Raw genomic sequence first — 57,671 nt, forward strand, 5'->3', positions numbered from 1 at the left:
ATGGTAGTGTGGGGTCTCCCCATGCGAGAGTAGGGAACTGCCAGGCATCAAATAAGTGGAAAGCCCCGTACGAAAGTACGGGGCTTTTTGCTATGGGAAATTTGGGTAATGGCAGAAGATCGAAAACTACTGTTTTTGCTGATTTTCCAGCCACCTGATAACAAATTCTCCAACGTCTTCTATCTTATTTATATTCAAGACGCTAATTGTCGTTGAAATAGTCTCTGATAGACAATCACTAGCCACAGCAACAGCATGAATATCAATTAACTGTTCCAATATTCCCCCTGTTCCTTCCCTGTGCAGCACAATTTTGTCGATCTCTTCATGCTTGAACCCTTCAACGAAGATCATATCCAGTTTATTGCGGTCAAAACGCGTCGCAAGATAGTCTAGGTTTAGATGATCCTGCTCGGGCATTTCTGTCATTAATGCCCATCGGCTGCTGCTGGCAACCATAGTCTGGTCCGCACCCGCTTTACGTAGCTCAAAGCTATCTTTCCCTGGAGTATCAACATCCACATCATGATGTGTATGCTTTATCAGACCGGTTCGTATACCACGTTGACGCAAATAGGGGATAAGCTGCTTCAGCAATGTTGTTTTTCCTGTTCCGCTGTGAGCGACGATCCCAAGCAAGGGAATTTGTTGAGTTATCATATTAAAATATCGTGGTGATTAGCTTTCCAATGTGACACATCTTCAGGCGTGTTGAGATTGGAAAACGCTGTGGATTCGTTGAACAATACTGCTTTTGCGTCAATCTGATGAAAGAAAATCATTAATTTCCTGTCGCCATTTGCGAGATAGGTTTCCAGTACTGGAATCAGATTACGGTTCAGCAGACAAAGTGTCGGATGCCCGCGTTCAGGGTCACAGGCAAAAACTGCCCGTTGCCCGGCCGCTTTGGCTAAAAAGGCTTCGGTAAGATTTAACGGAAAGGCTGGTACGTCACAGGGAACGAACAGTACCCACTCGGTTTTACTGGCAGATAATGCGGCAAGCATTCCTGCAAGGGGGCCCTGAAAATCCTGTGTAATGTCAGGGACCGTCTGGAAATTTCGGCCATATCGTTTCGTGTTTCGGTTACAGCTGATGAGAATATCTCCGACTTGTGGGCGTAATCTTTCGGCAATATGTTCAAATAAGGGTTTACCATTAATTTCGACCAGCCCTTTGTCTTCACCCATCCTGCTCGAACGACCACCCGCTAAAATCACGCCGGTAATGTTATCCTGCCCCATAATATTTACCTGTAAAAATGTCTATATTCCGTTCATTGTAACGCCTTACCTTGCGGTCAGGCAGGTTTAACTGTTACCCGGTCAGCTTGTCCTTTCCCTGAAGAAATAACCCTGTTATTTTTAGGGTCTGCAACTACGTTGAAAGGGAATATCATGAAAGAACATCGCGTAAATGAGTTGATCGAACTGCTGCATCCTGCATGGAAAGAAGATTGCGATCTTAACCTGATGGAGTTTATTCAGAAGCTGGCGACAGAATGTGGTTATCAGGGACCTTTGGGAGAACTGAGTGATGACATGTTGATTTATCACCTGAAAATGCGCGGAACTGACAGCACGACTGAAATCCCAGGTTTAAAGAAAGATTATGAGGATGACTTTAAAACTGCACTTTTACGTGCCCGTGGCGTGATTAAAGATTGATGTAAACTTATGTGAACTTCATGCGAACCGCCAAAAATAGATGATACTATTTCCCATTGTCACTTTTCTGTGCGGCTAACCCGAATGAAGTTATGAACAATTCTGCTTTTAATTTTCAGGCATTGTCGCCGGATCTTATCCTTGATGCGTTAGATAGTATCGGTCTGATTGCTGAGTCCGGCCTCACTGCCTTAAACAGCTATGAGAATCGTGTCTACCAGTTTCTGGGAGAAGACAGAAAACGTTATGTAGTGAAGTTCTACCGGCCGGAGCGCTGGAGTGAAGAACAAATCCACGAAGAGCACCAGTTTTCTCGTGATATGGCTGATGCTGAAATCCCTGCTGTTGCCCCTCTTTCTATTAATAAAGATACACTTCATCACTACCAGGGTTATATGTTCACCGTGTTTCCAAGCGTCGGTGGCCGTCAGTATGAAATAGATAATCTCGATCAGCTGGAATGGGTGGGGCGATTCCTCGGGCGTATCCATCAGGTTGGCAGTGAAAGTCTCTTCACCGCACGCCCGACAATTGGCCTCGATGAATACCTTTCCCGACCACGTGATGTCCTGGCGCAGTGTCCTCTGATCCCCAAAAGCCTGCGAGAGCCTTTTTTAACTGCGACAGATAAACTGATCACGACGACCCGGGAATTCTGGCATACCGACTGGCAGCCTTTGCGCTTACATGGGGATTGCCATCCGGGGAATATTCTCTGGCGAGATGGCCCGCTGTTTGTGGATATGGATGATGCCCGTAATGGTCCGGCAATCCAGGATCTCTGGATGTTGTTACATGGCGACCAAAGTGAGCAAAGGCTTCAGTTAGATATCTTGCTGGAAGCTTATGGAGAGTTTGCTGATTTAGATACCAGTGAACTGTCTTTGATGGAGCCGCTGCGTGCTATGCGCATGGTTTATTATCTGGCCTGGGTCGCCCGTCGCTGGGACGATCCTGCATTTCCTAAGAGCTTCCCCTGGATGCAGGACGAAGATTTTTGGCGTGGTCAGATAGCGGCTTTCACTGAGCAAATTAAGAAATTACAGGCACCTCCTTTACGGCTGATGCCAATGTATTGAGTCACGATTAACGTTCAAGTTTAATTAAATGGAGATAGGCTTTATATGAAAAAGATATTCCTGGCACTGGTTGGTATGGTTATGGCCTTCAGTGTATCTGCAGCGCAATTTTCTGATGGCGCGCAATACGTTACTTTAGATAAAACCGTAGCTAATGAGCCACAGGTACTCGAGTTTTTCTCATTTTATTGCCCGCACTGCTACCAGTTTGAACAAGTCTGGCATGTCTCTGACAGCATCCGTAAGAACCTGCCAAAAGATGTGAAATACACTAAATACCACGTTGAGTTCCTGGGGCCGTTAGGTAAGCAACTAACTCAGGCATGGGCTGTGGCTATTGCTCTGGGTGTTGAAGAAAAAGTCAGCCCGCTGATGTTTGATGCTGTGCAGAAACAGCAGTCGGTACAAAATGCTGATGATATCCGTAAAGTCTTTATTCAGGCGGGTGTTAAGGGCGAAGATTATGATGCCGCACTTAACAGCTTCGTCGTGAAATCACTGGTTGTTCAGCAGGAAAAAGCCGCTGCTGATTTGGGTCTGCAAGGCGTCCCTTCTGTATTTGTGAATGGGAAATACATGGTTAAAAATGACGGACTTGATACCAGCTCAATGGATATGTATGTCAAACAATATTCTGATGTGATCAATTTCTTAGCGACCAAAAAATAAGAATTCCTGATCTCGGCGCCAGCTTTCGGGCTGGCGTTATATTTTCTGAAAAAAATAACAACCAAAATGAGTACCCTATGAAATATAAATAATTTATGCCCGGAATGTTTCCTGTAAATATTACTATCCACAATAGCTATTAAGCTTCTATTACACGACTATTTCATAAAAAAACCGATAACCTGATGAAACCAGTAGTTAAAATTCTGGAGTATTTTCCGGATATGATCAGATAATAATTTACTATAAAAACTATTCACAAAGTTATCCACAGGATGATCCTTCGAGATCCCTCGCAACTTCGCAATGAATTTCCCTCTCAAGGTTCGTCTTTCCCGCTGGCTATGGCATCCTTAGAGCATGTCTGATCACGAATAAAGAAGAGTTATGGCCCAGATAGCAGAAAACCCCTTAATCCTGGTAGACGGTTCGTCTTACCTTTATCGCGCCTATCATGCGTTTCCTCCGCTGACCAACTCTGCGGGTGAACCGACCGGTGCGATGTACGGTGTGCTTAACATGTTGCGCAGTTTATTGCTGCAATACACACCAAGCCATGTCGCTGTGGTTTTTGACGCGAAAGGCAAAACCTTCCGTGACGAACTTTTCGAACAGTATAAATCTCACCGTCCTCCGATGCCGGATGACCTGCGCTCTCAAATTGAGCCTCTTCACCAAATGGTCAAAGCAATGGGGTTGCCTTTGCTGGTGGTCTCTGGTGTAGAAGCGGACGACGTAATCGGTACGCTGGCACTCGAAGCTGAACTGGCGGGTCATGCTGTTCTGATCAGCACCGGTGATAAAGATATGGCGCAGCTCGTGACACCGGGCGTGACATTAATTAATACGATGAACAACGCGATTCTGGGGCCAGATGAAGTTGTCGAGAAGTACGGTGTTCCGCCTTCGCTGATCATCGATTTCCTCGCCCTGATGGGTGACTCCTCGGACAATATTCCAGGCGTGCCGGGCGTGGGGGAGAAAACCGCACAAGCCTTGTTACAAGGCATTGGTGGTCTTGATGCGTTGTATGCCGATCTTGATAAAGTATCGACACTCAGTTTCCGCGGCGCCAAAACCATGGCCGCCAAACTCGCTGATAATAAAGACGTCGCCTATCTCTCTTACCAGCTGGCGACCATTAAAACTGACGTGAAGCTGGATTTAACCTGTGCAGAGCTGACGGTTTCTGAACCTGATGCTGATGAACTGCACAAGCTTTTTGGTCGCTATGAATTCAAACGCTGGCTGGCTGATGTTGAATCCGGTACCTGGCTGAGCGGTAAAAAATCAGCAGGTAAAGCGCCGGCAGCAGCGAAGAAAAGCGCACAGGCTGAAGACACAACTTCAGCAGCAGTGATCGAACCTAACCAGCTTTCTCAGGACGGTTACGTCACCATTTTGGATCAGGCGACGCTGGATGAATGGATCGGTTATCTGAAAGGCTCTGAGGTGTTTGCATTCGATACAGAAACGGATGGTCTGGATACGCTGACCGCCAATCTGATTGGCTTATCTTTTGCTACAGAAGCAGGTAAAGCAGCCTATTTACCGGTTGCTCATGATTATCTGGATGCGCCGGTACAGTTGGATCGTGATGAAGTATTGAAACAGCTCAAGCCGATACTCGAAGATGAAAAGCAGCTGAAAGTGGGTCAGAACCTGAAATTCGACCGCGGCGTGTTACTGCGTTATGACATCGAATTAAAAGGCATTGCCTTTGATACCATGCTCGAGTCCTATGTGCTCGACAGCGTATCTGGCCGCCATGATATGGACAGCCTGGCCGATCGCTATCTCGGCCATAAGACCGTCAGTTTTGAAGAGATCGCAGGTAAAGGCAAGAACCAACTGACCTTCAACCAAATCGCGCTGGAGCAAGCGGCGCCTTATGCGGCGGAAGATGCTGATGTAACATTGCAATTGCATCAGGCACTGTGGCCTCGGATTGCGGAAAGCGAATCCCTGAAGACTGTTTTCACGGATATCGAAATGCCGCTGGTACCTGTGCTGTCTCATATCGAGCGCACTGGCGTTCTGATTGATCAGAATATCCTCGCCGCCCACTCAAAAGAACTGGCTATCCGTCTGAATGAGCTGGAAAACAAGGCACATGAACTGGCAGAAGAACCTTTCAACCTGTCTTCGACCAAACAATTGCAGGCCATTCTGTATGAAAAACAGAAATTACCGATTCTGAAGAAAACGCCGGGTGGCGCGCCATCGACTAATGAAGAAGTTCTGGCTGAGCTGGCTCTGGATTACCCGCTGCCAAAAGTCATTCTTGAATATCGTGGTCTGGCAAAACTGAAATCGACCTATACCGATAAACTGCCATTGATGATCAATCCGCAGTCCGGACGTGTGCACACGTCTTATCATCAGGCAGTGACTGCCACCGGGCGTCTATCTTCCAGTGATCCAAACCTGCAAAATATTCCGGTGCGTAATGACGAAGGTCGCCGCATCCGTCAGGCGTTTATCGCGCCGAAAGACTACATTATTCTCGCTGCCGACTACTCGCAGATTGAACTGCGTATCATGGCGCATTTATCTAAGGATGAAGGTTTGCTGAAAGCGTTCGCCGAGGGGAAAGATATCCACCGCGCGACTGCCGCAGAAGTCTTCGGTACGCCGCTGGAGAAAGTATCCGGTGAGCAACGCCGCAGTGCGAAAGCGATTAACTTCGGCCTGATTTATGGCATGAGCGCCTTTGGTCTGTCGCGCCAGCTAAATATTCCGCGCAAAGAATCCCAGCGTTATATGGATTTGTACTTTGAGCGCTATCCGGGCGTGCTGGAATACATGGAACGCACCCGCACTCAGGCGTCTGAGCAGGGTTACGTTGAAACGCTGGATGGTCGCCGTCTGTATCTGCCAGACATTAAGTCCAGTAACGCCATGCGCCGTAAAGGTGCGGAGCGTGCAGCGATCAACGCCCCGATGCAAGGAACGGCTGCGGATATTATCAAGCGTGCGATGATAAGCGTCGCTGACTGGCTGAAACAACCGGATGCGCCGCGTGCTCGCATTATCATGCAAGTACACGATGAACTGGTGTTTGAAGTGCATAAAGATGATGTGGAAGTGGCAAGCGAAAAAATCCGTAATCTTATGGAAGCAAGCATGACGCTGGCCGTTCCACTGAAAGTAGATGTGGGCACTGGCGAAAACTGGGATCAGGCTCACTAAGTGAATAGTTATTAAGCTTTTTTTGTAATTAAGCTACAGGATTATGTGCTCATACCATGAGAGTGATCGCATAATCCGCGATTTTTGTGTAAGTAAACTACAAAAAGTTCTTTTTCCCCGTCAGAAAATAGGGTAAAGTTTCTCTCGTAGGGTACAGAGGTAAGATGTTCTATCTTTCAGACCTTTTACTTCACGTAATCGGATTTGGCTGAATATTTTAGCCGCCCCAGGCATTTATGTCTGGGGCGTTTTTTATTGGATTTTTCATAGCGTTATACCCATAAAAAAGGGCAACCTTGCGGTCACCCCTTTCTGTTCTTTACTTACATTTCCCCGTTCCCGGGGCGCTACTATTCGCCTTCGTTAGAAAGCTCTTCTTCCTGCACTTCCGGCGGGATTTCGCTGAACCAGGTGTTCAGTTTGTCACTCAGTTTATCCACGCCCATTTTCTTCGGTGAGGAAAATGCCTCTACCTGAATATCACCCATGAATTCTTTCACCGCTTCACGGACCATTTTTATCTGCGCCTGACGTGCGCCTGAAGCCAGTTTGTCGGCTTTAGTCAGCAGCAACATGACCGGCGTACCCACATCAACTGCCCACTGAATCATTTGTTGATCGAGATCTTTAAGCGGATGGCGGATATCCATCAACACAACCAGACCTTTGAGGGAGTTACGCATTTGCAGATATTCGCCCAGCGCGCGCTGCCATTTACGCTTCATTTCTTCCGGTACTTCCGCGTAGCCATAACCCGGCAAGTCGACCAGGCGGATGCCCGGCTTCACTTCGAACAGGTTGATGAGCTGAGTACGGCCAGGCGTTTTACTGGTACGTGCGAGGCTTTTCTGCTGTGTCAGGGTATTCAGCGCACTGGATTTGCCGGCGTTTGAACGACCAGCAAATGCGACTTCAATGCCTGCGTCAGATGGCAAATGCCGGATATCCGGGGCGCTCATGACGAAATGGGTCATATGATAGTTGTAAGTTTGGCTGGTCAAAGCGTGCGTCTCCGTGAGGCATGAGTATCTGGCTGGCGATTATAACTGCAACACAGCCGAGATGCGTTCGTGTTTTTAAAATCCGAATGATGAGGCGAAGGGACCACAGAGATGAAGGCGGGGGAAATTGCCTTCATGATGTAAGACATTTGCTATTCATGATGCGGGTTATTTCGCTTGTTTTGTCGCCGAATTTTTTAATGTTATTCAATTTCAATAAGATAAAATTGATGTCGTTATGAAATCGACAAGACGGCTGGCGGGTATCTTGAGCCTTTGTGCCAGTCGGGTAAAGTATTTCTTACGCGGTGAAGGCGAGAACGGAAACAGGGACGAAAATTGCATTCACGGATCACGGGAAATGCATCGCGATTTAAGGATGAACGGAGCCGGAGGCTCTGAAAGGCAAAGGAAAAACCGGGACGTTGATGCTATACAGGGAAAGTATTTGATGAATATCCTTCTGAGGAAGGAAAGAAAAAGGCAGCAAGGTTACCTTGCTGCCTTTTTTCTTTGCCCGCTTTCTGCTAGATTCCGGCGCAAATCTATACTAAATGTACACACCTAAGAGCAGATGCCATGAAACAGCCAGCGAAAGCACCGCGCGCCAATACCGCGACAGCTAAAACGAAGAAGAAAAGTCGTGTCGAGCTTGATATCGAAGCGCGCGAACGCAAGCGTGACAACAAGCGCCGTGGCCATAAAGCAGGCTCACGCGCCAATCCGGATGCGGCCCAGAACCAAAGCGGCGCGGGCACGAAAAAAGCCGATCCGCGTATCGGTAGCAAAAAAGCCGTGCCTTTGATCGTTGAGACCGTTACGAACAATGCAGCGAAAGCTAAAAAAGCCGCACAGCCGAAGCAAGATGCAAAACCTAAGATGACACCGGAAGAAGAACTGACGTTACTCGAAAATGATGAGCGTCTGGATTCTTTGTTGGATCTCATCGACGATGGCAAAGCATTAAGCGCAGAAGATCAGGCTTATGTTGATCAGACACTTGATCGCATCGACGTTCTGATGGAAATCCTCGGCATCGAACTCGGCGAAGATGAAGATGACGAAGAAGAAGAGAAAAACGAAGACATGATGCAGTTGCTCAAGCGCGGAAATCCAAAAGAAGGTTTCTAAGCTATGCGCTGGGTCATCCCGGCAATAGCCTTACTCTTTGCATGTTATCTGCTTTGGTTATTCGGTAAACTACGCCGGTTATCGAAAACCAAAGCACGTCTGCGCAGAGCGACCTTTGCACGGCAGGCTCAAAGCCTGCCTGTAAAGCGAACCGGTCGCATCCGACGCCGGAAGGAGTGAGTACCCCATGTCAGAACAGACTACCGTCTGGGATTTAGCGCTGATCCAGAAATACAATTATTCGGGTCCGCGATACACATCCTATCCAACAGCACTTGAGTTCAGTGAACGCTACGATAATACCGCTTTCGAAAATGCGGCTGCCCGTTATCCGGCACGCTCGCTCTCATTGTACGTGCACATTCCTTTCTGCCATAAGCTCTGCTACTTCTGCGGCTGCAATAAACTGGTGACCCGCCAGCAGCATAAAGCCGAAGAATATCTCAACGTGCTTGAAAAAGAGATCAGTCACCGTGCACCGCTCTTTAAAGGTCGTCAGGTCAGTCAGCTGCATTGGGGCGGTGGTACTCCGACTTACCTCGATAAAGCGCAGATAAGCCGTCTGATGGGCCTTCTGCGGGCACACTTTGATATCCTGCCCGACGCAGAAATGTCACTGGAGGTAGATCCACGTGAAATTGAGCTTGATGTGCTTGACCATCTGCGCAGCGAAGGCTTTAACCGCCTGAGTATGGGGGTCCAGGATTTCAACAAAGAAGTGCAGCTTCTGGTTAACCGTGAGCAGGATGAAGATTTCATCTTTGCCCTCATTGCACGCGCCCGGGCGCTGGGTTTCAACTCGACTAATATCGATCTGATTTACGGTCTGCCGAAACAGACGGCAGAAAGTTTTGCTTACACGCTGCAGCGTGTGGCAGAGCTCAACCCTGATCGTCTGAGTGTGTTCAATTATGCGCACATGCCAAAATTGTTCGCCGCTCAGCGCAAAATCAAAGATGCTGATTTGCCTGGCGCGGAAGAGAAATTGAAAATTTTGCAGGAAACCATCGCTTCACTGACCGGTTTCGGCTATCGCTTTATCGGGATGGATCACTTTGCTCGCCCTGAAGACGAACTGGCGATTGCCCAGCGCGAAGGCAAATTGCACCGCAATTTCCAGGGCTACACCACACAGGGCGACAGTGATTTGCTGGGAATGGGCGTTTCGGCCATCAGCATGCTCGGCGATACCTACGCGCAGAACGAAAAAGATATCAAAACCTATTACGCTCATGTGGAAGAGCAGGGACATGCCTTATGGCGGGGTCTGGAAATGACGAATGATGACTGCCTTCGTCGTGATGTCATTAAATCTCTGATCTGCCATTTTGAGTTGAATTTTGCTGATATCGAACAGCGTTACGATATTCGTTTTACCGATTATTTTGCTGATGATCTGGCACTGCTGCAGCCGCTGGCTGAAGACGGGCTGGTTGAGGTGAGTGGCACACATATTCAGGTGACACCGCGCGGGCGTTTGCTGATCCGTAATATCTGTATGTGCTTTGATATTTATCTGCGACGTCAGGTGCGCCAGCAACAATTCTCCCGCGTTATCTGACAGTCTGCTCTGCAAATAAAAACAGCCGCATAAGCGGCTGTTTTGCTGTCTGGTGCGAGGACTTTTATTCCATGCCCAGTTCTTTCAGTTTGCGGGTCAGGGTATTTCGCCCCCAGCCCAGCAACCGTGCCGCTTCCTGTTTATGTCCCTGTGTATGGCGCAGCGCCGTGGTCAGTAATGTACGTTCCATTTCAGGTTGCGCTTCTGACAGCAGGTTTTGATGACCGGAACGCAGCGCACGGTCTGCCCATTGTGCCAGCAATGTCGCCCAACTGTCTGGCAGACTCTGACCACCGGTTTCAGGGGCCGAGGTCTCAAACAGTTCGCTGGGTAAATCCTGAATCAGCACTTCCTGACCCGCCGCCATGACGGTGAGCCAGCGGCAGGTGTTTTCCAGCTGGCGCACATTGCCCTGCCATGGCAATCGCGTCAGTGCCGTTTCTGTTTCCGGATGCAGGTTTTTTGCTTCCACACCCAGCTCTTTAGCCGCGACTTGCAGGAAGTAACGCGCCAGACGCGGGATGTCTTCACGACGTTCACGCAGCGGCGGCAGATGGACGCGGATAACGTTCAGGCGGTGGAATAAATCCTCGCGGAATTTCCCTTCCTGAACCCGTAGCTCCAGATTCTGGTGAGTCGCAGCGATAATACGCACGTCCACTTTCACCGGCGCATAACCGCCAACACGATAGAACTGGCCATCTGCCAGCACGCGAAGCAGACGGGTTTGCACATCAAGCGGCATATCCCCGATTTCATCGAGGAACAGCGTGCCGTTATCGGCTTGTTCAAAACGTCCCTGACGGACGGTGTTGGCGCCGGTAAACGCCCCTTTCTCGTGGCCGAATAATTCGGACTCAATCAGGTCTTTCGGGATAGCAGCCATATTCAGCGCGATAAAGGGCGCTTTGGCGCGCGGGCTGTGGCGGTGTAAGGCGTGAGCGACCAGCTCTTTACCGGTACCGGATTCCCCATTAATCAGCACGCTGATTGAAGAACGGGACAAACGGCCGATGATGCGAAATACGTCCTGCATAGCGGGCGCTTCACCGATAATGTCTGCGGTCGGGCCACTCGCAGGCTGGCTGCGTGCCGGTTGCTGTTGTTCCTGATAATGACTGATGGCTCGTTCAACCAGTGCCACGGCTTCATCAATGTCGAACGGTTTTGGCAGATAATCAAACGCACCTTGCTGATAGGCGCTGACTGCAGCATCCAGATCGGAGTGTGCTGTCATTATGATGACCGGAAGCATCGGGTGACGTTGTTTAATCTGCTTTAACAGCGCTAAACCGTCCATCCCGGGCATACGGATATCTGATAACAAAACGTCAGGGGTTTGAGTCGCAATGGCATCAAGCACTTCATTGCCGCTGTCAAACGTGGTGCACGTTAAACCGGCTCCAGTGAGCGCACGTTCAAGTACCCAGCGGATGGAGCTATCGTCATCGACGATCCAGACTATCCCTCGTTGCATAAGAACCTCACTGGCGAATAGGCAGGAATACCGAGAATTCGGTATGTCCTGGCCAACTGTTAAATTCAACTTTACCCGAATGCTGATCAATCAAACTGCGCGCGATGGACAGGCCCAAACCGGTGCCCCCTTCGCGGCCACTGACCATGGGGTAAAAAAGGGTGTCCTGCAAATGCGCCGGTACGCCGGGGCCATCATCTTCAATATCGATACGGGCCACCAGACGATAACGCACGCCGTGTAACGTAATCTGGAAAGCAGTACGCGTGCGTAATGTAATTGTGCCGCCTTCCTCCCCCAGCGCCTGTAATGCGTTGCGGGTGATGTTTAACAAAATCTGTTCTATCTGATCGGGGTCGTGCGCCAGTTCAGGCAGGCTCGGATCATAGTCCCGCACCAGCTGAACGTTATCCGGCTTCTCCATCGAGACCAGTTGGCAAACCCGTTCCGCAACCTGGTGAATACTTTGTGTCACATGCTGGCTCGGACGTTGCGGGCCCAGCAATCTGTCGACCAGATTACGCAGACGGTCAGCCTGCTCAATAATGACTTTCGTATATTCCAGCAAGGCCGGATCGGGCAGCGCTCTGGATAATAATTGTGCTGCGCCACGCAACCCGCCGAGCGGATTCTTGATTTCATGTGCCAGACCGCGGATCAAATCACGCGCAGCAACCTGTTGAGCGTGCTGTAATTGTTCCTGGCTCAGGCGGCGCTGATTATCCATCGGCGCCAGTTCCACCAGAATGAAACCTTCTGGCAGCATCTGTGCGGTCAGCGACAACACATGCGCGCGGCCGTCTACGACCAGCGTCACTTCACTGTCTGTAAAGCCTTGTCCGGCTGTCAGACTTTCACGCATTAATTCGATGTTCAGCGAAAAATATCCCACCAGTTCTGGCAAAGGGGTGCCAAAAAGCTTTCGGGAACTTTGCGCCAGTAACTGCTGAGCTGCCGGATTGGCATAATGCACAGCCAATTCGTCGTCTAACAGCAGAACGCTGTTGATTAAGGAATTCAGGATCTGCCCAGCATCGGGCAGTTTGCCAGTTGCCATACCGCAGTCTCCCGCACCTGATTGGTGCATTTTATCTCGCTACCCGGTGAAATCACGGGTCAGAGGGGTTGAGCAGGAAAGAGTGTGGAGAAAAAAGCCCATCCGGAGATGGGCTGAAAGTTTCCACGGCAACAAATATAAATCGTCTTACTTAATTTTGACGCTGAAGGGTTTGTGAACACAGGCCTTCAGTCGGGTATTACCCTCAGCGCCAGCCCGAAGACGAGCGCTGAGTCCGGTTTAATCGAAAAATTAAACGCTGTAGTACAGTTCGAACTCAACCGGATGCGGAGTCATGCGCACGCGGTCCATTTCTTCTTTACGCAGACCGATATAAGCATCGATAGCGTCGTCAGTGAACACGCCACCACGGGTCAGGAACTCGCGGTCTTCGTTCAGTGCGTTCAGGGCTTCTTCCAGTGAACCTGCAACTTTTGGAATTTCTGCTTCTTCTTCCGGTGGCAGGTCATACAGGTTTTTGTCCATCGCATCGCCAGGGTGGATCTTGTTGATGATACCGTCCAGGCCAGCCATCATCAGTGCAGCAAACGCCAGGTATGGGTTAGCCGCTGGATCAGGGAAACGTGCTTCGATACGCATCGCTTTAGGCGTTGATACGTGTGGAATACGGATGGATGCAGAACGGTTACGCGCAGAGTAAGCCAGCATTACTGGCGCTTCGTAGCCCGGGACCAGACGCTTGTAGGAGTTGGTGGTCGGGTTAGCGTAGGCGTTGATTGCTTTAGCGTGCTTAATGATACCGCCGATGTAGAACAGTGCCATTTCAGACAGGCCGCCGTATTTGTCGCCAGCGAACAGGTTGTTACCGTTCTTGGACAGAGACATGTGGCAGTGCATACCTGAACCGTTATCGCCAAACATTGGTTTTGGCATGAAGGTCGCAGTTTTGCCAAATGCGTGAGCCACGTTGTGAACCACGTATTTGTAGATTTGGATTTCGTCAGCTTTTTTAGTCAGGGTGTTGAAGCGGGTTGCCACTTCGTTCTGACCAGCGGTTGCCACTTCGTGGTGGTGAGCTTCAACAACCAGACCCATTTCTTCCATGGTCAGACACATGGTAGAACGCAGATCCTGGGAGGAGTCGACCGGAGGAACCGGGAAGTAACCGCCTTTTACTGCAGGACGGTGGCCTTTGTTGCCGCCTTCGTATTTGGTGCTCGAGTTCCATGCGCCTTCGATATCATCGATAGCGACGTGAGAACCGGAGATGCTGCTGCCGAAGCGCACATCATCAAACAGGAAGAATTCTGGCTCTGGCCCGAACAGAACGGTGTCCGCGATACCGGAAGAGCGCAGGAAATCTTCTGCACGTTTTGCGGTAGAACGTGGGTCGCGGTCATAACCTTGCAGCGTGGTTGGCTCAAGGATGTCGCAACGAATGATCAGGGTAGTTTCTTCGTAGAATGGGTCAAGAACAGCAGTGCTCGCATCTGGCATCAAGACCATGTCAGATTCGTTAATGCCTTTCCAGCCACCGATTGAAGAGCCGTCAAACATTTTGCCTTCTTCGAAGAAGTCAGCGCTAACCTGGTGCGCAGGAATGGTGACGTGCTGTTCTTTGCCTTTGGTATCAGTGAAGCGTAAATCTACGAATTTCACTTCATGCTCATTCAGCATCGTCAAAACGTGTTCAGCGGACATACTAGTTCTCCCGAATTTCTCATTATCGTCGTGGAACGAATAACCATTTTTGGTCTTTAGTTGGAAATAACAGCCTTACTGGAACTGGCGTGTAGACTGAACAGCGCTATTATTTGTCTGGTCAGGCTCTTCACCCTGTAAAAAATTTTTTACCCTAAAAAACTTTTACTCTAAAAACTATTAGCGAAAACTGTGCCAACTTTGAGAAAATGCAAACAACGCCATTTTACAGGGCTTTTGCACTCGACAAGTATGCACCATAACGGAATTCTCGCACTAAAATGGTGCTAACTGTGAGAGTGAAAGCACTATAATGGTGCGTCATAATGGTTCAGTGGTCTTTTTGCACCGTGAAAGGGATCACAAAGTAGCCATCCATAAGTTGTTTCAACAAGATCCTTGTGATCTTGTTTAGAACCTCGCTTAATACGTGTACAATAGCGCGCTATTTCTAATGCCTGAGGCAAAGCTGTGATCGAAAATTTGCGTAACATCGCCATTATTGCCCACGTTGACCATGGTAAAACCACCCTGGTCGACAAGCTGCTGCAACAATCCGGTACTTTCGGAGAGCGTGTAGAAGCCACTGAACGCGTAATGGACTCCAACGATTTGGAGAAAGAGCGTGGGATTACCATCCTCGCAAAAAACACCGCCATTAATTGGAAAGACTACCGCATCAACATCGTGGATACCCCAGGACACGCCGACTTCGGCGGTGAGGTAGAGCGTGTGATGTCAATGGTCGACTCGGTGCTGCTGGTTGTGGATGCAATGGATGGCCCAATGCCGCAAACCCGTTTCGTGACCAAAAAAGCCTTCGCTAATGGTCTGAAACCGATCGTGGTAATCAACAAGGTTGACCGCCCTGGCGCGCGTCCTGACTGGGTTGTCGATCAGGTCTTCGACCTGTTTGTAAACCTGGACGCAACCGACGAACAACTCGATTTCCCAATCATCTATGCATCAGCATTGATGGGTATCGCGGGTAACGACCATAACGATATGGCCGAAGACATGACCCCGCTGTACCAGGCGATCGTTGACCACGTATCTCCGCCACAAGTTGAGATGGAAGCACCGTTCCAGATGCAAATCTCTCAGCTGGACTACAACAACTATGTTGGCGTCATCGGCATCGGCCGCATCAAACGCGGTACCGTTAAGCCTAACCAGCAAATCACTGTCATCGACAGCGAAGGCAAAACCCGCAACGGTAAAGTCGGTAAAGTTCTGACCCACATGGGTCTTGAGCGTATCGAAGCCACCGTTGCTGAAGCGGGCGACATCATCGCAATCACCGGCCTGGGCGAACTGAACATTTCCGACACAATCTGTGATCCGGCGAATGTTGAAGCTCTGCCTGCGCTGAGCGTTGATGAACCAACAGTAACCATGTACTTCAACGTAAACACCTCTCCGTTCTGTGGTAAAGAAGGTAAGTATGTGACTTCACGTCAGATCCTTGACCGTCTGAACAAAGAGCTGGTGCACAACGTTGCATTGCGTGTTGAAGAAACTGAAGATGCTGATGCATTCCGTGTTTCAGGCCGTGGTGAACTTCACCTGTCGGTTCTGATCGAAAATATGCGTCGTGAAGGTTTCGAGCTGGCGGTTTCCCGTCCTAAAGTAATCAACCGTAAAATCGATGGCCGCATGCAAGAGCCATTCGAGAACGTGACACTGGATATCGAAGAGCAACACCAGGGTTCTGTTATGCAGGCCATGGGTGAGCGTAAAGGCGATGTCAAAGACATGATCCCAGACGGCAAAGGTCGTATCCGTCTTGATTACCTGATCCCAGCACGTGGCCTGATCGGCTTCCGTACCGAATTCATGACCATGACTTCCGGTACCGGTCTGCTGTACTCCACGTTCAGCCACTACGATGACGTTCGTCCGGGCGAAATCGGCCAGCGTCAGAACGGCGTGCTGATCTCCAACGGTCAGGGTAAAGCGGTTGCGTTCGCACTGTTCAGCTTGCAAGACCGCGGTAAATTGTTCCTGGGTCACGGCGCAGAAGTGTATGAAGGCCAGATTATCGGTATTCACTCACGTTCTAACGACCTGACCGTGAACTGCCTGACCGGTAAGAAACTGACTAACATGCGTGCGTCCGGTACTGACGAAGCAACGACTCTGGTTCCTGCTATCAAAATGTCTCTGGAGCAAGCTCTGGAATTCATCGATGATGACGAACTGGTCGAAGTGACTCCTCTGTCTGTGCGTATCCGTAAACGTCACCTGACCGAGAACGATCGTAAACGTGCAATGCGTGGTCCTAAAGAAGGTTAATCTTCTTTAACGTTTGCCGTTACACAGAAACAGGGTGCCTTCGGGTACCCTGTTTTTTTTATGTTTTTTTCTCCTCCGTTCGTTACGCCCCGTCGCGTTGCCCCTGTTCACTTGTACGTTTTACCGCTAAAGTTAACTGTCATCTTTGAAATCAGGAGCGTGCAATGCTGTACATTTTTGATATGGGAAACGTCATTATTGATATTGATTTCAAACGAGTGCTGGGGGTGTGGAGCCATCTGAGTGGCACCCCGCTGGCGACGCTGACCGAGCGGTTTTCAATGGGCGAGGTGTTCCAGAAACACGAGCGTGGTGAAATCAGCGACGAACAGTTTGCTGCCGATTTATGTCATGAAATGGGTATCGCACTAAGCTTTGAACAATTCAGTGCGGGCTGGCATGCGGTGTTTGTTGGTCTGCGTCCTGAGGTCATTGCCCTGTTTCAGAAACTGCGCGAAGAAGGTCATCGTGTCGTCGTGCTTTCTAATACCAACCGCTTACATCTGGATTTCTGGCCTCATCATTATCCTGAAATCGAAGCCAATACCGACGCGATGTACCTCTCGCAAAATTTGGGTATGCGCAAACCGGAGCCCGAAATTTTCCGGCATGTTCTGGAGAAAGAAGGATTCACCGCCGATCAGGCCGTGTTCTTTGATGATGTTGCTGAAAATATCGAAGCCGCCCGGAATGCTGGCATTGAGGCTGTATGGGTAGAAGATAACCAGACGGTACCGAAATACTTTTCCTGAAGGATGTAAGGATGCAGAAAAGGGCACTGAGCCACTACCTAAAATCGTTGTGGAAATTTACGCGCCTGCTTTTAAAGCGTTCGGATAAAGATGGCCTGACGCTTCTGGCGGGCCATCTGGCCTATGTCTCTTTGCTATCGCTCGTGCCGCTGATCGCCGTGGTATTTTCACTTTTTGCATTATTCCCCGTTTTTTCAGAAATCAGCATGCAGCTGAAAACATTCATTTTTTCCAACTTCATGCCAGCGACCGGGAATACAATCCAGCGTTATCTGGAACAGTTTGTTGCCAACTCCAGCAAAATGACGGCCGTAGGCACCTGTGGATTAATCGTCACCGCGCTACTTCTGATAGCCTCGGTAGACAGCGTGCTGAACAAAATCTGGGACAGCAAAACCACGCGTCCGATTGTGTTTTCTTTCGCTGTGTACTGGATGGTGTTAACGCTCGGGCCAATTCTGCTGGTGGCCAGCGTGGCTGTCAGCTCATATCTGCTCTCCCTGAACTGGCTGAACATCAGCGGTGTGCATTCGGTGATCGACCACGCGCTGCGCATTCTGCCCTTGCTGATCTCCTGGGTGACATTCTGGCTGCTCTATCAGGTAGTACCAACGGTCAGAGTGCCGGCAAAAGATGCCCTGATCGGCGCACTGGTCTCCGGCGTATTATTCGAGTTGAGTAAAAAAATCTTCACCTTATACATTCAGCTTTTCCCGTCATATCAGTTGATTTACGGTGTACTGGCGGTGATCCCCATTTTATTTCTCTGGGTCTATGTCAGCTGGTGTATCGTTCTTCTTGGGGCGGAAATTACCGTCACGCTGGGCGAGTACCGTTCTCTAAGAAAATTGCAGTCTGCTCAACATAGGGCAGAAGAATAATCAGTCCGAAGGATTTGTATGATTGCGTTAATTCAGCGGGTATTGAATGCCAGCGTTACGATCGATGGCGAAATCTGTGGCCAGATAGGACCGGGGTTACTGGTTTTACTGGGCGTTGAACAGGGCGATGACGAACAAAAAGCCAAACGCCTTTGTGAACGGGTGATCGGGTACCGAATCTTCGGTGACGAAAATGACAAGATGAATCTGAACGTGCAGCAGGCCGGTGGCAGCCTGCTGGTGGTGTCGCAGTTCACGCTGGCGGCGGACACACAAAAAGGCATGCGTCCTGGGTTCTCGCGCGGGGCTGAGCCACAGGAAGCGGAGCGGTTATATCAGTATTTTTGCGGGCAGTGCCGGGAAAAGGGCATTGCTACCGAAACCGGACGCTTTGCAGCGGATATGAAAGTGGCACTGGTGAACGACGGGCCGGTGACCTTCTGGCTACAAGTCTGATCCATAAGGCATAACGCCGGAGAGAAAGCATCTATGTATCATCTGAGAGTACCGACGACCGAAAAAGAACTGGCCGCCTATTACCGATTCCGTTGGGAAATGCTGCGTAAACCGTTGCATCAGCCGGAGGGTTCAGAGCGTGATGCCTACGATTCCATCGCACATCACCAGATGGTAGTTGATGAGGAGGGCGAACCGGTGGCGGTTGGCCGTTTATACATCAATGCCGATAATGAAGCCTCTATCCGCTTTCTGGCGGTTGATCCAAATGTACAAGACAAAGGGCTGGGAACGCTGGTCGCGATGACCCTGGAGTCTGTGGCGCGTCAGGAAGGGGTGAAACGAGTGGTCTGTAGCGCCCGCGAAGATGCCGTGGATTTCTTTGCCAAACTGGGTTTTGTGAATCAGGGCGAAATCACCACGCCGCAAACAACCCCGGTTCGCCACTTCCTGATGATAAAACCCATCGAAACGCTGGATGATATTCTGCATCGCCCTGACTGGTGCGGTCAGCTTCAGCAGGCCTGGTATGACCACATCCCGCTCAGTGAAAAAATGGGCGTGCGTATCAGTCAGTACACCGGCCAGCGATTTGTCACCACGATGCCGGAAACGGGCAACCAGAATCCGCACCATACATTGTTCGCTGGCAGTTTGTTTTCGCTGGCAACGCTGACCGGCTGGGGGCTGATCTGGCTGCTGCTGCGTGAGCGCCATCTGGGCGGCACCATTGTGCTGGCGGATGCGCATATCCGTTACAGCATGCCGGTGACCGGCAGGCCGCGTGCCGTTGCCGACCTGGGCTCTGTCCGCGGTGATCTCGACCGTCTGGCTCGCGGGCGGAAAGCACGCGTGCAACTCGAAGTGAATTTATACGGCGATGAGACAGACGGCGCGGTGTTTGAAGGCACCTATCTGGTATTGCCCGCCGCGCCCGGCGCACCGCTGGAGCCTGAAATTAACTGATTGGTTTCTACCCAAAATAAAAGGCACCGCCATTGCGGTGCCTTTTGCATTTTTGGTGATGCCTGGATTAAGGAGTAGCAGATGCTGGCGTACCGGAAACCAACCCGTTTACCATTCTCTGGTCAATTGTCTGGCTGCCGTTTATCTGCAATGTCCCGCTGAGCGTGGGTTTGTAATCCACGTTTGCCGGCATCTGTCCTTGCAGATTCAGCTGCATATTAGCGTTACCTTCCAGCGCCACATGTGGCCATCCCCAGTTTTCCAGCTGATTCGCCGGTACTGAGCGGGCGGTCATCTTCACAGAGAAATGGCGCTGCGGCTGCTGATCAACCGTCGCACTGGCTTCCAGCAATCCTTCTTTGGTAAAGGCGCTCAGCTCAGAAATATTCACCTGACGGTCGTTCGCCTCCAGGGTGATGGAAGGACGGCGCACGTCATTGCGGTTAAATGTGGCTTCACTTGCATTCAGATTCAGCTTACCGCTCCAGATCCCCCACTGATGATTACGCGCCAGCAACAGATTGTTGCCGAGGCCATCAAGTGCCGTCAGCTGGAAGGGGAACTGCGGATTGATATCAATAATCAGGTTCCGGTTAGCAATGAACCGGCTGATAAAGACTTCAGACAGCGAATCCGGCAGTGCCTGATTCCAGAGTTGTTTCCAGTTTTCCGGCAAGGTGTATTCCAGCCCCGCAACAGACACTTCATCAAGCTGAAGGCGTTTGTTGGCGCGCAGCCAGTTGCCGGTCGTGCGCAATAAACTGCGCTCCCAGCGCGCCGTAGCTTGTTTGATCGCAATGCCCTGCGGCGAAAGGTCGAGGCTGATGATCGGATCCTGAATATGCAGGTTTCCATCAATCATATCCGTCGCATTCAGGGTGATTTCGCCGTCATCACTTTGCCAGTCGCCTTTTTCGAGCGTCAGATCCTGCACGGACAAATCAACGTCGCTGAATGCCCAGTCTGTTCCCTGCAAACGCGCGTCGATCAGATCAAGTCGCTGAATAGTCACTTTTGGCAGGGTCTGGAAGTCGTCGAAGAAAGCAGAAAGCGGTTTGGATGTTTGCAGACGCACATTGCTCAGCCGCAGGTTTTCTATGTTCCAGCTGCCATCGGCGGCCTGCGTCGCTTTACCCGTTAACTGACCGCGAGCCAGATCGCCGCCAAAATTACTCAGCGTCAGATTCTTATTATTGATGTTGCCCTGAATCAGCACATTTTCGGCCGGCAGTCCGTTGACCGTCAGGCTGGCGGCGCTCAGCTGGAAGTCAGCTTTATCGCCTAAAAGCTGATTGGGTTTTGGCTGCCACGGCGAAATACCGGCGTTAATCTGCTGACCCTGAATGTCTAAGCCAGCGGTATTGCCGGTGAGCGCCATTTTACTCAGTTGCAGGGTATTGGCCTGCAATGGCAAATTCATTGACGAAGGACTGACATTGAGGCGTCCGCTGACCAGCACGACGCGATCGAAAAAGCGTGGCTCGGTGATCTGACGCCAGCTTAAATCCAGATCAACTTCACCGGCATTCAGCACTTCCGGCTGATTCTTCTGCCCGAAGATGACATTGGTTAACGTCACCCGACCCGGCGACGACCAGTTATGGTCGAGTTTCTCCACGGAGAGACGGTACTCGCTGTTATTGCTGACCCAGCGGCTGACCCAGCCAGCAGCCCAGCGGGTTTGTAATAGGACGTACACCAGCACGATCGCCAGCACCAGAAGTAAGGCGAACGTCAGCAAAATTTTACCGATAAATCTCATCGTCTGGAGCCCTGTAACGGGAAAATGGAAAAAGATTCTTTGTTTATGCCGCAAACAGCGAATTTTCTCAACAGGTTAGCCAAATGGAGGCAATAAAAAGCGGCAGAGGTTCCAGACCCTCTGCCGCTGTTGCACGCGGATTACATCCTGCTTTTACTTCTCGTGAGGGAAAACCAGATTCAGAACAATCGCAGTAATGCCGCCCGCTGCAATGCCAGAAGAGAGAAGGGTTTTCAGCCAGTCCGGTGCGAATTGCAGGATCAGCGGCTGCTGAGAAACACCCATACCGACGGCGAGAGAAAGCGCCATGATCATAATCGCGCGGCGATTCAGACGCTCGCGGGAAACAATGCGCACACCCGAAGCGGCAATGGTACCGAACATCACGATGGTCGCGCCGCCCAGTACCGGTTCAGGAATATGCTGCACAAATCCCGCAACAGCCGGGAACAGCCCGAGGATGATCAGCATCAGCGCGACCACAAAACCGACATAGCGGCTGGCAACGCCGGTCAGTTGAATGACGCCGTTGTTCTGCCCGAAGCAGGAATTCGGGAAGGTGTTAAATACAGCAGAAAGCATCGAGTTCAGGCCATTGGCCAGAACGCCGCCTTTGATGCGCTTCATGTACAGCGGGCCGCTGACCGGTTGCTCAGAAACGTCCGAGGTTGCGGTAATATCACCGATGGTTTCCAGCGATGTCACCATGAAAATCAGCATCAGCGGGATCAGCAAATTCCAGTCAAAACCCAGTCCGTAATACAGCGGCGTTGGTAATGTTATCCAGTTGCTTTGCGCGGCTGGCGCAACGGTTGGCAACATGCCCGTCATCCAGGCCACCAGATAACCCACCGCCATGGCGATAACCAGAGAGGCGACACGCAGGTAAGGGTTACGTTGACGGTTCAGCAGAACAATCACTACCAGCACGACGGCAGCCAGCAGCAGATTTTTCGGTGCCCCGAATGTGTGATCGCTCATGGCCGCATAACCGCCGCCGATAGACGTCAGACCGACCTGAATCAGCGACAGCCCGATAATCATCACCACGATGCCGGAAACCAGCGGCGTAATGATGCGGCGTGCGAGATGCAGGAAACGGGAAAGAATGATTTCAGTGCAGGAAGCCAGCATCAGGGTGCCGAACAGCGCCGCCATCATGGTCGACACATCCGCACCGCCATTTTTCAGCGCCATTCCGCCCATGATCAGCGGCGCAACAAAGTTAAAGCTGGTGCCCTGAATCGAGAGTAAACCCGAGCCGACCGGTCCCCAGGTTTTAATCTGCAAAATAGAAGCCAGGCCGGAGGCGAACAGCGACATGCTGATGATGTGCTGCGTGTCCTGCGCAGGCAAACCCAGCGCCTGGCAAATCAGTAGTGCTGGTGTGATTACCGCAACAAACATCGCCAGCAAATGCTGACAGGCGGCGAATAACGTTTGAGGTAATGGCGGGCGGTCCTCGAGCCGGTAAATCAGTTCACTTTTTTGCTGGCGGGAAAGATCGGGTTGCTGTGTTTCTTGTTCTGCGGTTTGCGAACTCATGCTGTGGCATTCCAATAAGCGGCAAAGCGGGCATTTTTATTGAAATTAACGACAAAAGCAATCGTTTGCTAATGGCAATATTCCTCGACTGGTTTTGGATTGGACGGGATTTATGGCCTGTTTTTCTTGCCTGACGCAGCTTGAATGACTTCTAATTCAGCTTCTGGGAAAAAACATGTCAGTGAAGTTTTTATAACTCGATAATTTTATTGGATTTATTTTAAAATGGAGTTCGTCAATGATTCAACTCGACACCTACGGCACCTTGGTTGCCGCCACGTTGGTGCTCCTTTTAGGACGGAAATGCGTCCAGTCGGTCAAATTCCTCAAAAAATACACCATTCCTGAACCCGTTGCCGGTGGTTTGCTGGTCGCTTTATTGTTACTGATCGCCAACCAGATATTCGGCTGGGAAGTCGGTTTCGACATGTCTTTAAAAGAGCCACTGATGCTGGCATTTTTTGCCACGATCGGTCTTAACGCCAATCTGGCAAGTCTGCGGGCAGGCGGTAAATCGCTGTTTCTGCTGGTGTTTGTCGTCGTGGGCTTACTGCTTTTGCAAAATGCCATCGGTATCGGAATGGCGAAAATGCTCGGGCTGGATCCGCTGATGGGGTTGCTGGCGGGGTCGATTACCCTTTCAGGTGGCCACGGCACCGGCGCGGCATGGAGCAAGCTGTTTATCGAGCGTTATGGCTTTGAAAATGCGACGGAAGTCGCGATGGCTTGCGCAACTTTTGGTCTGGTGCTCGGCGGTATTATTGGGGGGCCGGTAGCGCGCTATCTGGTCAGCCATTCTTCCACCCCCAACGGAAACCCCGAGGATATGGTCGATCCGAGCGCATTTGAGAAACCGTCGATTGGCAGGATGATTACACCACTGGTGATGGTTGAAACCATTGCCCTGATCGCGATTTGCCTGATGGCAGGGACATATACCGCCAGTCTGTTGCAAGGCTCGGCATTTGAAATCCCAACCTTTGTCTGCGTGCTCTTCGTTGGTGTGATCCTGAGTAATATGCTGGCATGGCTCGGTTTTTATCGTGTCTTCGACCGTGCGGTATCCGTGCTGGGTAACGTCAGTTTGTCACTGTTCCTTGCCATGGCATTGATGAGCCTTAAGTTGTGGGAGATGGCGGCACTCGCCTTGCCGATGATGGCGATTCTTATCGTTCAAGCCCTCGCGATGGCGCTTTACGCGATTTTCGTGACTTATCGCGTGATGGGGAAAAACTACGATGCGGCGGTATTGGCGGCAGGACACTGTGGTTTCGGGCTGGGTGCCACCCCGACGGCCATTGCCAATATGCAGGCGATCACCAACCAGTTTGGCCCTTCGCATCTGGCGTTTCTGGTGGTGCCGATGGTGGGCGCATTCTTCATCGATATCGCCAATGCGATTGTGATTAAACTCTATCTGATGCTGCCTGTATTCCCGGCTATCAGCTAAAAAAACAGGCACAGAAACATCGCTTCTGTGCCTGACTATTCCTTCCCGTCGGGTTTATTGTGCCGCGTCCGCCTTCTCAGTGAACACCTGTTCGGCCTCAGCGGCTTTTTCCTGCGTCAGTAACTGCTTCTCGTAGACTTTGAAGAATGGATAATAAATTACCATCGACAGTGCCATCAGCAGGATAACCAGAACCGACACTTTGAAATCCCAGCCCATCGCCCAGGCCGCCCCGATCGGTGCCGGCGATGTCCAGGGGACCAGTGAAATCATATGCGGGAGCAGATCCGTCGATACGGCCAGATAGGCGATAACGGCATTGACCATCGGTGCCAGCAGGAAGGGGATGAAAAATACCGGATTCATGACGATAGGTGTGCCAAAAATCACCGGCTCATTGATATTGAAACAGCTTGGCACCAGACTGAGTTTCCCCATGGTGCGCAGATGCGCTGACTTACTGCGACAAAACAGCAGCACCAGTCCCATTGTCGCGCCGGACCCGCCAATCACGATCAGGAAATTCCAGAATGCCTCGGTCATGATGTGCGTCATGGGTAAACCGGCAGCGAGATCTGTCTGATTCAGGCCGAGATTGGTTAACCAAAAAGCCTGCAACATGCCAGATACAATGGCCGAGCCATGAATGCCGGCGAACCACAACAGGTGGCAAATCAGCACGGCGAGAAGTACAGCAGGCAGTGAGTCTGCGGCAGAAATCAGGGGTTCGAACAGCGCCATAATCGCCTGTGGCAGCAACATATCAAACCCTGACTGGACCAGTAAGCTCAGCGGGAAAAGTGTAATCACCACGGCCACAATCGGGATCAGTAAATCAAACGAATGCTTAATGTTTGAAGGTACCTGTTCGGGTAAACGGATACCGATATTGTATTTTTTCAATAACCGCGTCAGTTCGGTGACATAAATCGCCACCAGAATAGCCGTAAAGATCCCCACGCCGCCCAGCGCCGTCGTCGACATCTTTTCATCAATCTGCGGTGCGGCGACCAGCAGGAAAGACATCAGCGCCAGCATTGCGGTCATGAACGGGTCTAGCTTGTAACTTCTTGCCAGATTGTAGGCAATCGATGCCGAGATGTAGATGGACATAATGCCCATCGTCATATTGAACGGCGTCAGGATCTGCACTTCATATTTTGCCGAGAGCGCCAGCCAGCTTCTGGCGAAGCCCCATGAAGATTCGGGCGAAAATGGCGGGTGAACAAAAACCAGTAAAAACGAACCAACAATCATAAAGGGCATTGCTGAGATGAAGCCATCACGCACTGCCATGACATGTCGCTGTGAGGATAATCGTGCGGCGAAGGGGCTGATTTTCTGTTCTATAAAAGTGAAGAGGGATTGGCTGATACTCATGATGATTTGGCCTTATGTTGAGGACATCAGACAGGGTTGCCTTAATTATCATCAGTGTAGTGACGGGAGGTGAAACCGGTTACCGGCTTTTCCCCACTCTGTGAAGGTTATCAAATAACCAGTGCGGAGAGTGGTTTTGGGGGCACATTAGGGAAAAGAGAAGAGAATATGTTGGAAAAAAAACATCCTTTTTAATAATGTTTTGATGAAGTGAATGAGCGAAAAGAGAGATCAGGCGTTGGTGTAACGGACTCTTTCTGGCAGCCAGCGCTCAATCAGAGCTTTGGCATGATCAGGGAATTGTTGCTGCAGATAACGCGCAATGCGCTGTACATCCGGGATCATCGCCTGATCACGTAATAAATCAGCGACTTTAAATTCAGCGCTGCCGGTCTGGCGCGTGCCCAGTAGTTCACCCGGCCCGCGGATTTCCAAATCCTGCTGTGCGATAACAAAGCCATCGTTGCTGTCGCGTAAAACCTGCAAACGTTTCTGCGCTGTTTTGCTGAGCGGCGTTTTGTAGAGCAGTACACAGTGAGAAGCAACGGCACCACGTCCAACGCGCCCACGTAACTGGTGCAACTGCGCCAGCCCTAAACGCTCCGGGTTTTCGATAATCATCAGGCTGGCATTCGGTACGTCAACGCCGACTTCAATGACAGTCGTTGCCACCAGAAGCTGCACTTCACCCTGTTTGAATGCCTGCATAACGGCCTGCTTTTCCTGGGCTTTCATACGACCGTGAACCAGTCCAATATTCAGCGCCGGGAGTGCCTCCTTCAGGCCTTCCCATGTGGCTTCAGCGGCCTGCGCTTCCAGCATTTCCGATTCTTCAATCAGCGTACACACCCAATAAGCCTGACGATTTTCCTGCTCGCAGGCACTTTTGACACGGCTGATAATGTCACTGCGGCGGGTGTCCGGAATGGCGACAGTAGTCACCGGCGTGCGGCCTGGCGGGAGTTCGTCGATCACAGAGGTATCAAGATCAGCGTAAGCCGTCATTGCCAGTGTGCGTGGGATCGGCGTGGCGGTCATGATCAACTGATGTGGATGGAAGCCCTGTTGCAGACCTTTTTCCCACAACGCCAGACGCTGATGCACACCGAAACGGTGCTGTTCATCGATAATGACCAGCGACAGTGACGAGAACAAAACCTGTTCCTGGAAGATAGCGTGCGTTCCCACCACCATCGACACCTGTCCGCTGGCGATCGCATCCTGCTGTGCCTGCCGGGCTTTACCCTTTTGTTTGCCCGCCAGCCAGCCGACCTGAATACCCAGTGGCTCAAACCACTGACGGAAATTATTGGCATGCTGTTCGGCCAGCAATTCTGTCGGCGCCATTAATCCGACCTGTTGGCCCTGAGCAATAGCGCAAAGTGCGGCGAGGGCGGCTACCAGCGTTTTACCTGATCCCACGTCGCCCTGCACCAGACGCATCATGGGATAACTTTTTGCCAGGTCCTGTTCAATTTCTGCCACAACCCGTGCTTGCGCACCGGTCGGGCTGAAAGGAAGCGACGCGAGGAACTGATTTTTCAGGCGGTCGTCATGATGCAACGGCAGAGCTTTATAACTCTGCGTACCGGCGCGGACAGCCAGCATACTGAGATTATGTGCCAGAAGTTCTTCCATAATCAGGCGGCGTTGAGCCGGATGATGACCTTTTTCAAGGTCTGCAAGCTGGATATCTGGCGGCGGGCGGTGCAGCAAATGCAGCGCCTGAGGAAGCGGGATCAGCGAACGACTCAGTTCCTCTGGCAACAGTTCGGCGACAGGTACGGTGTCGAGCAGTTCAAGTGCCTGATCCGTCAGTTTACGCAAGGTCGCCTGGCGGATACCTTCCGTTGTCGGATAAACCGGCGTCAGTGATTCCTGCAGAACGACTTCGCTGTTTTCACCCTGAATGCGGTATTCCGGATGAATGATTTCAGCACCGATCGTGCCGCGTTTGATTTCACCATAAGCGGTAACACGGCGACCTGTTGCCAGGCTGTTTTTCATCGCGGCGTTAAAGTTGAAGAAGCGCAACGTCGCCATGCCAGTGCCGTCACTTATCTGACAGGTCAGCATTCTGCGGCGGCCAAAACTGATATCACTACGCAACACTTCGCCTTCTATGGTGGCGAAAATGCCGGGCTGTAAATCATTGATGGTGTAAAGGCGGGTACGATCTTCATAGCGTAAAGGAAGATGAAGCAGTAAATCCTGAATAGTTTCAAGGCCGAGTTTGGCGAGCTTGTCTGCCTGACTGGCTCCGACGCCGGAAAGCGACGTCAGCGGGATGGCGTCGAGCAGGCGGCCTTTCATCTTTTTTTGACCGTCATTTGCATCGCCGACCACCATTCATCATCGGCAATGATTTGCCCGTGATCGTCAATGAAAGGGCGGGGAAGCTTCTTTCGCTTCGCCACATTGGACAGAACGGGATAGCCGCCTTCAAACAGCAGTCGCTGCTGTTCCTTCTCGCTCAGCAGACTGCTGTCGCGGCGATACATACCGGCGTTTTCGCGCTGGCGCTGTGCTTCGTACAGGATAAGCGCCGAGGCAACGGAGACGTTCAGAGATTGCACCATACCGATCATCGGAATGATGATATCGCTGTCAGCCAGCGCTAACGCTTCAGGTGTGATACCGGTTTTCTCCTGACCCAGCAATATGCAGGTCGGGCGGGTGTAATCAATCGCGCGGAAGTCGACGGCTTTCTCTGACAAGTTGGTTGCCAGGATTTGCATGCCCTTCGCCTTCATTTTGGCGACGGCATCCTGAATGGTTTTGTGTGTTTTGACCTGAACCCAGCTGTTGCTGCCTGCCGCCGAAGAGACCAGTGTCTTCATTCGGGTTGTAGGCCAGACAGCGTGGATTTCGTGAACGCCGACGGCGTCTGCCGTACGGATGACGGCAGAAACGTTATGTGGTTTATGCACCTGTTCCATACAGACCGTCAGGTCTGGCTGTCGGGCCGCAAGCATTTCGCGGATGCGGGCATAACGTTCTGGGGTCATAACAATCAGTTTCGGTTGCGGGTAACTTTGATGACGTCCGGCATGATACGGATTTTACGCATGATATTCGCCAGATGAACGCGATCGCGGGTCGTCAGGCGGATAAAAGCGCTGTAGACGCGACCGTCTTTTTCTTCGGTGCTCAGATTCTGAATGTTCGACTGCGCGGCATTAATTGCAGCGGTCAGGTTCGCCAGTGCGCCCTGATGGTTGAACATATCAACTTTGATTTCAGCGATAAATTCCTGATCAGTTTCCTGGTGGTTATCCCAGTCAACGGCCATGAATTTCTCAGGTTCTTTCTGATAACCGCGAATATTACGGCAGGATTCATGATGGATCACCAGCCCTTTGCCCGGACTGACGTGGGCAATAATCGGGTCACCCGGAATCGGACGGCAACATTTCGCGAAGGTGATCAGCACGCCATCTGCGCCTTTAATCGGCAGATTACGGGTACCTGACGATGCCATTGAAGACTGGTCACCCATCAGGTTTTTGGCAACCACAACGCTCATGGCATTGCCGAGACCGATTTCCGCCAGCAGGTCATCCATCGCGGCGAGCTTCATACGATCCAGCTCGTTTTTGATGTTTTCCGGCGGAATGTCTGACAGTTTTTTACCGGCACCCAGCGCATGATTCAGCAGGCGACGGCCAAGTGAAACCGAATCATCACGTTTCAGGTTCTTCAGCATCTGGCGAATTTTGGCGCGTGCACGTGAGCTGACGACAAAGTTCAGCCAGGCTGCATTCGGGCGGGCGCCCGGTGCGGTAATGATTTCGATAGTTTGTCCGCTGGTCAGCGGCTGCGAGAGCGGATACGGCTGGCGGTCAACGCGCGCGCCAACGCAGGCATGGCCGATATCGGTATGCACAGCATAAGCAAAGTCGACCGGTGTCGCGCCCGCAGGCAATTCGACGATACGACCTTCCGGCGTAAAGACGTAAATCTCGTCCGGGAACAGATCCGATTTCACGCTCTCAATAAATTCAAAGGAGTTGCCTGCACTTTGTTGCAGCTCAAGCAGACTCTGTAACCAACGCTGAGCACGGATCTGTGCGGTGGTACTGGTTTCACTGTTCTCTTTATAAGCCCAGTGAGCCGCAACCCCCATCTCCGCCATCTGATCCATATCTTCCGTACGGATCTGTACTTCAACCGGCACACCATGCGGACCGATTAGTGATGTATGCAAAGATTGATAGCCGTTGGCTTTTGGGATGGCGATGTAATCTTTAACCCGACCCGGACGCGGTTTGTACAGGCTATGTGCCTGTCCTAACACGCGATAACAGGTATCGAGTTCTTTAACGATCACCCGGAAGGCGTAGATATCCATAATAGAATGGAAACGCTGTTCCTTCAGGTGCATTTTGCAATAGATAGAATACAGGTGTTTTTCGCGACCACTGACACGGCACTGAATGCCGGCTTCGGTTAAACGGCCTTCAATCTCAGAGAGGATTTTCTGGATCATCTCTTTACGGTTACCACGCGCAGCTTTCACCACTTCTTTGATGACGCGATAACGGTTTGGATAAAGGGCTTCGAAGCCCAGCTCTTCGAGCTCGGTTTTCAGGTGATGAATACCCAAACGGTGTGCCAGCGGGCTGTAAATTTCCAGCGTTTCACGGGCAATGCGGCGACGTTTGTCCGGGCGTAAAGAGCCCAGCGTGCGCATGTTATGAGTACGGTCAGCGAGTTTGATCAAAATGACGCGGATATCTTGCACCATCGCCATGACCATTTTGCGGAAGTTTTCCGCCTGCGCTTCTTTCTTATCACGGAATTTCAGCTTGTCTAACTTTGAAACGCCTTCAACCAGCTCAGCAACGCTTTTGCCAAACAGTTGTTCCATGTCCTGGTAAGTTGCAGGCGTGTCTTCGATAACGTCGTGTAATAACGCCGCCATCAGAGTCTCATGATCGAGCCTCATTTCAGCCAAAATACATGCCACGGCCACCGGGTGAGTAATATACGGCTCACCGCTGGAACGTGTTTGCCCCTCGTGCGCGTCCCGCGCCACGAGGTAAGCCTGCACGAGGCGCTTAATTTGCTCCTCCGGCAGGTATTTTTGAATCAGTTGATTCAGGCTTTCAAAGATATACAAGTGAGATCCGTTTCGTTAATTAACGACGGCCTTCAGCGATGGCAGTCACTGCCTGAATCTCTGCGGCTTCCTGCTCCTGTTGCTCCTGACGGTCACGAACGTCGAGGATCTGATTGGTGATCAGGCCTTCTTCGATTTCGCGCAGGGCAATTACAGTGACTTTATCGTTTTCTTCAGCGACCAGTGGATCTTTACCACCAGATTGCAGCTGGCGTGCGCGACGAGCAGCCACCAACACCAGGTCAAAACGGTTACCAATTTTTTCAACAGCGTCTTGAACAGTTACGCGTGCCATATATGTGCTACTCCACAGGGTGACGAAAGACTGGGCATAATACTGAAAGTGACTTCAGTCTGCCAATAGTTTGGTGATTAATCCGTCATGACGGAGCCGCTGACGGCTCAGACGCAGACGTTCAGCGCGAATAATGGTTTTTAAATCCGATAAAGCCAGATCAAAATCATCATTCACAATTAAATAGTCGTATTCGGCAAAGTGTGTCATTTCAGCTACGGCTTGTGCCATACGTTTTGCGATAACGGCTTCGCTGTCTTGCCCGCGGCCACGCAGGCGACGGTCTAGCTCATCTTTCGATGGCGGTAAGACAAAAATACTGCGTGCCTGCGGCATTTTTTTCCGAATTTGCTGCGCGCCTTGCCAGTCGATATCCAGAAAAACATCCACACCCGACGCTAAAACCTGCTCAATGGTTTCACGCGAAGTCCCGTAATAGTTACCAAAAACTTCTGCGTGTTCTAAAAAGGCATCACGTTCAATCATCTCGCGAAACGCTTCTTTGTCGACAAAGAAGTAATGCTCGCCATCTTTCTCGCCCGGACGTATAGCTCGGGTCGTATGAGAAATAGAAACCTGTGTGTCGTAGAGCGGTTGTGTTTTAAGTAAAGCCTGAATCAGACTTGATTTGCCTGCTCCACTAGGGGCGGAGACAATATATAGCGTGCCTTGAACCATGATGACGTTTCAACTGAATGGGTTGATAGGAAGTATGCGAAGAGTGATCTCTCGCACAGTATACACGCTCGCTGCATTCGGTGCAGCGCCCAGACGTATTTCATCGCAACTTTGCCAGAGAAAATAGCCTTTCCTGACAGATTTACGTGCCGCATTCCAAATTTTTCCTTCGTTGCAGCAACAGATGAAATAACCAGGAAGGTATCTCGCAAGAAGGGGTTATGCCACTGGCAGGAAAAATTACACCGGCGTTTACTTGCCTTCACAAGGAGGTGCCAATGCGCCAGTTTATTTTTCTCATCTGCCTGTTCCCTTTTGCTTTCTCTGCTTACGGTAAGAATATGCCGTCGCCAGACTGCCCTGTCTGGCCATCAGAACGCCTGACACAGGAAACCCACCATCTCACCGCTCAGCTGACCCAGTGGGATGCAGCCTACCATCAGTCTGGCAGCAGCCCGATAGAAGATTCGGTCTATGATCATTTGCGTCAGAAACAACGTCTCTGGCTACAGTGTGCCAGCCAGCCGGTGCCTGAACTAACAGTGCCAGCGAGTGATGATGCTGAATTTACGCATCCGGTGGCTCATACCGGCCTGCATAAAATGAAAGATAAACATGCTGTCGCAAACTGGATGCAAGGGCGAAAGAATCTGTGGGTGCAGCCCAAAATCGATGGCGTGGCGGTGTCGCTGATTTACCGTTATGGGCAGCTGGCCGCACTGGTAAGTCGTGGCGATGGTGAGAAAGGACAAAACTGGACGGTAAAAGCCGCGTCAATTCCGGCGATCCCGCTGCATATCCCGGACATGAGCCCTGAGTTGATATTACAGGGCGAGCTTTATCTGTTGATGACCGGTCATCAACAAAGTGCTGATGGCGGGATGAATGCAAGATCAAAAGTTGCGGGTGCAATGATGCGTGCTTCTGCTTCTGCTTCTGACCTGCTGAAGCAGACGGGTATTTTTATCTGGTCATGGCCGGATGGACCCACGCTTATGGCTGACCACCTGGAGAAGCTGAGCCAGTTCGGTTTTCCGGTTGTGGCTCAGTTCACGCATGCGGTGAGCGCTGTCGAAGATGTGGAAAAGTGGCGTGAAGACTGGTTTCACCAGCCTCTGCCTTTTGCGACGGATGGTGTGGTTGTTCGTCAGCAAGAAGAGCCTGCCGGGAAATACTGGCAAAATAAACCCGCAGTCTGGGCGGTTGCCTGGAAATATCCGCCCGCCAGAGAGCTCACCGATGTCACGGGTATCACCACCACCACAGGACGAAGCGGGAAAGTGACCGTTATCCTCAACCTGAAGCCCCTGAGGCTGGACGATAAGTTAGTCAGTAAGGTGAGTGTGGGATCGGTTAGCCGGTTCAGACAATGGGATGTTCTTCCTGGCGATCAGGTCGCTGTCGCGCTGGCCGGACAGGGGATCCCGCGCCTTGATGAAGTGACATGGCGGGTAAGTAAGCGTACGGAAATGCCTTTGCCTGAACCAACGCGCTATAACGCACTTTCCTGCTTTACGCCTGAACCGGGCTGTATGCAGCAGTTTCTCTCACGTCTGATCTGGCTTAGCGGGCCGGAAGCGTTAGATATGGCGGGGTTCGGCGGGGCCACATGGCAAAAGTTACTGGATGCTTCCCCGGCGGATTCTCTGATCAGTTGGTTAAGCTTTAACGAGAAAGAGCTGGCTGCGGTTCCGGGTATCGGTGTTAAACAGGCGCAAAAACTGATGGCGCAAATTCATCTTGCACGCGAAAGGAGCTTCCGGCGCTGGCTGTCAGCAATAGGATTTCCTTCTTTTGCCTTGGGATTTGCAGAACGCCAGCAAAGCTGGAACAGGTTGAAACAGCTGACGTCTCGCGACTGGGAAATGACTGAGGGGATCGGGAGAAAGCGGGCCGCTCAGGTTTTTGATTTTATTCATCATCCGGACGTCGAGATTTTGACCGAAGCTCTGAGGCAGGCGCAATTGCCTGCATTCCGCTAACGGGCTACAGGAAGGACGCATTAGTGGTCCGAATGCGGGTAATTAAACACAGGCAATCCAAGGCGAAAACGCAGCGCAATAAGACGCGCGGTAAAGCCGATCAGTAACGTGATAATAACCACCAGATTGTGGGGCAGTGAGAAATATTGTAGCCCGATGTAAACCCAGGCTGAGGCAAATGACACGCCGGCATAAATTTCTTTCTGAAAGACCAGCGGGATCTGATTACACATCATGTCCCGCAGCACGCCGCCAAAAACACCGGTAATGACCGCACAAACCGAAGCAATGATAGCGCCATGTCCCATATCGAGGGCCACTTGTGTCCCGATAATGGAAAACACCACCAGCCCCACGGCATCAAGCACTAAAAAGAGCTTTCGCAGATGTTGCATTAAAGGAGCCAGCCAGGTGGTCATTAGCGCGGCCACAGCCACAATCACGATGTACTCCGGATGCTTAACCCATCCCAATGGGTAATGCCCTAAAAGCATGTCGCGAACAGAACCGCCGCCAATGGCCGTCGCTGCAGCAATAATAATGACGCCAAAGGAGTCCATTTTCCGACGTCCGGCAGCCAGAGCACCGGTCATGGCTTCTGCGGTGATCCCAATAATATAAAGAACGGTGAGTAACATGGATGTGCGCCAGACAAATCAGTCAGTGAGGAAACGGTAGCCGCGTAGAGTAATGAGTTTCCCATTAGCTGGCGACTGAGTTTTTCTTTTACATGGCTTTTAACATTACTTTATCTAATGCTGATTTCTCTCGTGTCAGCCATTACTAAAGGGTAAGAGAAAATGTTGCATTATTTTAGATTAGAAAATTGGTGATTACTCGTTTGTTTTGACGGTGCTTTTCCATTTATCCATGACGCCGTTTTTTATCAGAGGTGAATTTTCTTCGCTTATAGGTTACGATTAATTAAAATCGTCACTCATTGACGCACGGCTTAATTGTTTAATCTGCCCGGAGGAGTGTATGAAGCCCGATATTCCGGTTGCGTTAACACAGCGTGGACCTGCCGAGCACGAACGGCGTGAACAAATTATAGATGCGGCATTCGAGCACTTTCGTCTTTATGGCTATGCCAAAACGTCGGTGGCGGATCTTGCCAAGTCGATTGGCGTTTCAAGTGCTTATATTTATAAGTTTTTTGAGTCTAAACAAGCTATTGGCGAAGCCATTTGCTCGCAGCGGGTGGGGCAGATAGATGAAGCGCTCATGGTGATTGCGCAAAGTGACCAAAGTGCGACTCTGCGCCTGAGATCTATTTTTAAAACGCTGCTGACACGTAGTCTGGATCTCTTTTTCCTGGACAGGAAATTACATGATCTGGCCGCGATAGCCTCAGCTCAGCGATGGAAATCCACATTAAATCATCGTGCTATGATATACAGCATTGTTGAGAAAGTGGTTGCCGACGGCCGGGAATCCGGTGAATTTGAGCGTAAAACGCCGCTGGATGAGGTTTGTATGGCGATCACCACGGTGACAACCCCCTTCTCGCATCCGTTATTGCTGGAACAAAAAACACCTGAACAACTGGAAGAACGCGTTCAGGCAATCACCAGCCTGGTGTTGCGTAGCCTCGCAAAGTAGGCACAATAAAATTTTGGGTTACGGGTTTACAAAAACGTAATTCGTCACATACTGTCAGGCTTTATTATCCAGAAACCCGTTTCTGGCCGGTTCATGTAATCGCCTGCAGAAACTTACGTCTTATACAGACAGAGAGGAATGTTTTATGACTCATCGTCGAGTGGTTATTACCGGCATGGGGGCTGTGAGTCCTCTGGGCTGTGATATCGAAACTATCTGGAAGCGTCTGCTGGCCGGTCAGTCTGGTATCCGAGTTTTGCCGGAAGAGATTGTTGAAACGTTGACTGTGAAAATTGGTGGTCAGGTACAAACTAAAGAACAGGACCCTGAGTCAGGATTCGATCCGGATATGTTCGTGGTACCGAAAGACCAGAAAAAAATGGACCGTTTCATTCTGTTTGCGATGGCTGCTGCGGATATGGCTATTGCTGATGCCGGCTGGAAAGCAGAAACGCAGGAACAGCAGGAACGTACCGCAACAATCATCGGTTCTGGTATCGGCGGCTTCCCGGCTATTGCCCATGCCGTGCGCACCAATGACAGCCGTGGCGCTAAGCGTTTGTCGCCTTTCACTATACCTTCATTCCTGGTGAATCTGGCGTCTGGCCAGGTTTCGATTAAACATCAGTTCAAAGGCCCGATTGGCGCACCGGTAACGGCTTGCGCGGCAGGTGTTCAGGCGATTGGTGATGCAGTGCGTTTGATTCGCAATGACGAAGCCGATGTTGCGCTTTGTGGCGGCGCAGAAGCGGCGATTGATACCGTGAGCCTGGGCGGTTTTGCTGCAGCGAAGGCCATGTCTACCGGTCATGAAGATCATCCGGAAAAAGCCTCCCGTCCGTTTGACAGCGCGCGTGATGGTTTCATCATGGGCGAAGGCGCAGGCATGCTGGTGATCGAAGAGCTGGAACATGCGAAGGCACGTGGCGCCAAAATTCTGGCTGAGATTGTCGGTTACGGCACCAGCGGTGACGCCTACCACATGACGTCCGGTGCGGAAGATGGCAACGGTGCGGGCCGCGCGATGAAAATCGCCCTGCGTCAGGCGGGTATTCAGCCATCAGACGTGCAACATCTGAATGCTCATGCCACGTCTACGCCGGTGGGTGATCTGGGTGAAATCAATGCGATTAAAACCCTGTTTGGCACTGACGGCAAACTGGCTGTTACGTCTACCAAATCTGCGACCGGACACTTGTTGGGCGCGGCTGGTGGGCTGGAGACGATCTTCACCATTCTTGCCGTACGTGACCAAATCGTTCCTCCGACGCTGAATCTGGAAAACAAAGACGAAGCGGCTGCCGGTCTGAACATCGTCGGTAATACTGCGCAGAAACATGACATCACCTATGCCTTATCAAACGGTTTCGGCTTCGGTGGCGTTAATGCCTGTGTATTGTTGAAACGCTGGGAAGACTAATTTCTTTCTTCGCTGACGCATAAAAAAACGCCTCGGATTTTATGACCGGAGGCGTTTTTTATTATGCGGGGGGGAGAGGATTTACTCGATGTTCTGAATTTGCTCGCGCATTTGTTCGATCAACACTTTCAGCTCGATGGCTGACGTCGTGACATCAGCATTGATAGATTTAGATGCCAGTGTGTTCGATTCGCGGTTAAATTCCTGCATCATAAAATCAAGACGACGGCCCACGGCTTCTTCTTTCTTCATGATTTTATGTGTTTCTTTGACGTGCGCTTCAAGTCGGTCCAGCTCTTCAGCTACATCGACACGCTGCGCCATTAGAACCAGTTCCTGCTCCAGACGGGTATTTTCCAGCTGAACCTGCGCATCTTCCAGTTTGCTGACCAGGCGCTCGCGCTGCCATTGCAGAATATTTGGCATCTGGGCGCGGACTTTTACCACTTCTGCACTCACACCGTCGAGACGCTGTTCGATCATCGTTTTCAGTGCGGCACCTTCGCTTTCGCGTGCGCTGATGAAATCGTCCAGTGCTGTTTCCAGCGCCAGCAGCAACTCGGTGCTGATGGCATCCAGATCCTGTTCTTCAGCCAGCATCACGCCCGGCCAGCGCAGGACTTCCAGCGGATTAATTTCGCCTTCATCACTTTGCATTTTCACCCATTGCGCGGCTTCAACCAGCTGTTTCGCCAGTTTTTCATTGAGCTGCAACGTGCTTTGTGCGCCCGGATCGAGATCAAAACGCAGATTACATTCGACTTTACCGCGGGTAAGCCGGGCGCGAATGCGCTCACGGACAACCGGCTCCAGGCTGCGGAATTGCTCGGGCAGACGGATGTAGGTTTCGAGATAACGTTGGTTTACCGAGCGGAGTTCCCACGCTGCGCTGCCCCAGTCACCCTTAATTTCGCGTCGGGCATAAGCGGTCATACTTCTGATCATGTATGCGTACCTGTTAATGTAAAGATGCAGCGATTATAGCCGTGCCATGCCAGTCATGATAGGTATAACCTCCTGAAGTCCGTATCCCCGTCACCCTTCAGGCTGCCTCTGCGTTGGCGTCGTTTACTCATTCCGGTCGCTTACGTGAGTAAGCTCGCGGAGTTCATTCACTTGCCGCCTTGATGCAACCTGAATGTTTTTGGGTATAATGCGCAGCCAAACATGATTCGTGACCCGGAGAAGTATCCATGCGTCCAGCAGGCCGAAATGCACAACAAGTGCGCCCCGTAACACTGACCCGCCATTACACTAAACACGCTGAAGGTTCCGTGCTGGTGGAGTTTGGTGATACTAAAGTGCTATGTACCGCGACGGTGGAGGAAGGTGTTCCGCGTTTTCTGAAAGGTCAGGGACAAGGTTGGATCACCGCGGAGTACGGCATGTTGCCGCGTTCTACCCATACGCGTAATGCGCGTGAAGCCGCAAAAGGCAAGCAAGGCGGTCGTACTCTGGAAATTCAGCGTCTGATTGCCCGTTCCCTGCGTGCTGCGGTGGATCTGAAAAAGCTGGGTGAATTCACCATTACGCTCGACTGTGATGTGTTGCAGGCGGACGGCGGCACGCGCACTGCGTCCATTTCTGGTGCTTGCGTTGCTCTGGCGGATGCACTGAATGCGCTGGTAGCTGCAGGTAAACTGAAAGCTAATCCGATGAAAGGCATGGTTGCAGCGGTTTCCGTAGGCATCGTGAAAGGCGAAGCGCTGTGTGATCTCGAGTATGTCGAAGACTCAGCGGCAGAAACCGACATGAACGTGGTGATGATGGAAGATGGCCGCATGATTGAGGTGCAGGGCACCGCAGAAGGTGAGCCATTCAGCCACGAAGAGTTACTCGGTTTACTTGCTCTCGCCAGAGGGGGCATCGACACTATCTTCCAGGCGCAGAAAGCGGCGCTGGCGGAATAATTTTTTAAGGCGACTGAGAAGTCGCCTTTTTTATGGCCTGCGGGCTGACAATAAGAAATAAGACGTTATAGAGGAGACCATCAATGAAAGCCTATCAGCGCCAGTTTATTGAGTTCGCACTGAACAAACAGGTTTTGAAATTCGGTGAATTTACCCTGAAGTCCGGGCGCATCAGCCCTTACTTCTTCAATGCTGGTCTATTTAATACTGGCCGTGATCTGGCGTTACTGGGACGTTTTTATGCCGAAGCATTGGTGGATTCCAAAATTGATTTCGATTTAGTGTTTGGCCCGGCTTACAAAGGTATTCCAATCGCGACGACCACCGCGGTTGCACTGGCTGAGCATCATGAGCGCGATGTGCCATACTGCTTTAACCGCAAAGAAGCCAAAGACCATGGTGAAGGCGGCTTGCTGGTCGGCAGCCCTTTGCAGGGGCGTGTCATGCTGGTCGATGATGTGATCACCGCCGGTACTGCCATCCGTGAATCGATGGAAATCATCAACGCGAACAAAGCCACTCTGGCTGGCGTATTGATTTCTCTGGACCGTCAGGAACGTGGACGCGCAGATATCTCCGCTATTCAGGAGGTTGAGCGCGACTATCATTGCAAAGTGATTTCAATTATTACGCTGGCCGACCTGATTGAGTATCTGGAAGAAAAGGCGGAAATGGCTGACCATCTGGCTGCTGTGCGGGCTTACCGGCAGGAGTATGGTGTTTAATATCGGGTAAAACCTCAAAGGCAGGGATGTCATGACACAAACTGAAGCCGGCAGCAAAGAATGGATGCCTTCGCGGGCGGCAGAGTTTTTCTGTCGCCAGACGGAGCGTCTGGTCAAAAGCGGTAGCCTGACGCCGGCCGCATGTCAGCGTATTTATGACTTTTGTGGCGTCCGGCCGGGTTATCCCGAATGGCAGAAATTTCTGGTTCCCTTACTCTCCCTGCTGGGTCTGTTATCACTGGTGGCCGGTGCCGTATTCTTTGTAGCCTGGAACTGGGCAGATATGCCAAAGATGGCAAAATTTGCGCTGGCCGAGTTACTGATCGTTGCGCTTGCCGTCGTCGTCTGGTGGCGCTGGTATGACGGGATTGCACGCAGTGCCTTGCTGGCTGCGGGTCTCGGCTTTGGTGCTCTGTTTGCCCTTTATGGCCAGATTTATCAGACGGGTGCCGACAGTTGGGAGCTGTTCAGGGCCTGGCTGTTTGTTTTCCTGCCTTTAGCCTTAATCGCCCGACAGAACAGTCTGTGGTTCTGCTCCTGGTTACTTGCCAATCTGACGTTTCAGCTCTATTACGCCACGGTGTCTATGTCCCTGATGGACAGCGCCGTATTCGACGGTCTCGACTATTTCCCCACAACTGCGCTCTACAGCTATCTGATTGCGCAGACGTTGTGCATGATCATTCGCGAAGTTCTGGCCATGCGGGTCATTAAGCACAATCCCCACTCCTGGCTTGCCAGCCGCTGGTTTTCCCGGGTGATGGCTGGTTTCCTGCTGTTAGTGCTGACTTGCATTGTTGCCGAAAATATATCCGGTTGGGGATACGATACCCCTCACCCCTTTGTCACCGCCTTATGGCTGGCAGTCTTAGTGGTGAGTTACTTCTTTTATCGTTATCGCTATCCTGATCTCTGCATGCTGACTCTGGGAACCGCCAGCGCAGCGGCAGTGGGATGTGTGCTGATCGTGCAGATGTTCGACAGTTCTTACGATATTGGCGGCCTGTTTATGCTGGGCTCCCTGATGGCTTTATGGCTGGCGGGATGTGGCGCCCTGATGCTCTACTGGCGGCGTAAACTCTATGAGAGCCAGCCGGTCGAGGTTTCTTCCACGGAAATGGCAGTGCTGACGGAACAACTACGCCGAAATGATTTGCTTAGTCAGGTGCAAATTGAAGAGATTCAGCAATACGATCACTCCTCTCATCTTCCCTGGTACCTGCGACTGACACTGGGTATCGGTGGCTGGGTCGCCGCGATGATTATTTTATTTCTGCTGATTCTGGTGCTGTATGTTGTCGACCTGCTCAATGACCCCAATGCAGCCACGGTGATTATCCCTTCTCTGCTCCTTGCAATTGTCGCGGGTGGGCTTTTGCGCATGCAGGGCGTGAGTAAGCATCATATCGGGCTGGCATGGGCGATAGCCGCGACCTGCGGCCTCTGTTTTGGTTTCTATCTTCTCTTTGAACCTGACTGGGAAATGTCCTTCCTGGTGGGCTCGCTCTGTTCATTACCGGTGCTTGCGTTGATGGCGCTGGCAATGCGCGATCGTACTTTCCGCTTTATGGCGATAACGGCGCTGACATTTTTGCTGATCCTTTCCGGCAATTTGCTGACAGGGATGTATTTACCGCCGGTCACCCGTTTTTGGGCGGTTTCAGCGCTGGTTACTGTCATTGTGATTTTCTGGCTGTGGATTATCAGAGAACAAATTAACTTAAAAGCCACATCATGGGCTGAGGCTGTTTTCCCCCTCCTCTGGGGTATTCCTTCCGGCCTGATATTGCAGTGTTTTTCCGCCATTAACACCTCGCTTCTCTTCGATGTTTTCTGGCGGCCAGCGGGGTATTTTCCTCTTTCGGGAGGAACTGGCGCAGGCATTGCCGCAGGTTTAGTACTGGTGTGTTTGTATCAGACTGTTGTGAAAAAGACGCCATCAGCAATGCTGTATCTGGTGGCGGCGGTTGTGTGTGGCGTCGCAGCCTTTTATGCGCCGGGAATTGGCCTGGGGCTGTGGCTATTACTGATGGCGCGTTATCAGGGAAATCAGGGGGTTTTAGCCGCGAGCGGCTGTTTCCTCGCGCTGTATGTTATCGACTGGTATTACTTCCTCGGCGTCAGCTTATTACAGAAATCCCTTCTGATGTTTGTCACAGGCGTGGTGTTGCTGGCGCTGGCCTTTGCAGCCAAAAAACTGATCCCCGTGCGTAAGGAGGAAGCTTATGCAAACCCGTAATCTGAGGAAATGGCTGTCAGGAGTAGTGATACTGCTGGCACTGATCGCAGTGAATGCGGGTATCTGGCAAAAAGAGCAGGTGCTTAAACAGGGCGCGGTAATGATATTGCAGCTTGCGCCGGTTGATCCGCGTTCTTTGATGCAGGGGGATTACATGGCTCTCAATTATGCCATCACGCGATCTTTGCAAGAGGAGTTATACCAGCAACGTCAGGGTTGTAATTCTCTTCCACAGACGCCTTGTTTTCCTGTTAGTGGCAAAATTATTGTGGCAGTTAATGAGCACCGGCAGGTCACTCAGGCGCGGTTTGATAGTGGTGACCTGCTGAAGCCCAATGAATTACGGGTTAACTATCATATGAATGCCGGAACGCTGATGGTGGGAACTAATGCGTATTTTTTCCAGGAAGGACAAGGTGAACGTTTCGCCCGTGCACGTTATGGTGCATTTCGGGTAGGTGATGACGGCACAGCGTTACTGACCGCGATGCTGGATGAAAATGGGAAAATGATTCAGCCATAATATGAAAAAAGGGCCTTTCGGCCCTTTTTAGATTTGACGTTTGTCCCTGCGCGTTTATTGCAGCTGAGCAGAGATAAGTGGCCAGCGGGTATCGAAGTCCTGAGTCGGTTTGTACTTGAATTCAGAGCGTACAAAACGTGACAGCATCCCTTCGCAAAATGCCAGTAACTGGCTGGCGAGTAGAGTTTCATCGCTGATGAATCCGCTGCCTTCACGCATTTTCTTTTCCCGCAGTACCTGACGCAGTTGCGCTTCAATCCGCTCGAAAAGTTGGTTGATGCGGCCCTGCAAACGGTCCTGTTCAAACATCAGGGCATGGCCGGTCATAATACGGGTCAATCCCGGATTACGCTCGGCAAACCCTAAAATCAGCAGCAAAATCAGACGTATTCTGTTTAGCGTATCCTTTTCATCCTGCAGGATGAGATTGATACGGGTGATCAGACTGTCTTCGATAAACTCAATTAAGCTGTCAAACATCCGCGTTTTACTGGGAAAATGACGATAAAGAGCTGCTTCTGAAACCCCCACGCTGGCGGCGAGCTTTGCAGTCGTGATCCGCTGGCTGCCGTCGCTGGACTGAAGCATTTGCGCTAATGCCTGCAAAATCTCTTCGCGCCTGTTCCTTTTTGTCGTTTCTTTCTCTGCCATGTCTGAATAGACCCTTGCTAAAAAACGGCTAAAATCATGGAGAAACCGCACAACTGCCGCATGAATCGCTGTGATCCTGCGGCTTATTTCGTTCCCTTCGCGTTGTTACGGTCTGATAGTGATAAGGATCTGTTCAATATCGCGTCAAAATCAGCGGTGCTGAACAGGTTCTTATTGGCGACCTGAGTGGCCAAAGCCCCCTTCGCCGCGTTCACTGGCGTCAAAATCTTCCACCAGATTGAATTCTGCCTGAACGACAGGCACAAACACCATCTGAGCAATGCGCTCGCCCGGTTCGATAACAAATGTTGTCTGACCACGGTTCCAGACGGACACCATAAGTTGGCCCTGATAATCTGAATCGATAAGGCCAACCAGATTGCCCAGTACAACGCCGTGTTTATGACCCAGACCGGAACGTGGCAAAATCACCGCCGCCAGATTAGCATCACCAATATGGATAGCCAGACCTGTTGGCAGCAGTGTGGTTTCGCCCGGTTTCAGTTCTACAGAAGCATCCAGACAGGCGCGTAAATCCAGACCCGCAGACCCCGGTGTCGCGTAAGCCGGTAAAGGGAAAGTCGAACCGATGCGCGGGTCGAGAATTTTAATGTCGATTTTTTTCATCATAACGGCTGACAATCTCTTCTAATAAACGTTGGCCAAGCAGGGACTTATCGCTGAGTGGTAAGATTTTATCCCCGTCCTGCCAAAAAAGATGCAAGGCATTGGAATCGCTGTTGAAACCTTGCCCGGCAAGTGAAACATCGTTGGCGCAGATCAGATCCAGATTCTTACGGATCCTTTTTTGCCGCGCGTATTCTTCCACATTCTGGGTTTCAGCGGCAAACCCCACGACGTAAGGCCGGTTTTCTGTCATGGCCGCGACGCCAGCGACGATGTCAGGGTTTTTAATCATTTTTACAGTGATTTCATCGCCTTGCTTTTTGATCTTCTCATCAGCAATACGTTCTGCGCGATAATCCGCCACGGCAGCGCAGGAAATAAAAATATGCTGAGAAGTTGCCGAAAGCTGGACGGCTTGCTCCATTTCCAGCGCACTTTCCACATCAATACGATGAACACGGGCAGGCGTCGGTTGCGTCACCGGCCCGGCGATCAGCGTTACTTTGGCACCACGTTCAGCGGCGGCTTTGGCAATGGCAAAACCCATTTTGCCGGAACTGTGATTACTGATGAAGCGGACAGGATCCAGCGGCTCACGGGTGGGGCCTGCGGTCACCATAATATTCAGATGCGCCAGATCCTTGCGCGAAGAGAAATGCGCATTGGCCATATCCACAATCACCAGCGGGTCCAGCATACGTCCCGGGCCAACATCGCCGCAGGCCTGACTGCCGCTGTCCGGCCCCCACAACAATGTGCCCCGTGCTGCCAGGCTTTGCAGGTTTTCTTGCGTGATGGCCGCACGATACATTTGCTGGTTCATCGCAGGAAGTACCGCGACCGGTGCCGCTGTCGCCAGACACACCGTCGTCAACAGATCATTTGCCATGCCAGCATTCATGCGAGCCAGCAAATCCGCTGTGGCAGGCGCGATAATGACTAAATCTGCCCATTTCCCTAACTCGATATGTCCCATTGCCGCTTCGGCCGCCGGATCAAGCAGGTCGTCAGAAACCGGATAGCCAGAAACAGCCTGCAGGCTCAGCGGAGTCACGAAAGATTTCGCCGCTTCTGTCATGACGACGCGAACTTCAGCGCCTCTTTCACGTAAGCGACGTACCAGTTCTGGTGCTTTATAGGCAGCGATACCACCGCTGATACCGAGCACAATATGTTTGCCGGAAAGTCCCGTCATCATCATTGTCCGATTGGTTGAAAGCTGAAAGAAGCGACATTTTAGCATAACGGGGAATGATGACAGCTATTGGCGATGCGTCGAAAGTTGAGGAATAAAAATTCTGCGTAACATCTCGCAAGCTGACATACCGGACGTTATGACAGGGAGAATGCTGTGACACAATCGCCGCAAAAAAGGAGTCAGGATGACGAAACAGCAAAACCAGTGGCCGGGAGTGATGCCACCGCGCGAAAAATTATTGCAGCAAGGGGCAAAAGAGCTGACGGATCAGGAATTGCTGGCGATTTACCTGCGTACAGGATGCCGGGGATTGCATGTGATGGACCTGGCAAAGAATCTGCTGGAAGAGTTCGGTTCATTGCATCAGTTACTGATGGCGGATTTTGACGCCATGGCGCGCACGAAAGGAATGGGGGTTGCCAAGTTTTCGCAACTTGTGGCGGTGTCCGAATTATCCCGCCGCGCTTATCTGCGCCACCTGAGTGCCGAAAATGCGATGCTCAGCCCCAAAGTTATCCGTGAATATTTGCAGAATTTACTCGTTTTTCGGGAAAGAGAGGTGTTCCTGGTACTTTTTCTCGACAACCAGCATCGCGTTATTCGCCATGAGGAGATGTTTGCTGGTACTATTGGGCACGTAGAAGTGTATCCCCGCGAAATTGTTCGTGGTGCGATGAAGGTTAATGCGGCAGCCCTAATTCTGGCGCATAATCACCCATCCGGTCGGGCTGAGCCCAGTCTGATGGACAGAAAAGTAACTGAACAGATTATTCGAGCGTGCCAGTTGCTGGAAATTCGTGTCCTCGACCATTTGGTTGTAGGCCACGGAGAAACGGTATCTTTTGCCGAACGCGGCTGGATTTAACTTCGTTTTTTGAAGATCCTTAGGGATCTTTAGCTGTTCGGGACTTGAGCACTTACGCTACAGAGCGTATACTACGCCACCTTTGAGAATCTTGGGTTTGGCGTTAAGAGCCTATCTCAGCAGGTTTCTGACCTGATGAATTGGTTTTTTACCCGACGACAGTGAGTCGGTTCTCAGTGGAGTTTGCTGAGATGGGCTCTAAAAGCCTGACGAGGCGGCCATACCCTATACGAAGCTCGAGCTGATTTGATTTTTGGAGAATAGACATGTCCCGAGTCTGCCAAGTTACTGGCAAGCGCCCGGTGAGCGGTAACAACCGTTCCCACGCAATGAACGCGACCAAACGCCGTTTTCTGCCGAACCTGCACTCCCACCGTTTTTGGGTTGAGGCTGAGAAGCGCTTTGTAACTCTGCGTGTATCTGCTAAAGGTATGCGTGTTATTGATAAGAAGGGTATTGAGACGGTCTTGGCCGATCTGCGTGCCCGCGGTGAGAAGTATTAAGGAACTGCATCATGGCTAAAGGTGTTCGCGAGAAGATCAAGCTGGTTTCTTCTGCTGGTACTGGTCACTTCTATACCACCACGAAGAACAAGCGTACTAAGCCGGAAAAATTGGAACTGAAGAAATTCGATCCAGTTGTCCGTCAACACGTGATCTATAAAGAAGCTAAAATTAAATAATTTTAGTGGATTGCTAAAACCCGGCTCCGGCCGGGTTTTTTATTGCCTGAATTTCGTGATTTCCATTTAGTGCGACTTTTATTTGCCTGATGTCGGTGTCTGCGACACACTTTGAACACGATTTTGCTCAAGGGGAAATTATGCCGGAATTACCTGAGGTTGAAACCAGCCGCAGAGGGATTGAACCCTATCTGAAAGGTCACACGATACTGCATGCCATTGTGCGTAATCCGCGCCTGCGCTGGCCTGTCTCGGCGGAGATCTTAGCGTTAAGCGATCAGCCGGTTCTGAGTGTGCAGCGTCGGGCGAAATATCTGCTGGTTGAGCTGCAAACCGGATGGATTATCATTCATCTGGGCATGTCCGGCAGTTTGCGGGTATTGCCGGAAGAAACTGAAGCAGGTAAGCATGACCACGTTGATCTGGTGATGGATACCGGCCATGTGCTGCGTTATACCGATCCGCGACGTTTTGGTGCCTGGTTATGGTCTTCTGATCTGGCGGCCAGTAATGTCTTAGCCCATCTGGGGCCGGAACCGCTGAGCGAGGATTTCAACGCAGATTATCTGTTTGAGAAATCCCGTACGAAGAAATCGCCAATCAAACCCTGGCTGATGGATAACAAACTGGTGGTCGGCGTCGGGAATATCTATGCCAGCGAATCCCTTTTTGTTGCCGGTATTTCACCTGACAGACCTGCACATTCGCTCAAACGTGATGAGACGGAATTACTGGTGAGAACCATCAAAGCGGTATTGCTGTGCTCTATTGAACAGGGCGGGACGACGCTGAAAGACTTTCTACAGTCAGATGGGAAGCCAGGATATTTTGCACAAGAACTGCAGGTATACGGCAGAACGGGCGAGCCTTGCCGCGCATGTGGTACGCCCATTGAGAGTAAGAAACACGCTCAGCGCACCACGTTTTTCTGCCCGCGCTGTCAGCGCTAACGCATGATTCAGGCGCTGATTTTTTCCATCAGTGCCTGAGTAATGATTTGCGGCAGGAAAGGCGTGATATCCCCACCGTGGCGGGCGACTTCTTTGACCAGCGAAGAAGAAATAAACGACCATTCTTTTGAGGGCATCATGAACACGCTTTCCAGCGTTGGCAGCAAATGTCGGTTCATGTTCGCCAGTTGCATCTCATATTCAAAATCAGACACCGCACGTAATCCCCGTACCAGCACGTTTGCGCCCTGATTTTTGGCGAAATTCGCCATCAAATCGCTGAAACCAATGACTTCAACATTATCCAGATGGGATGTGACCTGGGTCGCCAGTGCCACGCGTTCATCCAGCGAAAACATCGGTTTTTTGCTCGGGCTGGCCGCAATCGCAAGAATGACCTGGTCGAACATCAGCGCCGCACGGGTGACGATATCGAGATGCCCGTTGGTCATCGGGTCGAACGTACCGGGATAAATTGCCTTAGTGCTCATGACGGCTCACTTTTGCAGTTGGTGGCTGAGTGCCCACAGGGCGGCATATTTATTGAACGTATATTGTGCATTGACGCCTGCCAGGATCAACCCCTGCTTTCCATCCATAAAACCGGCCCGCAGGATCCAGGTTTTGACGAATGCGCCCAGCGTATGCGAAAGAATTGAGGAAAAACTGCAACGGCGGCCTTGCTGATGGCGTTGCTCTGCCCATGCCTGCGCATAGCTGAGTTGTTTACGCTGGAAGGCGAAAAGGTCGCGACAGGTGAGATGCAGCAGGTCACCTTGCAAAGCAACGACAGTCGCATTGCCTGTGTTCAGTGATTCATGCACCAGATCGTCGTTGTAGCAGAATGTAGCAGGGTACAGGCGGTTGACCCGATCAGGATACCAGCCGCTGTGGCGCATGAATTTTCCGAGGAACAGATTACTGCGTCCGAGGCTATAAACGGTATTTTCCTGCGGGCAATTCAGCACGGTTTCAATCGACTGGCGTAATTCAGGGGTGACACGCTCGTCGGCATCGATCATCAAAATGTAGTCACCGGTGGCATGACTTTGCGCCAGCTGGCGCTGTTTGCCAAAACCCGGCCACTCTGTGTTCTGGAATACTTTAGCGCCGAAGTGGCGGGCAACATCCTGCGTCGCATCGTTGCTGCCGGAATCGAGCAGAATTATTTCATCTGCCCAGTCTACTGACTTAAGGCATTCCGGCAATAAATCCGCCTCATTACGGGCAATCAGCACGACGGATAAACGTTTTTTATCAGCCATTAATGACTCCGGATGGGCAGATAAGGCTCCAGTAAATGCAGCAGGCGCTGTAACGCCCCCTGATTTTGATGCAGAACTTCAACGGCATGGCGACCGTAATACAAACGGTAGTCTTCATCGGTCAACAGTGTAGAAATTTCTTTCACCAGCGATGCAGTATCAGTGACCGTGATCAGACCGTCGTCCTGAGCCAGCTTGGCGCAGATGTCTTTGAAATTGAAGGTATGGGGTCCCATCAGCACCGGAATTGCGTGGGCTGCCGCTTCCAGGGGATTATGGCCTCCGCGATCGACCAGACTGCCACCGACAAACGCCAGGTCAGCAATGCCATACAGCAACATTAATTCGCCCATCGTATCGCCGATCACGACCTGAGTGGCCGAAGAAGGAACTTCCCCTGAGCTGCGCTGAATGAAAGAGAGGCCAGCTTTGCGCGTCAGCTCACAAGCTACCGGGAAACGTTCAGGATGGCGCGGCACCAGAATAAGCAGCAAGTTCGGATGCGCTTTCAGCAGCTCTTTGTGCGCCTCCAGCAGTAAAGTTTCTTCGCCTTCATGCGTACTGGTAGCGATCCACACCTGACGGCGTGATGCCCACTGGCTGCGCAGTGCAATGGCTTTTGCCGCGAGCTCGGGGGTGACCGAGATATCGAACTTCAGGCTACCGGTCACCGCAAGCTGGTTGCGTTTGAGTCCTAAAGATAAGAAGCGTTCACCATCTTCCTGATTCTGTGCGGCGATCAGTGTAATGCGTTGCAAAATGGTACGGATGAATTTGCCTAGCTTCTGGTATCCCTTCGCTGAGCGGGCAGAAAGACGGGCATTGGCGATAACCAGTGGAATTTTGCGACGATGCAATGCACTGATAAGGTTCGGCCAAAGCTCGGTTTCCATAATGATTACCAGCTTGGGGTTAACCTCATCCAGGAAACGATTTACGGATCCGGCCAGATCATAAGGCAGATAGACGTGGTGCACACCCTTGCCAAAAGCGGACTGAACACGCTCTGAGCCTGTCGGTGTCATGGTGGTGACGGTAATTGGCAGAGAAGGATAACGGTGGCGTAATGCGCGGACTAAAGGGATCGCTGCCAGCGTTTCTCCAACGGAAACGGAATGCAGCATAATGCCGCCGGAGACAACCTTTCCTTTGCAGAAGCCATAACGTTCAGCCCAGCGTTTACGATAGGCGGGCGACTTGCGGCTGCGCAAAAGTAAACGGATCCAAATCAATGGCTGAATTAAATATATGATTATATTATAAAAAATATTCATCTTTTATCAGGCGTTGCATAAGGGAAAGTCAATTTCATAGAGCGAAAATAGTCCCGGCGGATAGATGGGCACATGTTATCAGATAAGTGTGATCGACTCATCATGTCAGCGCCTGCGTCCTCAGACCAGTAACGAGTGATAAAGTGTAACCAACTGTTTTGAAAGGTTTTTAGGGCTGTAAGGTAAAATCCGGTCTCTTGCCGCATTTCCCATCTGGTCATTTTCCTGACGGGAAGGAATTTTATTGACGTATTCGCTAAGTCTTATCACATCCAGGGCATCGCAAACGAAGCCTTCGCGCCCCTGCAGAATAAACTCTGCGCCACCACAGGTTTCGCTGGTGATAACGGGCAATCCGCAGGCCATGGCTTCAAGAATCACGTTCGGGAACGGGTCGTATAATGTCGGCAGAATCATGCCATCAGCCGCATGGTAATAAGGGAGTACATTGTTTTGTACCCCGACAAAGCGGACCCGGTCGGCGCACCCTGATTGCTGAGCCAGCGACGCATATTTTTTCTGGTCTTTATCTTGTCCGACGACAATGAGGTAGCGATCGCCACAAGCGATCGCTTCAATGGCAGGCTTCAGCCCTTTGCGTTCAAAACCTGAACCTACGTAAATCAGTGCCACGGCCTGCGCAGGAATTGAAAGCATTTCACGCGCAGCAAGGCGCTGTGCATCTGTCGCCGGTACGAATTTTTGGGAATCAATGGCGTTATAGATCACTTCAAAACGGCTCTCATCAACTCCGTAACAGCGGATGATATCCCGTTTTACCATCTCAGAATTGCAGATGATTTTTTTCAATGCCGGGGAGTGGAACATCTCTTCTTCGGCTTGCAGGACATAGCGGTGGTAGGGGCTGATTTTTGTAAGAAAACGCTGAAGAGGGGAAATGACACGCGCCCGTTGTTCCAGCCAGACACGATGTGCACCATCGCCGGCCCGGAAAATGTCGCAACCCGGAATACGTTCGTGGCTTTGCACTATGTCGAAATGTTCCTGTTTCCAACATTGTTGCGCAGCAGCGGCAAAACCCTTCTCACGTGAAACACGGCCATACTTTGCCGGATTACACAGGTGAATTTTCCATTGCGGATTTGGCTTGCCTTCCCACTGGCGGGTAATAATATTCAGATCAATATTTTGGTCATCCAGTGCCTCCAGGGCGCGGGAAATAAAACGTTCCGCGCCGCCATCCGGGCGATATTTTTGTCTGACAATCGCTAAACGGATGTTTTTCCCACTGGCGGCATTAGTCATGCAGATAACTCCTGGCTGCATCAATCACATCACTGACAGGGATTGCATGCAGATAACGTTGTTGAGTTTTCGTATCGATCGAATCGGGTGCGGGTAGCGGCGCGTAGTCCCCCGCCCAGAGAGTGGTATTATTTTTGCCCCATGGACGCCAGTGCTGCATTTTCGTCGGGCCGAATAAGGCGACGCAAGGCGTATTAAGCGCTGCGGCCATATGCATCGGCGCAGAATCCACCCCAATAAAGAGTTTTGCACCGTCAATCATTGCAGCCAGTTGGGTCAGTGATAACTGACCGGCGACAGAGATCACCTGCGGATTGTGCGTGAGATCCTGGATTTTGCTCACCATATCCAGCTCTTTCTTATCCGGGCCGGAGGTCATCACGATCGTCAGGCCGGTTTCAGCAAGTCCATCAATCACATTGGCGAATTTGTCATCATCCCAGCATTTGAACGTCCAGCGGGAGGTTGGCTGAATCACAATATATTCGCCGGACACCTGATTTTTCAGAAGTAATTGCTGACAAAATGACTTGTCACTTTCTGAATAATGCATTGATGTCAGAGCGTTATCGGTGGAAATACCAAGCGGTGACAAAATCGACATATTCTGTTCGACAGTATGCAAAATGCTGTGATTTTCGGTCGTCACTAACTGCGTATGACCTGCCCGCCAGAAAGCAGAACGTCGTTTTTTATAGTCGAATCCTAAACGAACTTTCGCGCCACTAAATCGGGAAATCAAAGCACTGCGCCATTGATCGGCAAGATTAATCACCAGATCATAATGTCGGTCGCGGACAGCTTTGAGTAACTGATATTCCTGTTGTAACTGATAGCGGACACCTTGTTTTTTCCATGTTCTGTCAATGACATGGATATGAGATAGCGCTGGATGTTCACTGAGAATAGGGCGAGTTTCTTTATACAGAAGCACATCAATTTCAGCATCGGGGTAATGCTCGCGTAGCCTGTTTATCACCGGCGTGGTCAGCACCATATCTCCATGATGACGGAGTTTCACCAGAAGAATTCTTTGGGGTCTGAACGCTGCGTATTTGGCTTCTGAATTAGGCATTCTATTATCTGATAGTAGAATATAGTGAGTTGATTTTAGGTGAAGAATCGTATGCTGTGAAGTTATTTATCTTCCTGATATAGAAAGATAAATAACTTCATTTATGAAATAGTTAGATTCCACTTAAACGAATAAAGGAATCGTCTCTTTCTGAAACAACTTAACCGAGTTTTTTACGCAGGTTATGGAGACGATACAGCCACAGTAACAGTTGCCACCATTGTTTCGGTCCGCGTGCGTTACGCAGCATTATCCTGCGTGTGCCGGAGGTGTAAATATCGTCGATCATGGCTTTCTGAGCGGCCTGAACAGGCTCGCGGCGAACAGAATGACAAACCGTCAGGGCTTCCCGGGTGACCTGTCTCGGAAACTCTGCATAGATTTTTACCTGGCCTTTATATCGCTCATTTAATTCATCAAGCATTTTGGCAATTTTCAGGTAATGCCGTTGATATTCAACGTTTTTCATTCCGGTTCTTTTTTGATTACTGATTGACTGACCATGAATGTAATAGCGATAAAGCACCTCTTGGGTGTATTTCACGCGGCGTGCGTTGAACATGAATTCGGTTGTCCAGGGAATATCCTGATGATGCAGGCCGGGTTCAAAATACAGATGATGCTTTTTAATAAGTTCCAGACGATAGACACCTAACCACACTACGTGCAAATAACGGTTTGTTGCCAGCGCCATTTTAAGCCAGTGCGGGCCATCCAGCACGGCAGTCGACGTTAAACGATCGGTGGGGATGATGGGTTTAACTTTTTCTGAGCCGACAAAATAACGTTCACCATTGCATTGTGCGACATCCAGATCATCCTGTTCACACAGTTCAATCAGCGTTTGGTACATGTTCGGATAGAGTATGTCATCGGCATCCGGAAAAGTGACGTACTGACCTTTGGCGATATCCAGGCCAGCATTACGCGCACGCGATACGCCGCCGTTAGCCTGATGAATGACGCGAATATGCGGGTATTTCTCAGCATATTCTTGCGCAACGCACTCGGAACCGTCTGTCGAACCATCATTGACGATAATGATCTCGAAGTTTGTCAGCGTCTGGGCGACGAGCGAATCCATAAAGTTTCGGAACATTTCCCCTGCGTTATACAGAGGGATAATCGCGCTGAGCTTAATGTTGTCGGATGTCGTTGTAAGGGGCATATCACACAATTTCCACTGATAAGGAGGGCAATCAACCGGGCCGGTGTAAGTTTCACAGCCCGGAAAAAATCATTGTTTTTCTATCGCGGGATGTGGCCTCATCCTGAGCATCATCAGGTAGGCAAATACCAGCACAATAAAATACGGTGATTCGCGATTGTAAAACTGGGTATCACCCATGCTGAAGTAAATTACCGGGACCGACAGTAATAAAAATTCGTAACCTTTGGGCACCAGCCTGAAGGGATAGAGCAATAATACGGCGAAGAAAAGTACCATAATCAATGCGCCTAAAATTCCCTGTAATGACATTGTATCGATAATATCATTGTGCAAATGGAACTGAAGATTGCGTAACGCTTCCGGGTTTCCGCCTTCATGCTCATCGATGAACGTGGTGGCAAGTGCATTGCGGCTGTCGGCGGACTGACCAAACGGGTGATGTTTGAAAGCATCCACTCCGGCTCGCCACATTGAGAAACGCGCACCGACTGAAGTATTACGCTCCCCGTCATTGTAAGAGGTAACCTCGTTTTGGAGATTATCGAAGCGGGTGAGGACTTTATTGTAATAAGGATGACCAGAAGTCACTGCGGCAATAATTAAGACCGCAATGGCAAAACCGTAGATGATTTTAGACGTATGCGAGCTTTTGGTGAAATCGTAAATAATGCTGCCTGCACTAATAAGTATAAAGAGTATTATTGCAGAGCGGGTTTCTGTGGCAGCGAGAACCGCAAAAGTTAGCGTCATCACAATCAGACAAATGAGCCTGTAATGCTTTAACGCATGATATTTAAGACTGTACATCACCAGCAAAGAAAAAATAGTAAATGTATAGGCGCCGGAAGTCGGAGCGTCAGAATTTATTTTCATTCTTTCGCCTGTCTTTAAATAAACAATGATTCGTATGACGGATATAACGATAAAAAGAATCGTCATAATAGCTATCCCCGTGCGCACTGTCAGTGCAGGGATTTTCCATTTGTGAATGTTATGTTCAATGGCATACAGAATAAATGAAGCTAATATGAGTCTCTTACCGCTAATTTGGTAATGATAGGCAATGAGCGGATATTGATGGTTTACGGTGAGCATAACCCAAAGCAACTTGCTGATACCCAGAAGTAGAATTGTGCAGGCAACCGGGTAGAATTTAATTTTCTTATCAACACGCAGGGTGACGTAGATGAAATACAGGACAGCAATATACGTTGCGATATAAAAGAAATTCCGGGTTATTTCACCAGAGTACATAAAGAAAGAAATGGAAATGGTAATCAATAAGAATAGTAAAGATGCAAGTTTATCGTCAAAAGACGATTTTTTTATCTGTGCCATCAGATTACTTTTCATAAAGAGCTTTTCCTGAAAATCTTATTATTCATATATTTGGTCATCCAGCGCAAGCTGGTCAGGTAGCGACCCTTATGCCAGAGTGCCTGGGCATAGCGTTTCATCTCTTTATAGGAAACCGGCACGTCATGTGGGACTGCGTGCCATGGGGATTGCGCATAATATTGATCATAAATATCGGCCAGTTCTCCCATTCCCCAAAGGTGCCAGGGTTTACATTTACCCGTATAATGAATCAGGATGGTATCTTTCGGGATATCAACTCTCTTTCCCACTTTATTTAAAATGATGTCACACACAAAATTATATCTTTTAGGAAGCAGCAGAACTTCCTGTTCCAGGACAATATTAAGTGCGTCCTGGTCAGGGAATTTAAATTCACTTTCCTGAAGGCTAAGTGTCCGGATGATCCGCTCAGTTGTATTTTTCTCAAGCCATTGAGGGATATTGATGTATAAGAATCCTGAGTTGAAATAATTTCCCTTTGTCAGACTTAACTGTGAACAAAGTTTATTTCTTGCCCGTTGCGTATCATTGACGGCTGCCAGCGTATAAGGGCTGATATCCATCTCGCTCAGTTCTTTATAACTGCCTAAACATAATGTGTCCGCGTCAAGGTAGAGTAATTTTGATGTGACGCCAGAAAGGATGTAGGGAGTGAATAACCGATAATAAATAGCCTGAGGATAGCGCCCCATCAGCGGTAAAGCAGTGAACGCAGATTCTTTAAAAACGTAACAGGTGATGGCCAGCGGATGATTTGCCGCCAGCTCAAGCAGCCGGGATTTTGATATTTCATCGAGCGCACTGCCAAATATATGAATATGAAAAGCTAAGTCAGGATTGTTTTTCAGAACAGAAAAGACAGTGACCCCCATACCACGGGCATAGGCATTATTTATTCCGAATGCGATATGGACCACAGGGAGTGATGAATCCCCTAAATTATTCACGAGCTCTTCTTTATGCTCGAGATAGCTCATATATTCATGGTCAGACATAGTGTTGTACCTGACTTGTTTTGCTTATAACAAATGAACGTATTTTCTCCAGTTGAGCATCACTGAGTGAAAAAAGTTCTTCAGCACTGTGCCGGAATTGATAAGGTGCTGAGAAAATAAAAGATTCAGGCGCGAGTTTTTTATCTTCAGGCGTCAGGATGAGTGGCGCATAGGTTGGATGCTGCTCGGTTAAGTCACAAGGACCCGCTAAACATACCACTGGGATATTCACCGCATCTGCGATATACACGTTTCCAGAATCTGAGGCGATATACATATCCATCTGAGAAATGGCATGTGGGACTTCATGCAATTTTAGCTTACCGATCAGGTTAATGATGTTTTCGCGAGCACTGAGTTTTTCCAGCAACTGATCAAGGTATTTCTGCTCATTCTCCGGGCCAAAAACATAAAACTGACAAGGAAGGCCAGCCAGGGTATTAAGGATTTTAATCCATACCGCTGTCGGAATTGTTTTAGCTTTATTGCCTGCCGAAATGCTGATACCAATTTTGACCTGCTTGCTTGCCGCCAGCTCCGGCAAGGTTTTTTCAGGTATCCACAAGGGAAGGGTGGCATGTTTAGTATAGCTTTCTGCACTGAGGCTGGGGTCTGCCAGCTTAAGATAACTTTCCAGCGTAAAATCGGTTTTCTGATGCAAACGAACAACGTCGGCCGTCTGATAAAAAATTCCGTGATACCACTTGCGGGTATAAGCGATCAGAAAGGCTTTATGCTTCGCATTACAGAAGGCGGCATAGAAACCGTTAACGCTGTTAGGTTGCAGCAGATAAATATTGTCGTAGCGGTTGAGCAGGCGAAAGGCGAGACCAATTTTACTGACTAAAGATTTTTTGTAATCTTCAATGAGATAAATAGAATTGATCGTCGAATCGTGTGCAGCCAAAGGCAAAACCGTTTTACTGATCAAGACATCTGATTTTTTTAAATGCTTCAGTAAAGGCGTGATATTGACGAAATCACCAATTTTGGCGGTTTGTATGACCAGATTTCGCCCTTTGCCCTGATGAAAAGGCTTCATCAGCATTTTGAACGGCCACAGCAAGATGAAAATAATCACGTAGCTCATGGTCGGTTCATTTCCTCTTTCGCAGCGGTCAGATCACTCAGACGCTCAAAGACGGTTTTGGCTGGTAAGTTTTCCAGTGAATTGTTCTCGGCTTTGAGGATAAACTGATTCTTTCCATACCCGCCAATCAATCCCGGATCGGTCGGTCCGTAAAGCGTGATATTTGGACGATCCAGCGCGGCAGTCAGATGGCTCAGCCCCGTATCAACAGAAATGACCGCTTTCGCACCGGCTAAAACCTCAGCAACTTTTTCCAGACTCAACTTGGGCAACACCTCGACATAAGGGAAACCTTCCGCCAGACGCAATGCGCGCTGATGTTCATGGTCTGCCCCCCACGGAAGTTTGATGCGGATATCTTGCCCGCCGAACATGCTGATCAGCTCACGCCAGTGTTCTTCCGGCCAATGTTTATCGGCGCGGGTGGTGGCATGAAGAAACACCAGATACCGGCCCGCGTCGGCAGGAAGATGGGAGAGGAAACGTGCCGCAATAGCATAATCTCCCTGGCCTGATGGCTTTTCATAGCCCAGGCTTTTCGCAAACAATTCCCGGGTACGCTCTACCGCGTGCTGCTTTTTATCGATTTCATGACGCTGATTGTAGAACCAGCTGGCGAATGGTTCACGGGCACTTTTACAATCCTGACCGTGTTTTTCACCTTTGGCGACACGGGTGATCAGTGCCGCGCTTTTAATCAGACCCTGAGCATCAATGATCGCAT

At 50.5% G+C, this 57,671-nt stretch carries 53 protein-coding genes (1 of these 53 running past the window's edge); 24 read left to right on the plus strand and 29 right to left on the minus strand.

The annotated features are described in order from the left end of the window. Positions 1–126 precede the first annotated feature (126 nt). Positions 127–660 carry a molybdopterin-guanine dinucleotide biosynthesis protein MobB gene (gene mobB, locus ABIC79_RS23165; RefSeq protein WP_037035576.1) on the minus strand — a complete coding sequence of 178 codons (534 nt, stop codon included), beginning with the start codon at positions 658–660 and terminating at the stop codon, positions 127–129. Beyond that, positions 657–1,244 carry a molybdenum cofactor guanylyltransferase MobA gene (mobA, locus tag ABIC79_RS23170; protein WP_037035575.1) on the minus strand — a complete coding sequence of 196 codons (588 nt, stop codon included), beginning with the start codon at positions 1,242–1,244 and terminating at the stop codon, positions 657–659. The genes mobB and mobA overlap by 4 nt, the downstream gene beginning before the upstream one ends. Before the next feature lie 153 nt (positions 1,245–1,397). On the opposite strand from mobA, the gene ABIC79_RS23175 reads away from it, so the two are divergent. From ABIC79_RS23175 to spfP, 5 genes are all read left to right on the plus strand, one after another. Then, on the plus strand, positions 1,398–1,667 hold the full coding sequence (locus tag ABIC79_RS23175) for a YihD family protein (RefSeq protein WP_013577661.1): 270 nt from the start codon (positions 1,398–1,400) through the stop codon (positions 1,665–1,667). Between the two features lie 92 nt (positions 1,668–1,759). Then, on the plus strand, positions 1,760–2,746 hold the full coding sequence (locus tag ABIC79_RS23180) for a serine/threonine protein kinase (protein WP_121020216.1): 987 nt from the start codon (positions 1,760–1,762) through the stop codon (positions 2,744–2,746). Positions 2,747–2,791: 45 nt separating this feature from the next. Further along, positions 2,792–3,415 (plus strand): thiol:disulfide interchange protein DsbA, encoded by a 624-nt coding sequence (gene dsbA / locus ABIC79_RS23185; protein ID WP_013577659.1) that lies wholly within the window; start codon positions 2,792–2,794, stop codon positions 3,413–3,415. A 387-nt stretch (positions 3,416–3,802) separates the two neighbouring features. Then, the gene (gene polA / locus ABIC79_RS23190; RefSeq protein ID WP_121020215.1) at positions 3,803–6,607 is read left to right on the plus strand and encodes a DNA polymerase I; all 2,805 of its coding nucleotides are present in this window, start codon (positions 3,803–3,805) and stop codon (positions 6,605–6,607) included. A gap of 164 nt (positions 6,608–6,771) precedes the next feature. Further along, a complete protein-coding gene (gene spfP / locus ABIC79_RS25690) occupies positions 6,772–6,819 on the plus strand; it encodes a small protein SpfP (protein WP_071892919.1) in 48 nt (15 codons plus the stop codon). A gap of 138 nt (positions 6,820–6,957) precedes the next feature. On the opposite strand, the gene yihA is transcribed toward spfP, so the two are convergent. Then, a complete protein-coding gene (gene yihA, locus ABIC79_RS23195; protein WP_013577657.1) occupies positions 6,958–7,608 on the minus strand; it encodes a ribosome biogenesis GTP-binding protein YihA/YsxC in 651 nt (216 codons plus the stop codon). Positions 7,609–8,187: 579 nt separating this feature from the next. On the opposite strand from yihA, the gene yihI reads away from it, so the two are divergent. Beyond that, positions 8,188–8,739 (plus strand): Der GTPase-activating protein YihI, encoded by a 552-nt coding sequence (gene yihI / locus ABIC79_RS23200; protein WP_119262207.1) that lies wholly within the window; start codon positions 8,188–8,190, stop codon positions 8,737–8,739. Between the two features lie 187 nt (positions 8,740–8,926). Then, the gene (gene hemN / locus ABIC79_RS23205) at positions 8,927–10,300 is read left to right on the plus strand and encodes an oxygen-independent coproporphyrinogen III oxidase (protein WP_121020214.1); all 1,374 of its coding nucleotides are present in this window, start codon (positions 8,927–8,929) and stop codon (positions 10,298–10,300) included. Positions 10,301–10,364: 64 nt separating this feature from the next. Here the strand turns inward: hemN and glnG are convergent, their stop codons facing one another. The 3 genes from glnG to glnA form a co-directional block, all read right to left on the minus strand. Further along, complete coding sequence (gene glnG, locus ABIC79_RS23210; RefSeq protein ID WP_013577654.1) at positions 10,365–11,777, minus strand: nitrogen regulation protein NR(I); 1,413 nt, start codon at positions 11,775–11,777, stop codon at positions 10,365–10,367. A 7-nt stretch (positions 11,778–11,784) separates the two neighbouring features. After that, complete coding sequence (gene glnL / locus ABIC79_RS23215) at positions 11,785–12,834, minus strand: nitrogen regulation protein NR(II) (protein ID WP_013577653.1); 1,050 nt, start codon at positions 12,832–12,834, stop codon at positions 11,785–11,787. Positions 12,835–13,086: 252 nt separating this feature from the next. Further along, positions 13,087–14,496: a glutamate--ammonia ligase gene (gene glnA / locus ABIC79_RS23220; RefSeq protein WP_013577652.1), complete on the minus strand. Its 1,410-nt coding sequence runs from the start codon at positions 14,494–14,496 to the stop codon at positions 13,087–13,089. A 471-nt stretch (positions 14,497–14,967) separates the two neighbouring features. Between glnA and typA the strand changes: the two genes are divergently transcribed. From typA to fabY, 5 genes are all read left to right on the plus strand, one after another. Beyond that, entirely contained in the window at positions 14,968–16,791 is a 1,824-nt protein-coding gene (gene typA, locus ABIC79_RS23225; protein ID WP_013577651.1) for a ribosome-dependent GTPase TypA, read from the plus strand. Positions 16,792–16,955: 164 nt separating this feature from the next. Beyond that, a complete protein-coding gene (gene yihX / locus ABIC79_RS23230) occupies positions 16,956–17,543 on the plus strand; it encodes a glucose-1-phosphatase (protein WP_013577650.1) in 588 nt (195 codons plus the stop codon). Positions 17,544–17,554: 11 nt separating this feature from the next. Continuing rightward, entirely contained in the window at positions 17,555–18,424 is an 870-nt protein-coding gene (locus ABIC79_RS23235; RefSeq protein WP_013577649.1) for a virulence factor BrkB family protein, read from the plus strand. An 18-nt stretch (positions 18,425–18,442) separates the two neighbouring features. After that, entirely contained in the window at positions 18,443–18,880 is a 438-nt protein-coding gene (dtd, locus tag ABIC79_RS23240; RefSeq protein WP_013577648.1) for a D-aminoacyl-tRNA deacylase, read from the plus strand. A 33-nt stretch (positions 18,881–18,913) separates the two neighbouring features. Continuing rightward, the gene (gene fabY / locus ABIC79_RS23245) at positions 18,914–19,846 is read left to right on the plus strand and encodes a fatty acid biosynthesis protein FabY (protein ID WP_013577647.1); all 933 of its coding nucleotides are present in this window, start codon (positions 18,914–18,916) and stop codon (positions 19,844–19,846) included. A 67-nt stretch (positions 19,847–19,913) separates the two neighbouring features. Here the strand turns inward: fabY and ABIC79_RS23250 are convergent, their stop codons facing one another. Both ABIC79_RS23250 and ABIC79_RS23255 read right to left on the minus strand, forming a co-directional pair. Beyond that, the gene (locus ABIC79_RS23250; protein WP_112197357.1) at positions 19,914–21,608 is read right to left on the minus strand and encodes an AsmA family protein; all 1,695 of its coding nucleotides are present in this window, start codon (positions 21,606–21,608) and stop codon (positions 19,914–19,916) included. 153 nt (positions 21,609–21,761) lie between these two features. After that, positions 21,762–23,153 (minus strand): nucleobase:cation symporter-2 family protein, encoded by a 1,392-nt coding sequence (locus ABIC79_RS23255; protein WP_250981274.1) that lies wholly within the window; start codon positions 23,151–23,153, stop codon positions 21,762–21,764. Positions 23,154–23,391: 238 nt separating this feature from the next. Between ABIC79_RS23255 and gltS the strand changes: the two genes are divergently transcribed. Further along, a complete protein-coding gene (gene gltS / locus ABIC79_RS23260; protein ID WP_037035567.1) occupies positions 23,392–24,603 on the plus strand; it encodes a sodium/glutamate symporter in 1,212 nt (403 codons plus the stop codon). A gap of 54 nt (positions 24,604–24,657) precedes the next feature. Here the strand turns inward: gltS and ABIC79_RS23265 are convergent, their stop codons facing one another. The 6 genes from ABIC79_RS23265 to gmk all read right to left on the minus strand — a co-directional run bounded on the left by ABIC79_RS23265 (position 24,658) and on the right by gmk (position 32,078). Continuing rightward, positions 24,658–25,983, minus strand: coding sequence for a PTS cellobiose transporter subunit IIC (locus ABIC79_RS23265; RefSeq protein ID WP_013577643.1), 1,326 nt, complete (start codon positions 25,981–25,983; stop codon positions 24,658–24,660). 231 nt (positions 25,984–26,214) lie between these two features. Beyond that, entirely contained in the window at positions 26,215–28,296 is a 2,082-nt protein-coding gene (gene recG, locus ABIC79_RS23270) for an ATP-dependent DNA helicase RecG (RefSeq protein ID WP_013577642.1), read from the minus strand. Further along, entirely contained in the window at positions 28,293–28,991 is a 699-nt protein-coding gene (gene trmH / locus ABIC79_RS23275; RefSeq protein WP_013577641.1) for a tRNA (guanosine(18)-2'-O)-methyltransferase TrmH, read from the minus strand. Before trmH ends, recG begins: the two co-directional genes overlap by 4 nt. Before the next feature lie 5 nt (positions 28,992–28,996). After that, positions 28,997–31,105, minus strand: a complete 2,109-nt coding sequence (spoT, locus tag ABIC79_RS23280) for a bifunctional GTP diphosphokinase/guanosine-3',5'-bis pyrophosphate 3'-pyrophosphohydrolase (RefSeq protein WP_013577640.1) — start codon at positions 31,103–31,105, stop codon at positions 28,997–28,999. A gap of 19 nt (positions 31,106–31,124) precedes the next feature. Continuing rightward, positions 31,125–31,400, minus strand: coding sequence for a DNA-directed RNA polymerase subunit omega (rpoZ, locus tag ABIC79_RS23285; protein ID WP_013577639.1), 276 nt, complete (start codon positions 31,398–31,400; stop codon positions 31,125–31,127). Positions 31,401–31,454: 54 nt separating this feature from the next. Continuing rightward, positions 31,455–32,078, minus strand: coding sequence for a guanylate kinase (gene gmk / locus ABIC79_RS23290; protein ID WP_013577638.1), 624 nt, complete (start codon positions 32,076–32,078; stop codon positions 31,455–31,457). 278 nt (positions 32,079–32,356) lie between these two features. Here gmk and ligB point away from each other — a divergent pair, with 278 nt between their 5' ends. Then, positions 32,357–34,060, plus strand: coding sequence for an NAD-dependent DNA ligase LigB (ligB, locus tag ABIC79_RS23295; protein WP_112197354.1), 1,704 nt, complete (start codon positions 32,357–32,359; stop codon positions 34,058–34,060). Positions 34,061–34,080: 20 nt separating this feature from the next. Here ligB and ABIC79_RS23300 read toward each other — a convergent pair whose 3' ends face one another. Then, the gene (locus ABIC79_RS23300) at positions 34,081–34,698 is read right to left on the minus strand and encodes a trimeric intracellular cation channel family protein (protein WP_013577636.1); all 618 of its coding nucleotides are present in this window, start codon (positions 34,696–34,698) and stop codon (positions 34,081–34,083) included. A gap of 343 nt (positions 34,699–35,041) precedes the next feature. Here ABIC79_RS23300 and ABIC79_RS23305 point away from each other — a divergent pair, with 343 nt between their 5' ends. Both ABIC79_RS23305 and fabF read left to right on the plus strand, forming a co-directional pair. After that, positions 35,042–35,662, plus strand: coding sequence for a TetR/AcrR family transcriptional regulator (locus ABIC79_RS23305; protein WP_013577635.1), 621 nt, complete (start codon positions 35,042–35,044; stop codon positions 35,660–35,662). Between the two features lie 145 nt (positions 35,663–35,807). Continuing rightward, positions 35,808–37,082, plus strand: a complete 1,275-nt coding sequence (gene fabF / locus ABIC79_RS23310; RefSeq protein ID WP_013577634.1) for a beta-ketoacyl-ACP synthase II — start codon at positions 35,808–35,810, stop codon at positions 37,080–37,082. Between the two features lie 81 nt (positions 37,083–37,163). Here the strand turns inward: fabF and ABIC79_RS23315 are convergent, their stop codons facing one another. Then, entirely contained in the window at positions 37,164–38,027 is an 864-nt protein-coding gene (locus ABIC79_RS23315; protein ID WP_013577633.1) for a YicC/YloC family endoribonuclease, read from the minus strand. Between the two features lie 248 nt (positions 38,028–38,275). On the opposite strand from ABIC79_RS23315, the gene rph reads away from it, so the two are divergent. The 4 genes from rph (at position 38,276) to ABIC79_RS23335 (ending at position 42,479) form a co-directional block, all read left to right on the plus strand. Further along, positions 38,276–38,992 carry a ribonuclease PH gene (gene rph, locus ABIC79_RS23320; RefSeq protein ID WP_013577632.1) on the plus strand — a complete coding sequence of 239 codons (717 nt, stop codon included), beginning with the start codon at positions 38,276–38,278 and terminating at the stop codon, positions 38,990–38,992. A gap of 83 nt (positions 38,993–39,075) precedes the next feature. Continuing rightward, complete coding sequence (pyrE, locus tag ABIC79_RS23325; RefSeq protein WP_037035354.1) at positions 39,076–39,717, plus strand: orotate phosphoribosyltransferase; 642 nt, start codon at positions 39,076–39,078, stop codon at positions 39,715–39,717. Positions 39,718–39,748: 31 nt separating this feature from the next. Then, positions 39,749–41,956 carry a DUF4401 domain-containing protein gene (locus ABIC79_RS23330; RefSeq protein ID WP_354568635.1) on the plus strand — a complete coding sequence of 736 codons (2,208 nt, stop codon included), beginning with the start codon at positions 39,749–39,751 and terminating at the stop codon, positions 41,954–41,956. Continuing rightward, on the plus strand, positions 41,943–42,479 hold the full coding sequence (locus tag ABIC79_RS23335; protein WP_354568637.1) for a GDYXXLXY domain-containing protein: 537 nt from the start codon (positions 41,943–41,945) through the stop codon (positions 42,477–42,479). Before ABIC79_RS23330 ends, ABIC79_RS23335 begins: the two co-directional genes overlap by 14 nt. A 54-nt stretch (positions 42,480–42,533) precedes the next feature. Here the strand turns inward: ABIC79_RS23335 and slmA are convergent, their stop codons facing one another. The 3 genes from slmA to coaBC form a co-directional block, all read right to left on the minus strand. Next, complete coding sequence (slmA, locus tag ABIC79_RS23340) at positions 42,534–43,130, minus strand: nucleoid occlusion factor SlmA (protein ID WP_013577628.1); 597 nt, start codon at positions 43,128–43,130, stop codon at positions 42,534–42,536. A gap of 171 nt (positions 43,131–43,301) precedes the next feature. Next, positions 43,302–43,760 (minus strand): dUTP diphosphatase, encoded by a 459-nt coding sequence (dut, locus tag ABIC79_RS23345; RefSeq protein ID WP_013577627.1) that lies wholly within the window; start codon positions 43,758–43,760, stop codon positions 43,302–43,304. Beyond that, positions 43,738–44,955, minus strand: coding sequence for a bifunctional phosphopantothenoylcysteine decarboxylase/phosphopantothenate--cysteine ligase CoaBC (gene coaBC, locus ABIC79_RS23350; RefSeq protein ID WP_166861441.1), 1,218 nt, complete (start codon positions 44,953–44,955; stop codon positions 43,738–43,740). Before coaBC ends, dut begins: the two co-directional genes overlap by 23 nt. 184 nt (positions 44,956–45,139) lie before the next feature. Between coaBC and radC the strand changes: the two genes are divergently transcribed. The 4 genes from radC to mutM all read left to right on the plus strand — a co-directional run bounded on the left by radC (position 45,140) and on the right by mutM (position 47,452). Further along, a complete protein-coding gene (gene radC, locus ABIC79_RS23355) occupies positions 45,140–45,820 on the plus strand; it encodes a RadC family protein (protein WP_013577625.1) in 681 nt (226 codons plus the stop codon). A 266-nt stretch (positions 45,821–46,086) separates the two neighbouring features. Continuing rightward, complete coding sequence (gene rpmB, locus ABIC79_RS23360; RefSeq protein WP_004931195.1) at positions 46,087–46,323, plus strand: 50S ribosomal protein L28; 237 nt, start codon at positions 46,087–46,089, stop codon at positions 46,321–46,323. Between the two features lie 11 nt (positions 46,324–46,334). Continuing rightward, positions 46,335–46,502 (plus strand): 50S ribosomal protein L33, encoded by a 168-nt coding sequence (gene rpmG, locus ABIC79_RS23365; RefSeq protein WP_004392084.1) that lies wholly within the window; start codon positions 46,335–46,337, stop codon positions 46,500–46,502. A 140-nt stretch (positions 46,503–46,642) separates the two neighbouring features. Then, a complete protein-coding gene (mutM, locus tag ABIC79_RS23370; RefSeq protein ID WP_354568646.1) occupies positions 46,643–47,452 on the plus strand; it encodes a bifunctional DNA-formamidopyrimidine glycosylase/DNA-(apurinic or apyrimidinic site) lyase in 810 nt (269 codons plus the stop codon). Positions 47,453–47,460: 8 nt separating this feature from the next. On the opposite strand, the gene coaD is transcribed toward mutM, so the two are convergent. From coaD to rfaC, 10 genes are all read right to left on the minus strand, one after another. Beyond that, entirely contained in the window at positions 47,461–47,943 is a 483-nt protein-coding gene (gene coaD / locus ABIC79_RS23375; protein ID WP_013577623.1) for a pantetheine-phosphate adenylyltransferase, read from the minus strand. A 6-nt stretch (positions 47,944–47,949) separates the two neighbouring features. After that, on the minus strand, positions 47,950–48,717 hold the full coding sequence (locus ABIC79_RS23380; RefSeq protein WP_037035350.1) for a glycosyltransferase family 2 protein: 768 nt from the start codon (positions 48,715–48,717) through the stop codon (positions 47,950–47,952). Continuing rightward, complete coding sequence (gene waaA, locus ABIC79_RS23385; protein WP_013577621.1) at positions 48,717–49,991, minus strand: lipid IV(A) 3-deoxy-D-manno-octulosonic acid transferase; 1,275 nt, start codon at positions 49,989–49,991, stop codon at positions 48,717–48,719. Before waaA ends, ABIC79_RS23380 begins: the two co-directional genes overlap by 1 nt. A 120-nt stretch (positions 49,992–50,111) precedes the next feature. Beyond that, positions 50,112–51,257, minus strand: a complete 1,146-nt coding sequence (locus tag ABIC79_RS23390; RefSeq protein ID WP_354568649.1) for a glycosyltransferase family 4 protein — start codon at positions 51,255–51,257, stop codon at positions 50,112–50,114. Further along, the gene (gene rfaQ, locus ABIC79_RS23395; protein WP_013577619.1) at positions 51,250–52,332 is read right to left on the minus strand and encodes a putative lipopolysaccharide heptosyltransferase III; all 1,083 of its coding nucleotides are present in this window, start codon (positions 52,330–52,332) and stop codon (positions 51,250–51,252) included. The genes ABIC79_RS23390 and rfaQ overlap by 8 nt, the downstream gene beginning before the upstream one ends. Before the next feature lie 160 nt (positions 52,333–52,492). Then, positions 52,493–53,500: a glycosyltransferase gene (locus ABIC79_RS23400; RefSeq protein WP_314523525.1), complete on the minus strand. Its 1,008-nt coding sequence runs from the start codon at positions 53,498–53,500 to the stop codon at positions 52,493–52,495. A 69-nt stretch (positions 53,501–53,569) separates the two neighbouring features. Next, positions 53,570–54,856 carry an O-antigen ligase family protein gene (locus ABIC79_RS23405; RefSeq protein WP_112197350.1) on the minus strand — a complete coding sequence of 429 codons (1,287 nt, stop codon included), beginning with the start codon at positions 54,854–54,856 and terminating at the stop codon, positions 53,570–53,572. Beyond that, positions 54,853–55,857 (minus strand): glycosyltransferase family 8 protein, encoded by a 1,005-nt coding sequence (locus ABIC79_RS23410; protein WP_112152578.1) that lies wholly within the window; start codon positions 55,855–55,857, stop codon positions 54,853–54,855. Before ABIC79_RS23410 ends, ABIC79_RS23405 begins: the two co-directional genes overlap by 4 nt. Continuing rightward, positions 55,850–56,947, minus strand: coding sequence for a glycosyltransferase family 9 protein (locus ABIC79_RS23415; protein ID WP_354568653.1), 1,098 nt, complete (start codon positions 56,945–56,947; stop codon positions 55,850–55,852). The genes ABIC79_RS23410 and ABIC79_RS23415 overlap by 8 nt, the downstream gene beginning before the upstream one ends. Continuing rightward, positions 56,944–57,671, minus strand: the 3' portion of a protein-coding gene (gene rfaC / locus ABIC79_RS23420) for a lipopolysaccharide heptosyltransferase RfaC (RefSeq protein ID WP_112152577.1). Its footprint extends 262 nt past the window's final position; only the last 728 of its 990 coding nucleotides appear in the window; the start codon falls outside the window, past its right edge; it ends in the stop codon at positions 56,944–56,946. Before rfaC ends, ABIC79_RS23415 begins: the two co-directional genes overlap by 4 nt.

Origin of the sequence: Rahnella sp. 2050 (assembly GCF_040544515.1) — a bacterium.
Lineage (GTDB): Bacteria > Pseudomonadota > Gammaproteobacteria > Enterobacterales > Enterobacteriaceae > Rahnella > Rahnella aceris.

What these genes read in the sequence shown, in the direction of transcription:
- mobB (WP_037035576.1), bottom strand. Translation starts at nt 660, where the DNA reads ATGATAACTCAACAAATTCCCTTGCTTGGGATCGTCGCTCACAGCGGA.
- mobA (WP_037035575.1), bottom strand. Translation starts at nt 1,244, where the DNA reads ATGGGGCAGGATAACATTACCGGCGTGATTTTAGCGGGTGGTCGTTCG.
- ABIC79_RS23175 (WP_013577661.1), top strand. Translation starts at nt 1,398, where the DNA reads ATGAAAGAACATCGCGTAAATGAGTTGATCGAACTGCTGCATCCTGCA.
- ABIC79_RS23180 (WP_121020216.1), top strand. Translation starts at nt 1,760, where the DNA reads ATGAACAATTCTGCTTTTAATTTTCAGGCATTGTCGCCGGATCTTATC.
- dsbA (WP_013577659.1), top strand. Translation starts at nt 2,792, where the DNA reads ATGAAAAAGATATTCCTGGCACTGGTTGGTATGGTTATGGCCTTCAGT.
- polA (WP_121020215.1), top strand. Translation starts at nt 3,803, where the DNA reads ATGGCCCAGATAGCAGAAAACCCCTTAATCCTGGTAGACGGTTCGTCT.
- yihI (WP_119262207.1), top strand. Translation starts at nt 8,188, where the DNA reads ATGAAACAGCCAGCGAAAGCACCGCGCGCCAATACCGCGACAGCTAAA.
- hemN (WP_121020214.1), top strand. Translation starts at nt 8,927, where the DNA reads ATGTCAGAACAGACTACCGTCTGGGATTTAGCGCTGATCCAGAAATAC.
- glnG (WP_013577654.1), bottom strand. Translation starts at nt 11,777, where the DNA reads ATGCAACGAGGGATAGTCTGGATCGTCGATGACGATAGCTCCATCCGC.
- glnL (WP_013577653.1), bottom strand. Translation starts at nt 12,834, where the DNA reads ATGGCAACTGGCAAACTGCCCGATGCTGGGCAGATCCTGAATTCCTTA.
- glnA (WP_013577652.1), bottom strand. Translation starts at nt 14,496, where the DNA reads ATGTCCGCTGAACACGTTTTGACGATGCTGAATGAGCATGAAGTGAAA.
- yihX (WP_013577650.1), top strand. Translation starts at nt 16,956, where the DNA reads ATGCTGTACATTTTTGATATGGGAAACGTCATTATTGATATTGATTTC.
- ABIC79_RS23235 (WP_013577649.1), top strand. Translation starts at nt 17,555, where the DNA reads ATGCAGAAAAGGGCACTGAGCCACTACCTAAAATCGTTGTGGAAATTT.
- dtd (WP_013577648.1), top strand. Translation starts at nt 18,443, where the DNA reads ATGATTGCGTTAATTCAGCGGGTATTGAATGCCAGCGTTACGATCGAT.
- fabY (WP_013577647.1), top strand. Translation starts at nt 18,914, where the DNA reads ATGTATCATCTGAGAGTACCGACGACCGAAAAAGAACTGGCCGCCTAT.
- ABIC79_RS23250 (WP_112197357.1), bottom strand. Translation starts at nt 21,608, where the DNA reads ATGAGATTTATCGGTAAAATTTTGCTGACGTTCGCCTTACTTCTGGTG.
- ABIC79_RS23255 (WP_250981274.1), bottom strand. Translation starts at nt 23,153, where the DNA reads ATGAGTTCGCAAACCGCAGAACAAGAAACACAGCAACCCGATCTTTCC.
- gltS (WP_037035567.1), top strand. Translation starts at nt 23,392, where the DNA reads ATGATTCAACTCGACACCTACGGCACCTTGGTTGCCGCCACGTTGGTG.
- ABIC79_RS23265 (WP_013577643.1), bottom strand. Translation starts at nt 25,983, where the DNA reads ATGAGTATCAGCCAATCCCTCTTCACTTTTATAGAACAGAAAATCAGC.
- recG (WP_013577642.1), bottom strand. Translation starts at nt 28,296, where the DNA reads ATGAAAGGCCGCCTGCTCGACGCCATCCCGCTGACGTCGCTTTCCGGC.
- trmH (WP_013577641.1), bottom strand. Translation starts at nt 28,991, where the DNA reads ATGACCCCAGAACGTTATGCCCGCATCCGCGAAATGCTTGCGGCCCGA.
- rpoZ (WP_013577639.1), bottom strand. Translation starts at nt 31,400, where the DNA reads ATGGCACGCGTAACTGTTCAAGACGCTGTTGAAAAAATTGGTAACCGT.
- gmk (WP_013577638.1), bottom strand. Translation starts at nt 32,078, where the DNA reads ATGGTTCAAGGCACGCTATATATTGTCTCCGCCCCTAGTGGAGCAGGC.
- ligB (WP_112197354.1), top strand. Translation starts at nt 32,357, where the DNA reads ATGCGCCAGTTTATTTTTCTCATCTGCCTGTTCCCTTTTGCTTTCTCT.
- ABIC79_RS23300 (WP_013577636.1), bottom strand. Translation starts at nt 34,698, where the DNA reads ATGTTACTCACCGTTCTTTATATTATTGGGATCACCGCAGAAGCCATG.
- ABIC79_RS23305 (WP_013577635.1), top strand. Translation starts at nt 35,042, where the DNA reads ATGAAGCCCGATATTCCGGTTGCGTTAACACAGCGTGGACCTGCCGAG.
- fabF (WP_013577634.1), top strand. Translation starts at nt 35,808, where the DNA reads ATGACTCATCGTCGAGTGGTTATTACCGGCATGGGGGCTGTGAGTCCT.
- ABIC79_RS23315 (WP_013577633.1), bottom strand. Translation starts at nt 38,027, where the DNA reads ATGATCAGAAGTATGACCGCTTATGCCCGACGCGAAATTAAGGGTGAC.
- rph (WP_013577632.1), top strand. Translation starts at nt 38,276, where the DNA reads ATGCGTCCAGCAGGCCGAAATGCACAACAAGTGCGCCCCGTAACACTG.
- pyrE (WP_037035354.1), top strand. Translation starts at nt 39,076, where the DNA reads ATGAAAGCCTATCAGCGCCAGTTTATTGAGTTCGCACTGAACAAACAG.
- ABIC79_RS23330 (WP_354568635.1), top strand. Translation starts at nt 39,749, where the DNA reads ATGACACAAACTGAAGCCGGCAGCAAAGAATGGATGCCTTCGCGGGCG.
- ABIC79_RS23335 (WP_354568637.1), top strand. Translation starts at nt 41,943, where the DNA reads ATGCAAACCCGTAATCTGAGGAAATGGCTGTCAGGAGTAGTGATACTG.
- slmA (WP_013577628.1), bottom strand. Translation starts at nt 43,130, where the DNA reads ATGGCAGAGAAAGAAACGACAAAAAGGAACAGGCGCGAAGAGATTTTG.
- dut (WP_013577627.1), bottom strand. Translation starts at nt 43,760, where the DNA reads ATGATGAAAAAAATCGACATTAAAATTCTCGACCCGCGCATCGGTTCG.
- coaBC (WP_166861441.1), bottom strand. Translation starts at nt 44,955, where the DNA reads ATGATGACGGGACTTTCCGGCAAACATATTGTGCTCGGTATCAGCGGT.
- radC (WP_013577625.1), top strand. Translation starts at nt 45,140, where the DNA reads ATGACGAAACAGCAAAACCAGTGGCCGGGAGTGATGCCACCGCGCGAA.
- rpmB (WP_004931195.1), top strand. Translation starts at nt 46,087, where the DNA reads ATGTCCCGAGTCTGCCAAGTTACTGGCAAGCGCCCGGTGAGCGGTAAC.
- rpmG (WP_004392084.1), top strand. Translation starts at nt 46,335, where the DNA reads ATGGCTAAAGGTGTTCGCGAGAAGATCAAGCTGGTTTCTTCTGCTGGT.
- mutM (WP_354568646.1), top strand. Translation starts at nt 46,643, where the DNA reads ATGCCGGAATTACCTGAGGTTGAAACCAGCCGCAGAGGGATTGAACCC.
- coaD (WP_013577623.1), bottom strand. Translation starts at nt 47,943, where the DNA reads ATGAGCACTAAGGCAATTTATCCCGGTACGTTCGACCCGATGACCAAC.
- ABIC79_RS23380 (WP_037035350.1), bottom strand. Translation starts at nt 48,717, where the DNA reads ATGGCTGATAAAAAACGTTTATCCGTCGTGCTGATTGCCCGTAATGAG.
- waaA (WP_013577621.1), bottom strand. Translation starts at nt 49,991, where the DNA reads ATGAATATTTTTTATAATATAATCATATATTTAATTCAGCCATTGATT.
- ABIC79_RS23390 (WP_354568649.1), bottom strand. Translation starts at nt 51,257, where the DNA reads ATGACTAATGCCGCCAGTGGGAAAAACATCCGTTTAGCGATTGTCAGA.
- rfaQ (WP_013577619.1), bottom strand. Translation starts at nt 52,332, where the DNA reads ATGCCTAATTCAGAAGCCAAATACGCAGCGTTCAGACCCCAAAGAATT.
- ABIC79_RS23400 (WP_314523525.1), bottom strand. Translation starts at nt 53,500, where the DNA reads ATGCCCCTTACAACGACATCCGACAACATTAAGCTCAGCGCGATTATC.
- ABIC79_RS23405 (WP_112197350.1), bottom strand. Translation starts at nt 54,856, where the DNA reads ATGAAAAGTAATCTGATGGCACAGATAAAAAAATCGTCTTTTGACGAT.
- ABIC79_RS23410 (WP_112152578.1), bottom strand. Translation starts at nt 55,857, where the DNA reads ATGTCTGACCATGAATATATGAGCTATCTCGAGCATAAAGAAGAGCTC.
- ABIC79_RS23415 (WP_354568653.1), bottom strand. Translation starts at nt 56,947, where the DNA reads ATGAGCTACGTGATTATTTTCATCTTGCTGTGGCCGTTCAAAATGCTG.